This window comes from Lactobacillus sp. CA30L (assembly GCF_059900845.1).
On record NZ_JBWXGB010000006.1, the window covers coordinates 1 to 56,138 of the forward strand.

Here is a 56,138-nt window from a genome sequence, read left to right on the forward strand (position 1 = left end):
ATTGCTCTTGGGCGCTTTTCTATTTTGCCAGAAATTCTTGCGCTTGTCAAGAACTTTTTTCTGGCCCGCTGCTGCCTTCTGCGACAGCAACGTTTTTTATCTTACTAAAGCTCCTTTGTTTTGTCAAGCAGCTTTTTCAGAAAATTTGTCGCCTAGCGCCCTGTGCTTTTGCGCTCAGTGCCCGACGACAGTTATTAATACTAGCAACCTTTCGCTTCTTTTGCAAGCTTTTTTTGCGTAAATTATTTAGATGACTATCCCGTAATTTCATGCTAAAGTTGTTACATCAACGTTTAGAAGGGAGTTTTTGAAATTAAAAATTTTGACGTCGCAATTATTGGCGCGGGTCCGGTTGGTCTTTTTTGTGCCAGTTTTGCCCACCTGCACGGTTTAAAAACAATTATATTTGATTCATTAAAGGAGGTCGGGGGACAGCCACGGGCGCTCTACCCATTTAAAAAAATTTATGATATTCCCGTTTTTGCGGAGATTACGGGTGCATCCCTGATCGCGCAGCTGCTGGACAATGCCCAGGACAAAACCACTTTTGCGTTGAATCACCGCGTGACCGCCGTCAGCAAAGTTAATGGCGGCTTTGTCGTCAACGATCAGTACCAGACAAAGAGCATTATCGTTGCAACGGGAGCGGGCTCCTTCACGCCCAAAAAGTTTCCGCTGAAGCTGGACGCTGAAAGTGCTAAACGGGTGCACTACCTAATTAGAAATCCCGAGAAGTTTGCCCACCAAACCATTGGGGTTTTTGGCGGCGGGGACTCAGCGCTTGATTGGGCGCTCGAGCTTGCCGAACAGCCGAATACCCAGATTAAGTTGATTCACAGGCGGAACGAATTTCGGGGACTTGAAACCAGTGCCCAAAAACTGAAAAGTTTAAAAAACGTTGAAGTCCTAACCCCATACCTTCCCAAATCACTCGCAATAAGTGATAATCACCTTGATGTCGACCTCAAGAAGATGGGCGACGCTGCAGTTGCCCACAGACGGCTTGATCAGGTCGTCGTCGCCTACGGGTTTCGGGCCAACAATCGGTTCGTGCAAGACTGGGGCATCACGCTTGCAGGCAGCAAGATCAAGGTCACCCGCGAAATGGAAACCACTGTTCCTGGCATTTACGCCGTGGGGGACGCCGTGGGCTATCCGGGGCGCGTGCCCGTAATCGGACTCGGATTTGGCGAAGCGCAGGTTGCAGTTACTGCCATCATGCGTGCGCTTTTTCCCGAGAAGACCCTGACCATACATTCAACCAGTATTTAGGAAGGCGCTATGACAATAATCAATTTTATCCTGCACATTGACCACCATCTGATTGAAATCGTCAACCAGTTTGGCGGTTGGACCTACCTGATCATTTTTGGGATTATTTTTATCGAAACCGGGTTGGTCATCTTTCCCTTCTTGCCGGGCGATTCGTTAATCTTTGCGGCCAGCTCGATGGCCGTCAACCCCAAGTACAACCTCAATCTCTGGCTAGTTTACGCCGCCGTTCTTTTAGCGGCTGTTTTGGGCGATGCCTGCAACTATGAAATCGGAGCGTATTCGGTTCACTCGGGTGCCAAGCACGCTTGGTTCAACCGGCTGATCAACCAAAAAAAGCGGCGCGCGGCCGAGCAGTTTTTCGAGCGGCACGGTCCCATCACGATTGTTATCGGACGCTTCATTCCGTTCATCAGGACCTTTGTTCCCTTTATTTCGGGGGGCAGCAGGATGCATTACGGTAAATTCGCGCTTTACAACGTCGTGGGCGGAATTTTCTGGAGCGGTCTGTTTACCATCATCGGCGCCCTTTTTGGCAACATCCCTTTCGTGAAGGAACACTTCTCGCTGCTGATTCTCGCCATCATCATCATTTCGGTGCTGCCAATTTTCATCGTTATGCTAAAAAAACAACACGCGCAAAAAAAGGAGTCCCTCTAAGGGGCTCCTTTTTAGCGCTGCAGCAGTTTATTTGCAAAATATAATTCATAGATAATACCACCAACGGCAAAGCAAGATGCAAAGAAGCCTTCGGTTAGCACATTGATAATGGGATCACGCGCGGGATCGAACAGCCACGTATTGCTGCCTGCAAAAAGCAGGTGGTGAAAAGTGACAAAGAACTGGTCGAAGTTGGTCAGCGCAAACGGCAAAACAGCCACTGGCAAAAGCAAAAACAGCAGACACCACACCTTGCTCAGCCCAAGAATGCGGGCTTTTTTCTGCCTTCTAGACCACAACCAGATGGCCACGCAGCAAACAAAGGCGATGACGGCCAGCACAAACAGTTTTTTCACGTCCGCAAAGTGAGCCGCGGCCGCACGCGAAGTGGGCAAATCCTGCATTTTCAGCCGCGTTTTGAACGGCCAAATCAGATACCAGAGCAGCTCGTCATAGTTGTGCATCACCTGCACAATCGTCAACCCGACCGTTTTATTGGTCTTCTGAACGAGTACAAAAACGAGCAACAGGGGCCAGCTGGCGACCAGTGCCCCCACAACGCTGCTCGCAAGTGCAAAAACAAAGTGATAAACAAGCGCTAATACGCTATTTTTTTTGCTCATAAGTTAATCTTGTCCAAACTATCAACCACAATGGTCGGCTGCTTCTTGCCTACAATATCAGCGGGCCTGGTAATCCCTGAAGTCACCAGCAGCTGGTCTACCTGGCTGTTAAAGCCCGCCTTGATATCCGTATCATAATTATCTCCCACCAGGAGCGCATCCTTTTTAGCACACCGGGCCCGTGCCAAAACCTTGTCGACGATTATGGGCGCCGGCTTGCCAATGAAAATTGGTTTCTGTCCGCTCGAAGCCGCAATCATGGCGCATTGTGAACCATTGCCGGGCATGAGTCCCCGTTCGCTGGGCAGGTTCAGGTCCGCGTTCGTCCCGATGAAGGTTGCCCCGTTTCTTATTGCGGCTACTGCTACCTGAATTTTGTGGTAGGTCAGATCGGTATCCATCCCCACCACAACGTAGTCGGGATCTTTGTCGTTCAGCTCGAACTCCGGGTGCTGGAAAATTTCGCGCCACAAGCCGACCTGGCCGATTACGTAAACCCCAATTTTAGCGGGGCGGTCGTACTCCCGCTCAACAATGTAGCTAACCGTGGCCATGCTGGGCGTGTAGACGTGGTCAACATCAGTATTCACCCCGTGCAGCGCAAGCTTATCCACAACCATCTGCGGCGTTCTCGTTGTGTTGTTCGTTAAAAAGATGTAGTCCTTCCCGGCTTTTTCAAGGCGGTGAACAAAACGGACGCCTGCTTCAATTGTCTCTTGGCCGCGGTAGACGGTGCCATCCAAGTCAACGAGAAATAAACGATAATCTTTCACTTAGCTGCTGCCCTTTCTTTTTTTAATAACAAAGGAATGGTGGTTCCTTGTTTCCTTTTTCTCAGCAACGCTTGCGCGTTTTTTAAAGTTCGTCTGGTGGACCCGGTAGCGCTTAAAGGTCGTATCGGGCCGCTTGCCGTGCGGGTTGCGCCGGTACCTATTGCGGCTGCTTGCATGGTAGTGGTGGACGGGATTCAGCAGTTCCAAGACAAAATACGGACTGCCCGGGTTGCAGTATTCCATCACGTAGTCCGCAATTGTCTGCTGCTTGCGGTCAATTGCCGTGCGCACTGCATCCTTATAGAATCCCTTCAGGCGCAGGTGCGCGCTCGAAACGTCGCCCACTATAAAGTCATACTGGTTGAGGTAAGGATCATACTTTTGCCTCAGGGCTTCGAGATCGAGGGCCGCGCCCTTGTTGACAAGTACCCGGTAGACCTGCTTGTTGACCTTCAGGCTGTCGCCATCCAGGGCCACGAGGGCCTGCGAGTGACGAAGCGGCTGCTTCTGGCCAAACTTCTTTTCCCGGCCTTGCTTAGTGGAATCAGTTTTTTCGTTTTGTTCCGACATGTGCTTCACTTCCTGTTAATGGGTACTTCTGGGCTAAATAGTCGCCAATGACTTCCCGCAAAAACTGCGGAAACAAAAATTTGTTGTCGCCGACAATTGCCAGCGTGGGGAAAAAGGGTACGAGGACGTAGTGGTCCAACACGGCAATGTGGTACTCCTTGTTCGGGTCAACCTCCTTGCCCCGCACGAAGACAACTCGGCTAATGGGGTCAAACTTGATGCCCCTGTAGTACATTTGGCCAAAAATCTTGCCGCGAAAACTCATCCCCTGCAGGTGAAAGTGGTCCAGGTAATGGCGGTTTTTCTCAATTTCCATCACCAGGCGCCAGAGGTCGCTGCCCCTGAGCGTGGACCGCACAACGTGCATCGAGTGCGGCAGCGCACGCTGCAGGTCGTACTTGGTCAGAACGCCTTGCTTAAAGGGCGTCAGAAACAACCCCGTGCTGAGCATTGCCAGGTCGGTGCCGGCAAAATCTGCTATTGCGTCCATAGACACCTTCATTGCCGCATCACGGTCGTCCTCATACTTTTCCGGCAGGTTGGCCACCCGCTCGCGCATCAAGATTTTTTTGCCCTGATCAAGGTATTTCTGAACGGTAGCCTGGTCACCGGGCTGCTCTTTCATCAGGCTGGTCGGTTCAACGTGCGGCGTAATCTTTTGGACGTGGTGGTCACTGTCGATCTCCATATCGATGTTGCCCACGTAGTTGCCCCACTTGCCGGTTTGCACGATCCAGACGCCGTTAACCCTCTTGCCGTGCTTTAGCAAATCATGGGTGTGGCCGCCGATAATCAGGTCGATCTGCGGGTACCTGTGCGCCAAAAAGCAGTCCATATTCAGACCCACGTGTGTCAGCAGGATCAAAACGTCGTACGTCCCCGCAATCTGCGGCAGGACATCATCCATTGATTCCTTCAGCATTTTAACGTGCCAGTGGTTGGGTTCGTAGGACAGGGGGTAAGCGGCGGTTAGTCCGATCAAGGCGATGCGCGTGCCCTTCTTCGTTGTCAGAATCTTGTGCGCCACTGCCCAGTGCGGCATCGTCCCGTCCTCCTCGCGCAAGTTGGCCAAAATCACCGGAAACTCGGCGTGGTCAAAAAGGTGCTCGACCACAGCGTGCGAATTAGAAATTCCTTCGTTGTTGCCAATCGTAACTGCATCATAGCGAAACGAATTCATCAATTTAATGTTGGCCTGGCCAAACGTCGCATCGGTTAGGGGGTGTGAACGGTCCATGAAGTCACCAGCATCAAACGTTAGAACCTGATCGACCGTTGTGTCACTCTGGGCCGCGTGCAGGTAGCGCCCTATGCGGGGAAAGTGTTCAAAGTGCGAATGTAAATCATTGGTGTGTAAAATACGGATCTTTTCCATTTTGTTTGCTGCCTCTAGCCAATCTGGTTGGACTTCAAAATCGCGTTGTAGGCATCCAAGACCTTGCCCTTGGGTTTCTTCCACTCGACCCAGTCAGGATTTTTCCAGTCATCCTCATTAGTCAAGGTTTCCAGCTTGTAGTTCTGATTGACGTATTCTTCATACGTTACCAGGGCCCTTGTCCGCGGTATATTCAACTGCAGAATCCGGACGTTTTTAATGAGGCCCCGGTCAACGGCAAGCTCGGCAATCCCATTTTGGTCAATGTTGGCAATTTCAAAGTACTTGCTATTATCATTACGGGTAATTTCTTCAATCAAATCTAACTCTTCATACTGTTGGTTCATTACTCATCCCTGCATAAATTTAAACTGTGCCGTGTAGAAAAAAATGTGCAACCATGCTATTGTATTAGCGATAGGGGTGTACACATGAAACGCAGAAACCACATTCTTACGGCTCTTTTTCTTAGCATAATCTTTTTAACAACAAGCGGATTTACCGTTGTCGGACACCGCGGCGATCCCAGCAAGTACCCTGAAGAAACAATTCAGAGTGATGATTCCGCCTTTAAGTCCGGTGCCGATTACGTCGAGCTCGACCTGCACCTCTCCGCGGACGGGGTGCTGGTTGTCTCACATGATGACGACCTGTTCCGGGTAGTGCATACACATGCAATTGTATCACAAAATACCTGGCAGGCACTCAGTCAGCTAACATACGACAACGGCGAGCACGTCATGAGCTTGGACCAGCTCTTCAAGCACTACCGGAACCGGCCACAGGCCAAATTCATCCTGGAAACCAAGGTTGACCACGCGCTCGAGCCCTCCTACGAGCTTGAAGACAAAATCGCGGCGACCATCAAAAAGTACCACATGGAAAAGCGGATCATTATTCATTCATTTTCAGCCGCCAGTCTGTTTTACTTCCGCAAAATAATGCCAGACGCATACTTAATTCTAATTGTCGGCAGTCTCAAACGCATAAACTTCAGCGACCTGCCCCAGGTTAATGCCGTCAACGTTTCTTCCGACCTTATTTTGAACCACTCCTGGCTGATCCACTGGCTGCACCTGCTCAATAAGCAGGTCTTCGTCTGGGCTGAAATGAACGAATCCCCCGCATTGTGGCACTGGCTCATCAACAAGAACATCGACGGCGTCGTCACCAATTTTCCGAGCACCGGTTTCAAGTACAAACTGGCCAAGGAAGGCACCCGCAAATACGATATCCACCGCAGCGGCACCTATTTTGGCAAAAAGAGGGCTGCGACCATGATGAACCCCTACATGCGTGTACGGCAAAAAACTTACGTAGCACCGGGACAAAAATTGCACGTCATGTACGGCGTGCGGGCACATAACCGGCTATACTACCAGATTGCCAACCAGACCTTCATTTCCGCGGAATTTGTTACCCTCGACCTCAAGGAGCAGGACGTTGCACCCTACAAGGATAAACAGGTTCTGACCAAACCGCAAAAAGACGCAGTCATCTACCGCTACCCCGACAACCAGGCAAAGACCACAAAGAAGCTGCCGTCTAACACGCTATTCAAGATCCGCAACTTCAACGGCAGCCCCAAGAGCATGTGGCTGTATACCTCTTTGGGCTGGGTCAAGGCACGAGACGTTTTATTTTACGGCTTTTTTGACCGGGCAAGCTGGCACAACTACCGCCAATTGCCGCGCATGAGCCGTTACACCAACCTGGCCCTAACGGCCTACCAGCCCCTGCAAGCGCCCCGCATCCGGACTATCCTCACGCAGGTAGCAGCTGCCGCGCAAATCAGCGCCAAAAAAGCGGCCCACTAATGGATATGAGTCGCTTTTGTTATAAATAAATTTTTTAATCGTTTGAGGTGCTCTGCTTCTTCAATAACTCATACGGCAACTCGATCTGCTTTTCAGCCACCTTTTCGTCATTCATCAGCTTGGTCAGCATCCGCATTGCAACCGCACCGATATCATAAAGGGGTTGGCGAATAGCAGTCAGCGCCGGGCGCACGATCGAAGCAATCTGCGTTGCGCTGGCGGTGATAATCTCAAGATCTTCTGGCACTTTCTGGCCCGCATCCAGGGCAGAATTGAGAACGCCTACGGCCGCAATATCATTCGTGACAACCACACCATCGATACCATCATGCTGCATCTTGGTAAACAAGTTGTAACCATCGGAGTGATCCTTAATATTAGAGTAAATATAGCCTGTGCCCAGGTCATGTTCCTGTATAAATTTTTTATAAGTTGGAATTCTGTCCTCCACGTTAACCACGGTATCCGGATCACCAACGACTAAAGCTAGGTTCCGCTTGCCGTCGTTATAGAGCAGATTTAGAGCTTCCGTGTCCGCTTTCTTATAGTCAATTGTTACGGATGGAAAATCTTTGTATGTGTCCTTGGTTCCCGCAAGAACGACCGGTGTGTCAGTACGCTTAAAGGCCTCAACAGCTTCAGCTGGCAGACTGTCAGACATGTAGATCATTCCGTCCACCTGCTTGTTAAGAAGGCCTTGAATCGCCTGATCTTCTCGCATCAAGCGGTTTTCGATGCTGGTAATAATGATGTTGTACTTATAAAGCAGCGCAATGTCGTCAATCCCCTTCGACAATTCCGCAAAATATAGGTTCGTCAAATCCGGTACAATCAGTCCTACCGTCGTCGTTCGCTTTGAAGCCAGCCCCTGAGCCACCGCATTGGGCTGGTAATGCAGGCGGTTGATAACTTTCATTACCCGCTCGCGCGTATCCTTACGCACGTTAGTATTGCCATTAACAACTCGTGAGACCGTAGCCATCGAGACCTTGGCCTCACGAGCCACATCATAAATAGTAATATCTTGTTTTCGCATTCTTATTTCCCCTATCTAAAAAATACTAGTATACAAGTTAACACGTTTTTTAAAAAAATGCAAACGGTTACAGCCATTCTTTCATTTTTTTAAATCAAGAACATGTTATACTTGCTTTAATTAAATATTTTTGAAAGGAAACAGCAAATGAATTTAACCAAATTGCAAGAGTGGCTGCAACGTTCAGGTAACGATGTAGCCTATATTTCTGACCCTACTACCATTGCCTACTTCACGGGCTACGAAATGGAACCCCATGAACGCATCTTTTGTCTTTTAGCGTTCAAAGATACCGAGCCTTTCGTATTCGTGCCAGCACTAAACGTAGAGGAAGCTAAGAATTCAGCCTGGGCTGGTGATGTTTACGGCTACCTAGATTCCGAGAATCCATGGGTTATCATTGCCGACAAAATTAAAAGCCGTACTAGTGACTATCAGAAGTGGGCGCTAGAGAAGAACAACCTGTCAGTTGCGCACTACCAGCTAATCCACGCCCAGTTTCCCGACGCCAACTTTGACAGCGACGTTTCCGGCTTCATTGCCAAGATTCGTCTGTATAAGACGCCAGCCGAAATCAAACAGCTCCAGGCGGCTGGCCGTGAAGCGGACTTTGCCTTCCAGGTTGGCTTTGACGCAATCAAGACGGGGGTTACCGAGCGCTACATCGCAGGTCAAATTGAATACCAATTAAAGGTCCAAAAGGGGGTCATGCACGTCAGCTTCGAAACAATCGTGCAGGCAGGGGCCAACGCCGCTAACCCACACCTGGGACCAACAATGAATAAGGTCAAGCCCAACGAACTAGTCCTGTTCGACCTTGGCACAATGCATAATGGCTACGCATCAGATTCAAGCCGAACCGTTGCGTACGGCGAGCCTACGTCCAAGCAAAAAGAAATCTATGAAATTGACCGTGAAGCACAGCAGGCCGCAATCGAGGCCGTTAAACCCGGCATAACCGCCGCCGAACTTGATGGCGTTGCGCGCGACGTCATCACTAAGGCTGGATACGGTGAATACTTTATTCACCGCCTGGGACATGGGATAGGCAAAGAAGTCCACGAGTACCCGTCAATCGTTCAGGGCAACGACCTGATTATCGAGGAGGGCATGTGTTTTTCAATCGAGCCTGGCATCTACATTCCAGGCGTTGCCGGTGTCCGAATTGAAGACTGCGGTGTTGTTACCAAAGAGGGCTATCAGCCATTCACCCACACGGACAAAGAACTCAAGGTGCTGCCGCTGCGGGATTAGCCCCTTTAATTTTGACGAACCAAAAATGCACTTCACGCGTGAAGTGCATTTTTTGCTGTTTGCTAACTAATTTTTAAAATCTTGAGGTTGGGTCTTCCGGTGCTGCCGGGCGCTAGTGCGCCTCGGGTGCCTTAGGCTCGTGCGGAGCCTGTACGGGGTGCGCCGGCTCGGCGTGGTGCAGGTCATCAACGGACTTCTCTGCGTGTTCCTCTGACAGCGGGTCATCATCCTTAGAATTATCGATGACAATATCATCAAAATCCTTCAGCTCCGAATCATCCTCGACGCTCTTAGGGAACGAGGCAAGCTGGTTCTTGACCACTTCCGTGCCGTTGTCGTACTTCTTTTTCAGGTCCTGAACAGTGTCGTTGTTCTTAACCTTTTTCTTTAGTTCATCAACCTGGCTATCGCTGACCAACAATGAACCGGCAAGAAAGCCAGCCGCACTACCAAAAATTGTACCTAATATAAAACCTGTAATCTTTTTCATGAGAATATCTCCTTTACTTAATCCTCACCCTTACGACGCTTACGCCTTGCAAACATCGCTGCTAAAGCAGAAGACATAACGCTGCCACGCTTCAAGTGGAAACTGCTGACGCGCTTCGCCATCTTGCGTGAAGAGGCGTTAACGTCCGAAACGCTTTCTCCTAAATCAGCCGCTGCTTGCACAACCGGTTCGAGGGTGCTCATCTTGACGTTCACGTCAGCCATCAGAACGTTGGTCTTGTCCAGCAAGTCACTGCTCTGGTGAAGCAATTCATCAACGTCTTTTGCAATCTGCTGGATCGATTCATTAGCACTCTCAATGGTTTTGTCTGCTTCTTTAGTTGCCTGTGCAACACGCACAAGCACTGGGATTGTGAATAGTACTAAAATCAATAATGCAACGGCAGCAATTAGCCCTGCCAGTGCACCATAAGAAATTTCCATTTTATCCCTCCAATTCTACACCTAAAAAAAGTCTAGCATGAAAACACTTTAATCTCAATCTATAAGTGATAATTTGCTATAGTTAATATATATGTGCAGAAAGGTATGTTCAGAAAGGCAGAATCATGGATAAATTATTTCAAATCAATACCAAACTCATAAAGTTCAACTGGGACCGCCTCAGTGAGCAGGCCCTCGCCATCGTGTGGCAGCTTGCGGTATCAACGCTGGTCTTTTACCTGATCGACCACTTCGGCAAAAAACTCATCGGCCGCTACCGCAGACACAGCAAGCACCCCGAAAACAAGCGCACGCAAACCGTCACTTCCCTCATCAACAGTATTTTCGAATACACGGTAATCTTCTTTTACCTCTTCGCCGTTTTGTCGATTCTTGGCATCCCGGTGGGAACGCTTCTGGCCAGTGCGGGCATCTTTTCCCTGGCCCTGGGCATGGGCGCGCAGGGCTTTGTCAGCGACCTGGTCAACGGCTTCTTTATTTTGAGCGAAGACCAGTTTGACGTGGGCGACATCGTCCTGATCAACGGTCAAACCGGCACCGTAATTCAGCTGGGGCTGCGGACAACCAGGCTCAAAGCCGCAGACGGTTCAACCATCTACATTCCCAACCGCAACATTTCCATTGTGCAAAACCTGGCCCACGGCGGCATTGGGGTCGACGTCGAGGTGCAGCTCAAGGCAGACAGCGACTTTGCCAAAGTGCACCAGCTGGTTGATCGGGTCAACCAGGAATTAGCGGCCCGGCAAAAGTGGCTCGTGCAGGCGCCCCAAGTTGCGGGGGTAACAAAGCAGACCGCGCAGAACGTCGCCTACGCCGTTCACTTTCAGGTGGAACCCGGCCACGAAAAGGAGGTACAGGACCAATATCTGACCCACTACCTCAAGGTGCTGCGGGAAAACAGCGTTGCGCTTGCCCAGTAGCAAAAAACGTACTTATTTCGCCTTTGGGGGACACGGACAGGCGTGTCCTTTTTTATTAAAACTGTTCGAGCCAGGCGGGAAAAGCGGCAAGCAGCCGGGCAATTGCGCGTCCCCGGTGGGACAGGCTGTTCTTCTCGGCAAGCGTCATCTCGGCAAATGTCTTGTGCTTTTGGGGCACGTAAAACAGCGGGTCGTAGCCAAAGCCGTCCTCTCCCTGCGGGGCGGCCAGAATGCGTCCGCTGCACTGCCCGGTGACTACGAGGTCACGCTCAAAATGGTCAGGCATCGCCGCGACAATCGTCGTGTTGAACTTCGCCGTGCGCTTTTCCGGCGGGACTCCGCCGAGCGCCGCCAGCAGCTTGGCGTTGTTCTTGCGGTCGTTGTGCTCCTCACCAGCGTAGCGTGCAGAATGCACGCCGGGTGCGCCATCGAGTGCGTCAACTATGAGACCGGAATCGTCCGCAATCGTAAGCATCCGGCTGAAGTCGGCCAGGGCGTGCGCCTTCAGCTTGGCGTTTTGCTCAAAGGTGCGCCCGTATTCCTCAACCACCGGTGGATTAACGAGGTCCGCATTGGTTTTAATCCGGACAGCAATGTTTGCTTTTGCAAAGGCTTGGGTTAATTCCCTCACCTTGCCCTTATTTGTTGTTGCAAATAAAATTTCTTTAACCATTGTGTACTTCCCTTATAAAGGGCGCGCTGCAAAACTCGGATCATCGAGTATAACACGGCCTAATTCATCAACCACCTTAACATCGCCTGTCGTATAGTATTCGTGTTGACCCGCTCCCTTGTTATCGCTGAACAGGCAATCCCGCCTCATTACGTTATACGTGTACTGCGCCACCTGGTCGGCTGGATCGACAATTTGCACGCCTGGCTTGACGCACTCGGTAAATTCCCGCCAGATGATCGGATAATGCGTACAACCAAGGACTAATGTATCGAAGTCCTTGCCTTGAAGCGGTGCCAGCGTCTTTTTGAGGACCCGCAAATAGGCGTCATGCCCTGCATTGGCCTCAATGAGGGGCACCAGTTCGGGCGCAGCCAATTCCGTCACGCTTATTTGGGGAGCGCGCAAATTAATCTCCTTTTGGTAAGCGTGCAAGCGCGTCGTCATTTGGGTTGCGGCGACCGCAACCTTTTTATTTCCGGTCGCACGCGCAGCGGCAAGCGCACCCGATTGAATGACACCAATGATTTGGGGCTCAACCTGCCTTTGGATGACGTCCATTGCAACCGCCGTCGCCGTGTTGCACGCAAAGATAATCAGCTTAACGTTTTGGCTTAATAAAAAATCTACGCTCCGTTGGGTCAAAGCGATAATTTCAGCTTTCGACTTATCGCCATATGGGATATGGGCATTATCTCCGATAAAGATAGTTGCTTCGTGGGGCATCTTTGCAATAACTTTTTTTACCACCGTCAATCCACCGACACCAGAATCTAAAAGCCCAATCGGTCGCTTATCCATAATACTAATCTCCCTAAATCCATTCTCTTTCTATCAATTTTACGGTAAAATAAGGGAAAATAAAAGGGATGAATTCTTTATGCAAGACAATAGCCAGCAAAATGAACACGTATATTTTATCAACCAACTGTACCGCGACTTTATCCTCCCGACCATCCTGGGCAATGACACCGGGGAAATCCTCTACTGGAGCGGCAAGCACATCGCCCAAAAGTACGACTTGGCATCATATGAAGATATTACCAGCTTCTTTATGACGGCGCAATTCGGCGTGTTGACGCTAATCAAGAAACGCCGCAGCGAAGTAGTCCTAGAGTTAAGCGGCCAAAACGTTGCTGACCGCCTCGACAGCGGCATCCGCGAATTCACACTCGAGGCGGGGATCGTGGCCGCGGCGCTCGAAAAAGAGTACCAGCGCACAACCGAATGTGAATTAAAGATTGACGCAAAAAATAAGAGGGTGCAGCTAACGGCCAGATTTGACTAAATTTTTGAGTACATTAATTGAATTTTTTGCTGTTATTGCAATATGATTAAGAAGTAAATAGGAGGAATTTAAATGCTTAAGGAATTCGAAAAATTTATTGAACGCGGCAACGTAATGGACTTAGCCGTTGGTGTTATCATTGGCGGGGCCTTTACCAACATTGTCAACTCACTGGTCACTAACCTAATCAACCCGCTGCTGGGCCTGTTTATCGGACGCATTGACTTGTCCAACCTTGTCCTTAAGATTGGCGGGACCACATTCAAATACGGCGAGTTCATCAATACCGTCATCAACTTCTTGATCATTGCCTTTATCGTCTTCTTGATGGTCAAGGCCGTCAACAAGGTAACGAAGAGCGGCGCTAAAAAGGAGCAGCCGGCGGGACCAACGAGCGAGGACTACCTCAAAGAAATTCGCGACCTGCTAAAGGCAAAGGAATAAGCGGTAAAAGGACAAACAAAAAAAGACTTCCACGCGTGGAAGTCTTTTTTATTTACGCCGTGTATTGGTTTAAAATCTGATCGAGCTTGGCCTTCGGCGTGTAGCCGGTAATGCGGTCAACAATCTCGCCGTCTTTTTTAATGACCAGCGTTGGAATGGCCATAACGCCCAGTGAACTAGGAATTTCCTTGTTCTGGTCAACGTCCATCTTCGTGAACTTGACGTCCTGGCGTTCCTCTGCAAGCTCATCAACAACGGGTGACTGCATCTTGCACGGTCCGCACCACGTAGCCCAAAAGTCGGTCAGGACAACGCCGTCCTTAGTTTCTTCCGCAAAGTTCTGATCCGTAAGTTCCTCAACCATGGATATACCTCCCAATTTAAATAGAATATTTCTTATTGATGGCTTAATTATAGCAAGCTTGCTTACTTTTTACAAGCAAGTGATTCTTACTTCAGGTGCACGATCGTTGCGCCGTTGCCACCTTCATTTGCGGGTGCATAGCTGTAGCTCTTGACGTGGCTGCTGGAACGCAGGTACTGCCACACGCCCTTCCTGATTGCGCCGGTCCCGATGCCATGGATAATCGTCACCACATCAAGCCCGGCAAGCAGAACGGAGTCAATGTAGCGGTCAAGGTTGGTCATTGCCTCGTCGTAGCGCTGTCCACGCAGGTCGAGCTCGCTTTTGGCATTGCTGCGGCGACTTGAACTGACCGCCCGCACGGTTGCGTGCGCCTTGGAATCCTTCGTCGCACTGATTTTTTCAACGTCCCGGTCGCTGACCTTGACCTTAATGATGCCCAGCCTGACCTCATACTGGTGGTCAGACAGCTTCTTCGTAATCGTACCCACCTGGCCGTAGGACAAAACCTTGACGCTGTCGCCAACCTGGACGTGGTGCCGCTTTTTCTCGCGCTGCAGGACCCGATTGTGCGCTAAGTTGGCGTTCTGCCGCTCCAGCTGGTTCAATTCGCCCCTGGCCGCAATGACCTCGTTTTGCTTGACGCTGCCCTTTTGCTGCTCCAGCTGGTCAATGATCTTTTCCGCCTTTTTCCGGCTCTTGGCAACGACCTCGCTTGCCCGCTCCTGGGCAAACTCCAGTTGCTTTTGGACGCGCTGGTTGTACCAGTCGAGCGCCTGCTGCAGCTTTTCTTCCAGCCTGCGGCTGCGGTCCAGACTCGTCTGCAGGTGCGCGCGGGCATCCGTGGCTGCATGCACCTGCTTGGTCAATTTCGTAATCATCTCGTTGATGTCGACGTTTTCATCCGACATCAGGCTTTCGGCTTCCTTGACAACGTCCTCCCGCATCCCCAGGCGGCGGGCAATTGCAAACGCGTTGCTGTGACCGGGAATCCCCATCTGCAGCCTGTAGGTTGGCGACAGCGTCTTCACGTCGAATTCCATCGACGCGTTGGTCGTGCGCTCCCGGTTGTAGCCGTACAGTTTCAGCTCGGGGTAGTGGGTAGTCACGATGATTTTCGCCTGTTTGCGGCGCAGGAAGTCAAGGATGCTGATGGCCAGACTGGCACCCTCTTCTGGATCCGTGCCCGCACCGATTTCATCAATTAGAACCAGGGTCTTACTGCCAACGTGCCCCATCATTTTGATGATGCTATTGACGTGCGAAGAAAATGTACTGAGCGACTGCTCAATCGACTGTTCATCGCCGATATCGGCGCTAATGTCCTCAAACACAGCGGCCTTGCTACCCTCAGCCGCCGGAATGAAGAGTCCGGCCTGCGCCATCAATTGGAGCAGCCCCACCGTCTTCAGCGTGATGGTCTTACCGCCGGTATTGGGGCCGGTAATCAAAATCGTGTCGAAGTCTTTACCCAGGCGAATGTCATTGGCCACCACCTTCTGCGCGTCGATCAGGGGGTGCCGGGCCTTGATGAAAAACAGGGAGCAGTCCCTGGTCAATTGTGGTTCCGTGGCCTGCATTACGTGCGCCAACTTGGCCTTGGCCTGCACAAAGTCAAGAATGCATAAAGCAGATGCCACCGCGTCCAGGGCATCGACTTCGCTTCGTGCGGCATCGGACAGTTTGCGCAAGATACGCCGAATCTCTTGGCGTTCCTCAGCAAGTAGGTTCTGCTGGCGGTTGTTGAGGCTAAGGACCGCGCTCGGCTCGATGAACAGGGTCTGCCCGCTGGCACTCTGGTCGTGGACCACGCCGCCAAACTTGCTCCGGTATTCATGCTTGACCGGAATAACGTAGCGTTCGTCCCGCACGGTGATGATCTGCTCGGAGAGGTACTTGCTGCTGTTGCCCTTAAGGTAATCATCCATGCGGCGCTTGATTTCCTCGTCATTGGTCTTCAATTCGCGCCGCAGGCGCATCAGGCCGCTTGAGGCGGTATCAAGCACTTCGCCGTCAAAGTCCAGTGCATTTTTGAGTGCCCCAAAAAGTGCTTCCGGCACTACCAAATCGCCCAGCGTGTCTTCAAGGGCAGACAGGTCAAGCTCATTTTCGTCAACGTCGGCCAAAAAGCGGTTGACGTCGCTGGCCAGCGTCAAAATAAGCAGGATGTTGCCCAGTTCCTGCGCGTTGAGGTTGGCCTTGATGCGCAGCCGCTTCGTGCTCGGGGCGACGTCTATAAAATCGCTCAGGGGCAGCTGCCCCTTGATGCGCAAGAGGTCGCTGCCCGCCAGCGTCTGTTTGAGTGCCCGTTCAACCTGGGCAAAGTCGCCGCTCGGCGCGAGGTTGGCCGCCCTTTTTTTAGCCGGCACGGTTACCGCCATTTGCTGCAGCTTTGCTGTTATTTTGGCAAATTCTAACGTTGTTAATATCTTATCGTTCATTCTTAAAGCAATTTTTCTCTCTCAATAAAAAAGGCTGGCTGAGCCAGTCTTTCTTCTTATTCACCACTTAGCCGGTCATCATCCAAGAAGGTGTTCAAAACCCCCTGGACCATGTCCCATTCGTCGTCAGCCTCGATCTCGTGCAGGTCGCTGCTGGTCACATCGCCTGCCTCGTCGGTGTCATAGCTGAACGCAAGAACTTCAACCTCTTCATCCTCGCCTACTGCGGCCGGATAAAGCAGGATGTAGGACTTGTCGTAGTCATCCGAATGAAATGTGAACAAAACTTCGTATAATTCTTCGTTGCCCTTTTCATCAATCAGGGTAATCTGGCGGTCTTCGCCGTGTACTTCTTGTGTCATATTAATCCTTTCGGTTTAGGTCCAGATAGTTCTGCAGAATCAAAACGGCAGCCATCTGGTCGATAACTTCCTTGCGTGCGCGTCGGTCATGCAGCCCGGCCTCTTCGACGAGCACGCGGCGCGCCTCAATCGTGGTCAGCCGCTCGTCCGAATAATAGACGGGCAGACCAAATTTTGCGTGCAGCCGCGCCCCGTATGACCTGCTGCGGTCAACCGCCGCACCCGCGGAACCATCCATGTTTTTGGGCAGGCCCAAAACAAAACCGTCTGCGTCATACTTGCGGACAATCTTCTTGAGCGGGCGCATGCCAAAATTATAGCGGGCTTCATCAATCGGGATCGTCTCTACTTTTTGGGCGGTTATTCCCAGTTCATCGCTGACTGCGACGCCCACCGTCTTTGATCCAACATCTAAACCTATCAGCCGCATTATTTGCCCTTGCCGAGGTAGCTCTTCACGAGCTCCTCGATGATTTCATCGCGTTCGTGCTTCAAAATCAAGTTGCGTGCATCGTTGTGCCGCGGAATATATGCCGGATCGCCAGACAGTAAGTAGCCAACAATCTGATTAACTGGATTATAGCCCTTTTCCTCAAGGGCGTTATAAACATCTTGAAGCGTATCGTAAACATTCTTGTTCTTGTTCTCGTTAAATTCAAAATGCATCGTCTTATCTAGCGAACTCATATTTATTCCTCCTAGCACAATTTTACTTTAAAAACAGCACAAACTCAATTATTTAATTTTGGGCAACAGCCGCAACGACTGCCTGAATGGCCTTGTCAAGGCCGGCAGGATTTTTTCCACCGGCTTGGGCCATGTTCGGACGGCCGCCGCCGCCACCGCCAAAGAGCGGTGCAACCTGCTTAATCAGGTCGCCCGCCTTAAGTCCCGCAGCAAGCGCCTTATCGCCTAGGCTAATGATCATGTTGGCCTTGCCGTCGCTTGAAGCAGCCAGTGCGAGAACGTCAGACTTGGCTGCACCCTTCCAGGCGTCGGCCAGTTCGCGCAGGTCGTTCATGCCGTGAACGTCCACCTTTTGGGCGATGACAGACAGGTCGCCCGCCTGCTGCACGTTGTCGAAGATGGCACCGGCCTTAATTTCATTGATCTGCCGGTTTAGTTCTTCAACCTGCTTTTGGCTAGCGTGCAGGTCGCTTTCAAGGCTAGCCACCTTGTCGATGACATCAGCCGGCTTAGTGGACTTCACCTCGGCCTGGACCTCATCCAAGAGGTCAGAGCGTCCGGCCAGGTATTCGTAGGCCTTTTTTGAAACAACCGCCTCGATCCGGCGCAGGCCGGCACCGATGGCCGACTCGGAAGTAATCTTGAAGATGCCAATCTGATTGGTGTTGTCACAGTGCGTACCGCCACAGAATTCTGAGGAGAAGTCGCTGATCTGCACCACGCGCACCTTGTCGCCGTACTTGCCGTCAAAGAGGGCCAGCCCGCCCATCTTCTTGCCGCTTTCGGGGTCGGTAATGGTCGTCTTGACGTCGATTGCAGCCCAGATCTTTTGGTTAACCAGCTGCTCAACCGACTGAATCTCCTTAGGAGTCAGCGGCTCGAGCGCGGTAAAGTCAAAGCGCAGGTAGTCCGGTTCAACCAGGCTGCCCGCCTGGTGCGTGTGCTCACCCAAAACGCTGCGCAAAGCGGCGTGCAGCAGGTGCGTGGCGGTGTGGGCGTGACGGTTGCCCTCACGGCGCACCCGGTCAATCTTGAGCGTGTACTCCGTGCCCTTTTTGAGTGGCAGGACGACGTCCACAAAGTGCATGTTCTGATCGTTGGGAGCGTGCTGGACGTCCGTTACCTGGGCCACGAGGTCGCCGTCTTGGTTATAAATAGTGCCGTGATCGGCCACCTGACCGCCGCGTTCAGCGTAGAACGGCGTCTTATCGAAGATCAGGGTGGCGTGTTCGCCGTCTGCCTTGTCAACCAGCTGGTCGTTGACAATAATATCAACCAGGCGAGCGTGCTTTTCCTCGTAAACGCCATACTCAAACTCGGACTTGTCCTTTAAATTCATCAGGGTTTCATCCTGGGCACCCATCGACTGCAGGTTGCCCCGGGCCTCACGGGCACGCTTTTTTTGGGCCTTCATTTCGGCTTCAAAGCCCTTTTGGTCAACCGCGAGGCCGGCATCCTGGGCGGTCTCAAGGGTCAGTTCATACGGAAAGCCGTAGGTATCAAAGAGCTTGAACGCGTCCTTGCCGGCGATGGTCTTGTCAGCCGTCTTCTGTGCCGCGCCAATCAGCTCGTCAAGCAGACTGAGGCCGGATTCCAGCGTCTGTTGGAACCGCTCTTCCTCGTTCTTAATTACCTTGGCGACAAAGTCTTTTTGCTTGGTAACTTCCGGGTAGTGACTGGCCATAATCTCGCCCACAACTGCTACCAGCTTGTACAAGAAGGAGCCCTTGATGCCCAGGCGCTGGCCGTTCAAGTCGGCGCGGCGGATCAGGCGGCGCAAAACGTAGCCACGGCCCGTATTGGACGGCAGGGCACCATCGGCAATGGCGAAGCTGACGGTGCGCACGTGGTCGGCAATAATCTTGAATGCGGTCGTATCCGCCGGCACAGCGCCGTATTTTTTGCCGGGCGTCATCTTCTCCGTGGCGTGGATAATGGGCATGAAGAGGTCGGTCTCGAAGTTGGTCGGGGCATCCTGCAGGATCGAGAGGACACGCTCCAGGCCCATCCCCGTATCGATGTTCTTATGCGGCTGGTCAACGTACTTGCCGTTTGCCAGGTGGTTATACTGCGAGAACACAATGTTCCAGATCTCCAGGTAGCGGGCATTCTCGCCACCCGGGAAGTTCTCCGGGTCATCCTCAGCCACGTCGTTGTTCTCCTGACCGCGATCGTAGAAAATCTCGGAGTCGGGGCCACACGGACCCTCGCCGATGTCCCAGAAGTTTTCCTCCAGCTTGACGATGTGGTCTTCAGGCATGCCGACCTCCAGCCAGATTTTCTGGGCTTCCGTGTCCTTCGGGTAGACCGTGCAGTAGAGCTTTTCCTTATCAAGGTCAAGCCACTTGGGACTGGTCAAGAACTCCCAGGCCCAGGCAATGGCCTCCTTTTTGAAGTAATCGCCGACCGAAAAGTTGCCCAGCATCTCAAAGAAGGTCTGGTGGCGCGCCGTCTTGCCCACGTTTTCGATGTCATTAGTCCTGATCGACTTCTGCGACGAGGCAATCCGGTGGTTTTTCGGCACAACGGAACCGTCAAAGTACTTCTTCATCGTCGCCACGCCCGAGTTGATCCAGAGCAGCGTCGGGTCATCCTGCGGAATCAGGGACTGGCTCGGCAGGACCATGTGGTCGTGTTCTTTGAAGAAGTCCAAAAACATTTGTCTAAATTCTGAACTCGTCAGTTTCTTCATCACTATTTCTCCTTTTGATCAAAATAAAAAACACCATTGCTTTACTTAAGGACGCTTCGAAACGCGGTACCACCTCAATTGCAACAGTGTTTGTTACCTCTTAATTATCATCATTTTAGCCTCAAGGAGCATTTTTCAAGCATTAGTGGGCCCTTCCCAGCGTGCGACCCTCTCTGTGAACTAGCAACTTGAAAAACATGTCTTAAGTCAAGAGTAATTTTACTACTTGCGCGCGCTTTGTCAATAATTAAGTTGCTATAACGGGTGCCGCGGGACCTTAGTCCCAAATTTTGATTGCTAAATCAATTCCTTGCCAAACCTTTTTTGCTTCTTGCTGCTGACATAGCCCAAGTGCTCGTAAAACCGGTGTGCTCCAGTACGCCTTTCGCCCGAATTGAGCCTGATTGCGCTAATCCCCGCCGCCCGGGCCAAGCGCTCCACTTCAAGCATCAATTTAGAACCGATGCCACGCTTTTGATAGGCACTGTCGACTGCCAGGGCCATAATGTTAATCATCGGGGCAAAATACGTCTCCTCGTACAGCGCAGCGTGCACGTACCCGGCCACCTTGCCTGCAGCATCATCCACATAAACCAGGATTGTGTGGTGTGCTTCATCCTTCAGCAATCTGGCTAAATTCTCAGCGGTCTTGGCCGGAGAATAATCGTAGCCCAGCTCTTTTTGGTTGAGGCGCTGAATGACGCCAGCGTCAGTCGTCTTGCATTTTCTAATCATTATGTTCGTTCTCCTTTGCGTTAACCACTTTCAATGATGTCCATTGCCAACGCGGGGCCTTAGCCCCAAATTACATGGTTGAAGCACGGGCTCGCCTAAAAGTTTGCCCATGCCTTAAATACAAATCACAAGTTTGTTAACTGCTTTGAGGTGAAAAGCCATCATTTTCACGAGTCAATGATTTCACGGTCAGGCGCAAATTTCCACTGTTATTTTTGAACAAATGGAGTTCGCAATCAAAGAGTCGTTTCATTTCTTGACTTAAATTATGTGCAATGAAGACGACACTGGCATCAGTTTTCATGATTTTGCGTAAGACTTTTATAGTTGCCTGTGCGTCAATCGCACTGGTCCCCTCGTCGATCAGAATGACCCTGCTTTGATAAATTAGTGCGCGTGCCAAAACTATTTTTTGTCTTTGACCGCCAGAAATGTTCAGCTTAGTCATATCAAGTTTTGTTTGCAGGCTCAGCTTCTGCTCGTCGACGTCTTGCTGCAGCTGCATGTCTTCAACCAAGCCCGGCACCAGTGGGGCCAAGCGCTCGTCAAACATGGTTATGTTGTCGACTATGCTGGCGGGGAACAGAACCGCGTCTTGGGGCAGGTATCCGATTGTACTTAAATCAGGACGAGCCAGATTGCCTTGTCCTCCCCGGTAAAGCACGCGACCAGAACTGGGCATGAGTTCACCGGCCAGGATTTTAAGCAGGGTTGATTTGCCTACGCCCGACTCGCCCGTTAACAATATTTTTTGGCCAGGTTCAACTTTAATATCGGGCAGCTGCAAGCTCTCACCATTCGGGAAGGCCATTTGCAAACCAGCCGTGGCAATTTCATCTACTTCCCCTAAATCTGCACCGGATTCTTTGTGCCTACCAATTGGCAAGCACAAATCTTCAATCTGCCTATTAAGACTGGTGGCTCCAACCATGGTCCCACGGGCCGCGGTAATCGCCTCAATACCGCTGCTTAAATAATATTTGAGGTCGCGGACGATTGAAATCACGCCAAAAGCTATTTGCTTAGATACAATCAGATACCCAGTCACAGCATATAGCAATAGCAGCATAAATTGTGCAATAACTTCATTAACAAAGCTGAGACATTGATTGACCTGAACTTCCTTAACATTAGCCTGTTCTAATTTTTGCGAAGATTTGCTTAACACCGCAAAAAGGTGACCGCCAGAAAAGTATCGTTGTAGCTCATCTATTCCCGTCAGCCATTTTCTTATTGTATCAAGATACTTTTTGTTGCTGTCAGAAATGCCCATCATCGCTCTTTGCAGCGGTTTTTCTATTAGCTTGGGCAAAAGCAATGATATGATTACCATCACGGAAATAACAACTAGCATGGTCCAATGGATGGTAAACAGCAAAACTAAAGCAGAAACAACGTAGCCCAAGCCCCCAACCAAATCGAAAAAAGCATCGAGGTAGTTCTCTTCACCCTGGACCAGGTCGTTTGTCAAAAAGTTCTGTACTTGGGCAATCGAATATTCCTGCTTGGTGTAACAGAGGTGGTCAACTATTTTGGCCCTCAAAACCATTTTATAGCGCTCTTTTTGCTTCGCTAAGATATAGTCAAATAGATATTCTATTAAGTAACTGACCACTAGCAAAACAAAAGATAGCGCCGTTAGCTTTAAAAACTTGGGCAAATTAACTTGTTGAATGGCATTGACCTGGTATATTCCAACCTGCGCGTCTAACAAGGCCAAAGCAGGCACCAGCAGCCTAACTATTATGGTACTGATAAAACTTAGCGGATTTACACGCCCCAAATCTTTGATTTTCATAAATTCCCCTCCCGCTTACCTGCTCAAGTTAATCCGGTAGTCAAATAATTCCTGCACGTCCGGGCGCAAATTATGGCCGATCATGACCACGGTCTGATCGCTTTTTAGCAGTGACTTGATAATCTTGGTACTAGCCTTGCTGTCGATCGCACTAGTTGGTTCGTCTAGCAGCAATATATCTTGTCTTTTTAACTCGGCTCTTGCCAAAATAATTTTTTGTCTTTGACCGCCAGAAACGTTGGGGGTGTCGAGGTTGATTGTCGTGTTTACGCCTTGGGGAAACTTGGCCAGATCGTCAGTTAGTTCAACCGAATCAATCACCTTGTTTAGCTGACTTTTGGGATAGTGCCGAAACATTGTCACGTTATTTGCAATCGTGTCAGGGAAAAGAATGCCGTCCTGAGCCACATAGCCAATCCGTCTATAGTTGGGCGCAGTCACTTCACCCTTTTCATTGTAATATTCAATGGCGCCCGCCGCAGGCCGCAACTTGCCCAAGATGGCCTTAAAAAGGGTTGACTTGCCGGTGCCCGAGTCTCCACTAAGCAGGACTTTGTCGCGGGCCTTGATTGTGAAGTCCGGATATTTTATCTGGTGGCCCCCGTAATTTATCACCAATCCCTTTACGCTGATGGCAGCGGGAGAAGCGTCCTCCTCATTATCCGTCTCAGCATCCTGGGTCAACGCGTGCAGTTCGGTGCGCAGGTCTTTGGTGGCCTTTATCTGCGTGATGGAATCAATTACGTCCCACAACTCATCAAAAATTGAAGAGGCAAAACTACCCGCGACAAGCCAACCACCGAGGTCTAGCTGGTGGTTAAAGAAGAGCAGGCCGCCCCAAAGGATAATGCCGACCTGACCAATTGAATTGCCTAATCCGTTTAGTCCGTCTGCAATGCTCAGGGCCTTTTGCTTGTCTTTGCTGGCAGCGGCAAGAGCGGCACTGTCCTGCTTAAGCGCACGCTGCAGCCGGTTGACTGCATGATAGCGGCGCAGCACGCCCAGTCCGCTGAACCAGTCAGCAACCGTCTTTAAAAAGACGGCGTTTTTCTGGGAGGCTGCCCTAGTTGCGCGTGCGGTGATTTTGAGCTCAACTGCGGCAGAGCGAGCACTATGACACAAGTGACAACTGTCGCTATGACCAGCGTCCAGTGCATGGAAAACAACACGCCGATAGACATCAGGAGCATCAAGCTGCTGCTCAGGATAAGAATCCACGGCTTGGCGTATTCATCCGTCAATATCTTCATATTATTATTTAAAATGTTCTGCATTGCGGCAACTTCGCCACCGCCATCGTGGTAATAACGATGAATAATCTTGTCCCTGAGGACATGGATATACTGCTGTATCTGCTGGTTAAACAGGTACGTGCTGATAGCTAAGAGCAAGCTGCTCACGATGGCAACCACGATTTCAACGGTGCACCAGTATAAAAAAGCTGCCAGGTCGTTACGTGTTAAGGCGTTTAGGGCGTACCTAGAGAGGTAAGCCGCTGCGGTCCCTGTATAAGAGTAGACAACATAAATAATTAGCAGCAGGCTTCCCCGCAACAGGTTGACTTTAAACAGGTTCTTAAGTGTCATTGCGCTTCTCTTTCGGTAAAATTAAAAAACTACCGCCATATTTTAACATAAAGCGGTAGTTTTTTAAAAATAAATTATTTTGCTTTTAACTTAGCAGGCTATTGTCAACCCCACAAGTGGGAAAACGCAACAAAAAGCATAAGCGTGCATGCTAGTCTCACCTACTGCTTCAAGCAAATATTTTCCCGAGTTTTTCAGTGTTATTTACGGTAAAAATCATCAAAGACCGTCACTGGCAGGTGGCGCTTGTGCTCACTCTTGCGCCACAAGTCCTCAATCCTGGCGGCCGCATCGTCTGCCACCCTGCGGCCCTCAAGGTAGTCGTCGATGTCCTCGTAGCTAACGCCGAGTGCGGCCTCGTCGGGCAAGCTCGGCTTCTCCTCTTCAAGGTCGGCCGTCGGCTTCTTCATGTATAAATGCGCGGGACAGCCTAAAATTTTGAGCATCTGCTTGCCCTGCCGCTTGTCCAGACGGAACAGCGGCGTCAGGTCAGCCGCCCCATCGCCGTACTTGGTATAAAAACCGGAAAAGTTTTCGGCCGCGTGGTCGGTGCCGACCACCGCGCCGCGGTGCGCGCCCGCAATCGCATACTGCACCACCATGCGCTGACGGGCCTTGATGTTGCCCTTGTTAAAGTCGCTAACCGTCTGGCCGGCCGCATTCAGGCTGGCCACCAGCGCATCAACGCCTGGCTTGATGTTAACAAGGAGGTCCTGATCGGGCTCCTGGAAAGCCACGGCGTCCGCCGCGTCGTCGGCATCGGCCTGCACACCATAGGGCAGGCGCACGGCGATGAACTGGTAGGCATCATCGCCCGTTTCCCGTCGCATCTCCGTGACCGCCATCTGAGCGAGCTTGCCCGCCAAGGTTGAATCCTGTCCGCCGGAAATCCCCAGCACATACGTCTTCAAAAACGGGTTGGCCTTCAGGTAGTCCTTCAAAAAGTCAACCGACCGCCGAATTTCCCTTTGCGGGTCAATTTCAGGCAGCACGTGCTCGTAGGCAGCTATTTCTTTTTGTAAAGGTCTCATGCGTTAAACCCCCTTTTCCTAATCGTGCGCCGGATGTCTTGAATCAAGTTCATCTTGCTGTCATACAGATCTTGCGAGAGATCAACCGGATACTCTTGGGGATTGAGCATCCGCTTGTACTCATCCCACAGGCCGTCCAGGTTTGCGGCACAGAAATTCTTGATGTCAATAAGCGCGGGCTGGTCATAGGTCAGCTTGCCGTCGCGGAAGATCTCCTTCAGCAGCGGTTCGGCAGCATAATCCGTCACCACCTTGTTGATGTAGGTGTACTGCGGGTGGAACATGTACAGCGAGTCAAACTTGCGCGGATCGATCCCACTGCGCGCGACCCAATCGCCCTCGTTCTTCTTCTGCGTGTTGGCCCTGATCCGCCAAACCTGCTTTTTGCCCGGCGTGGACACCTTGATTGCATTGGCCGAAATCTTCAGCGTATCGCGCATTTGTCCGTTTTCATCTTCGACCGCGACCAGCTTGTACACTGCACCGAGGGCGGGCTGGTCGTAAGCGGTGATGTACTTGGTGCCGATGCCCCAGACGTCAATCTTGGCCCCCTGCATCTTCAGGCTGGTGATGGTCGTTTCATCCAGGTCGTTCGAAGCATAGATTTTAGCAGCGGGGAAACCGGCGTTGTCGAGCTCGCGCCGGACCTGCTTGGAGGTGTAAGCCATGTCGCCGGAATCAATCCGCACGCCCTGAAAATTGATTCTGGAGCCCATTTCCTGGGCCACCCTGATTGCGTTGGGCACGCCGCTCCTGATTGTGTCGTACGTGTCAACCAAAAACACGCAGTCGCGGTGCGTTTCGGCGTACGCCTTAAAGGCCTCATACTCGCTGCCAAAGGCCTCAACCAAGGAGTGGGCATGCGTACCGGAAACCGGAATGCCAAACAGCTTGCCCGCCCGCACGTTGCTAGTGGAATCAAAGCCGCCGATATAGGCTGCCCGTGCGCCCCACACGGCAGCATCGGCTTCCTGGGCCCGCCTAGTGCCGAACTCCATCACCTGGTCACCCTGGACGGCTAGTTTAACCCGCGCGGCCTTGGTTGCCAGCAGCGTTTGGAAATTGACGATGTTCAAAATTGCCGTCTCGACTAGCTGGCACTGGGCCAGCGGACCCTCGACCTGGACCAGGGGTTCGTTGGCAAATACGAGTTCGCCCTCGCGCATTGAGCGCACCGTCAATTTCATTTCAAAGTGGCGCAGGTAGTCAATAAAATCATCGTCGTAGCCGACCTCTTCCTTCAAGTAGCGCAGGTCGCTTTCCTTAAACTTCAGGTGCTGCAGGTACATAATCACATGCTCCAAGCCCGCAAAAACGCAGTAGCCGTTGCCGAAGGGTTCACTCCGGTAGTACGCCTCAAAGACGGCGTGCCGGTCGGCAATCCCCTTCTTAAAGTACGTGTACATCATATTGAGTTCGTACAGGTCCGTATGCAGGATAAGCGAATCTTCCTGGTCTAGTTCTTGATAAAACATGATATCCTCTTAACTTAGTTCTAACCAATTCTGTTATATTATAACCGCTCAGGACCGGTTAGACAATCAATCAACGTGCACAAAGCCCCGCGTAGACCCGTACAATGGTGGCTAGCTGCCGCTGCAGCGAAAAGTTTTGGGCCACGTAATCTTTTTCACGAAGGGCCATCTTCTCTCGTTCACCTGATGGCGTGGCCACGGCTCGGCGAAGTGCACGTGCAATGTCATCTGCATCACCAACACGCGCAGTAAAGCCGTGCCGAGCGTCCGGGATCAGCACCTCAATGTCGCCCACAGCAGTGGATAAAAGCGGCAGCAGGTTGTCGCTGGCCTCCAGCAAGACGAGGGGAAAGCTCTCGGAATAGGACGTTAGAACCGCCAGGTCCATTTCCCGGTACAGTTCAGTCAGCTGCGGCTGCGTCATGTGCCCCATAAAATTGACCTGCGGCCCCAGGCCGAGCGCCTGAGCCACCTCCTGCAGGTGCGCCAATTGCGTTCCCGCACCCGCAACGTACAGGTGGACGCTGGGGTTGTTGAGCTTGTTCAGCGCCTGCAGCAGCAATTCCTGGCCCTTGACCTTCTCGGCCCGGGCAACGTTGACCAGGTTAAAGTACGGGTGGGCAATTTTAGGCGCAAGCGCGCCGTTTCCGTGGAAAAAGGTGCCGTTATAGATCACGTGCACCCGGTCCGGCTCAACGCGGACCTTGTCCGTCACCAGCCGTGCAAAGCGCTTCGTCACGGCAAAAACGCCGTCGGCCTTCCTGAGTGCAGCCAGGTTTGCTGCTGTGAAAATACGCCCTAAAAGCCCGCGCCCCGCGAAGTCCAGGTAGGGGTCGGAGTGCACGGTAACGCACCACTTAGCGTTAACCCGGCGTCTGATCAGTGCCAAAAACAAATTGGCGCGGGGGCCGTGGGTGTGCACAACGGCGTAATTGCCCTGGTTGACAAACCGGACCAGTTGTTTGAGCGCACCCAAATTGTAGCGGCTGGTAGCCCCCAGCACGCGGACGCGCAAGCCGGCCTTCCTGGCAGCAGCAGCCACCGGACCCTCCGCAAGGCAGAGCAACGTAAAGTCCTGGCCCGTAATTTGGGCCTCTTTTAGCAGGTTGATGATGTGCGTCAACCCTCCGCCCGTTTCCAGGCCAGCATTGACATGCAAAATTTTCATGGTTGTCCCTTCTTTCCCCTTACGCGGTACACTTCGAGCATAAACCGGGGCAGGATCATCACCCGCTTAATGCGCCGCGGGTTCCTCAGCAAGCGGTAGAGCCACTCCAGGTGGGCCGTCTGCCAGAACTGGGGTGCCCGCTTAACCACCCCCGCAAAAACATCGAAGCTGCCCCCGACGCCCATCATCAGGGCGCGCAGATTGTCCCGGCGCAGCAGTGCCAGCAGCTGCTCCTGGCGTGGCGCGCCCAGGGCCGCAAAAACCAGATCAGGCGTCGCCCGTTCAATCTGGTAGGCAACGATATCCAGGTCCTCTTTAAAGTAGCCGTCCTGCGCCCCGACGAGCTGGATGTTGGCGTACTCGTGCTCAACCTTGTCCTTGACGGCGGCAAGCACGTTGGGCCGGGCCCCAATCAGGTAGACACGCAGCCTGCGCTTATTAGCCAGCTCCATCAGCCAGGAAAAGAGGTCATAGCCGGGCACGCGCTCCTTAAGCGGCGTTTTCAGTATCTTGGCGGCCTTGACGATGCCAATGCCGTCGGGCGTAATGTAGTCTGCACGGTGGTTGAGAATCTTCATGAACTCGGGATTTTCATTGGCCTCCATCACTATTTCCGGATTTGCCGTAACGATTAAAGTTGAGCGGTGCTTGTCAATCCGCCTGCTAAATGCCGTTTGAAATTGCTGAAAACTTTTGTTATCAAAATCAACGCCCAAAACATTCACTTTGTCCATGATGATCTCTCCTTGTGCTTCATACTTTTATTTTAGCAAACTATCAGGCAGCACGGGAATTGTTTAACCATTTCTATAAATATGATATTATTAACTAAATATTAGGGAGGACCGTCTTATGAAAAAAGTAATCACTTACGGGACGTTCGATCTGTTGCATTACGGGCACGTGCGCCTGCTCAAGCGTGCCAAAGAACTGGGCGACTACCTCATCGTCGGGCTGTCAACCGACGAGTTCAACGAACTGCAGAAGCACAAGGAGTCATACAACACATACGCTGAGCGCAAGTACATCCTGGAGGCCATCCGCTACGTCGACGAGGTCATCCCCGAAGAGAACTGGGCCCAAAAGGCGACGGACATTCAAAAATATCACGTCGACACCTTTGTAATGGGCAGCGACTGGGAGGGCAAGTTTGACTTCCTGAAGTCATGCTGCAATGTCGTCTACCTTGAGCGCACGCCCGGAATCTCCACCACCAAGATCAAAAACGACCTCAAATAAAAACTCTGAACCAACCGGCAAACAAGTGGTTCAGAGTTTTTGTTTTACTTAGAAAAGGTGAATTCAAAGCGGTCCGCCACGTAGCTCGCCCGCGTGTATTCAAACGGCTCGCCGGTTGAAAGTTCGGTCACCTGCAGACGCGTGATCAGGGCCTCGCCCTTTTTGGCATCGAGCAGGCGCGCCGCATTTTCATTAGCGACGGCCGCCGAAATATACTCCGTCACGCGCCCAATCTGGTAGCCGCTTTTTTCCAGCGTCTGGTACAGGTGCGCCGAAATATCGGCCTTGGGCACGTTCACGATTAGTTGGTGGGGAATACTGACCACCTCGTAGCAAATCGGCACTTCATCAGCGTAGCGGATCCGCTCCATGCGCAAAACTTCCTGGTCTTCGGCCAGCTGCAAGCGCTCGCTTTCAGACAGAGACGGCTTGCCGACGCGGTAGGAGATCAGCTTGCTTGACGGGACCTGGCCGTTGGCGTGGGTGATTTCCGTGAAGGACATGATGCCCGACATTTTTTCCTGAACCTTCTGGTTAGCGACGTAAGTTCCGCTGCCCAAGCGCTGTTCCAGGATCCCCTCATCCTCCAGGGTCTTGATGGCCTGGCGCAGGGTCATGCGCGATACCCCAAACTTTTGCGCCAATTGCCGTTCGGCCGGAATCCTGCTGCCAACCTTGTAAACGTGGCGTTCAATGTCCCGCTTAATCTGATTATGGATTTTGATATACATTGGCTCTTTCATTAGCACACCTCACATGTCACTAATTATAGTCAAATTGGTCTAGCTTGTACAATTAAAAACGATTAACTTTTTTGCGTCACTTTTTCTTAGTGGTCCACTTCATGCCCAAGAGGTTGATCCGCGCGTCGCGGCTGCACTCAACCGTAATCGACTTGTCACTGGTGGCAATCACGCTGGCCTGCATCCGTGCCTGGTTCTTCACGGCCAGGTCCGCGCCGTTCGAATTAAAAATCAGGTCGTGGCCCGTCAGGTGCGCCTGGTCGCTGAGCGCCAGGAAGTAACGGTATTCGCTGCCGCCGTTGAAGGTCACCCGGTGGGCGCTGCACGTGGCGCTATCCTGAAAGTCGGCATGATTAACGATAATTGAATTCATCATCGTGATTTTCGCCTCACCGACGGCAACCAAGCGGTCGAGCTGACTGTTCTGAATGATCGCCCGGGGACCCTTGTCCAGGTACACGCCCCCGCTAACGACGCTGCCAACGATGTTGATCCAGGTCTCGTCCGTGACGTACAGACAGGTATCATCAGCGGACAAAACCGTGCTGTTGAGCATATTCAGCCACACCTGCCCCTGCAGCAGCAGCGAATCAACGACCGAATTATTGAGATCCAGCTCGGCGTTGGACTTGTTGAAGGTGTCGATGCTGCCGTGGACGCGTGAGTTGTTAATGATCGCCGTGCCGTGCCCCTCGAGTGCCAGTGCCCCGAACTCATCGGAAACATTTTCAATCGACGAGTCGTTCATCTCCAGGCGAAAGTCCGCACCCTCAAACAGTGAAACGGACCCGTTGATTACCATCGTTGAAAAGAGCTCAAGCGTGACCTTGCCGTTAGCGGCAATCGCTGCGGTATCACCACCAAAGCCCTTGACCACGCAGTTGCGCAGCGTCAGGTACGTGTTGGCCGCGGACGGCACAAACAGGCTGTTGGCATCGTCGTTGGTATTGATGCACAGGTTCTCCAAATTGACGAACTGACTGCCCTGATCAACATTGATGTAACCCAAGATTGTGGTATCTTCCGGCAGGCTGCCCGTCCCCTTGACCGTAACGTCCGCCAAGGTAGTCCCCTGCGGCAATTCGTAGAATCCGGGCTCAAGCAGCAGAACGTCATCGGCTTTGAGGTCTTTGAGTGCCGCGTGCCAGCTAATCTCGCCACCGCCTGCACCTACTGTAATTAGTCTCGCCATAATCTTCCCTTCCTATGAAAAGCAAACTAGCTTTTATTGTACTACCTTTCCACGCTTAATAGTTAAACCAGCACCGATCTTAGAACTAGCGCTAGGACTGCACCACGGTTTTTGTCCTAAAATTTGTGCAAGCCGGTTGCGCTGCCCGGACCGATTACGTGTCCATGTCCATATTGCCCAAGCAAAAAGGCAGCTCAAGCTGCCTTTTATTATTATTCAATTGGGTTAGCTGGATTCGAACCAGCGCATACTAGTACCAAAAACTAGTGCCTTACCACTTGGCTATAACCCAGTGACAATGGAGGAGGGTGGATTCGAACCGCCGAACTCAGGGAGAGCGGTTTTACAGACCGCCGCGTTTAGCCACTTCGCTACTCCTCCGTCATGCACGTTAATTATCTTACCCAAAAACGTGCACAATTGCAAGCCAAAATTTATGCAAAATTACTTCTTATTTTCACGTACGTATTTTTCTAGCCGCCGCAGGCCCTCTTCGATCTGCGCCATCGAAACAGCGTAAGAAAACCTGATGTAGCCTTCCCCGCCCTTGGCAAAACTGGAGCCGGCCGTAACGGCAACGTGGGCCTTTTCAACCAGGTCATAGATAAACTTGGTGTCGTCTTGTTCAAGTCCTGCCGGGATCTTGGCAAAAATATAGAACGCGCCCTGGGGGCTGGCACAGTCAAAGCCCAGCTCGATCAGGCCCTTATACAGGGCATCGCGCCGCCGTTTAAACTCTGCCTTCATCGGCAGGCTGTCGTCCATCCCGTGCTTGAAGGCCTCCTCTGCAGCATCCTGCATCGGTGTCGGCTCGGTTGTGACGGCGGCCTGGTGCACCTTGGCAATCTGCGTCAGGATGTTCTGCGGTGCGCATACAATCCCGATCCGGTAACCGGTCATCGCCCAGGCCTTGGATATGCCGTTCATCAGAATGACCTGATCGTGCAGGGACTTTTCCATCGAGGCGTGCGGCTGGTCGTAGTTCAACTCGCTGTATATTTCATCGCACAAGGCAAAAATCGGCTTATCGCGGATAACGGCAGCCAGAGCATCGAGTTCATCCTGGCTGTACATCACACCGGTTGGGTTAGTCGGGTAGTTCATCACCAGCATCCGCACCCGGTCGCCATACTGGTCGAGCACCCCTTGCAGCTTTTCCGGCGTCAGCTTAAACTGGTCGCTTGACGTGTCGACCTCAACCACGTTGATCGCCGCATTAATCAGCTGGGCGTCACCCATGTACAGCGGGAAGGTTGGCGTCGGCACCACCATCACGTCGCCCGGGTTCATTACCGCCATGACCGTGTCAAAAATTGCTTCGGTCACGCCGTTAGTCACCAGGACCTCGGTTGCCGGGTCATACTTTTGACCATATTTTTGGGCTAAAAAGCTGCTGGCGGCCGCCCGCAATCCCATCGTGCCGTTAGACGGGGCATAGTGGGAGTGATTGGCATCCACTGCTTCTTTAGCGGCCTCCTTGATGTGGCTTGGGGTATTAAAGTCGGGTTCGCCCAGGGTAAATCCGACAACGTCGGGTATCTTGCTGGCATAGTCAGCAAACTTTAAAATTGGATTAGAGGGGGCATCTGCCAGGCCCTTTTTCATGTACTTACTTAAATCAACCATATTTACACCTAACTTTCCACTAATTAACCAAATTATACCTTTACAGCGCTTGTTTTTCTACCATCTTTTTTTAATTTCAGGTTAATTATTGTTGATCTGCCCCTTAGCCCTGCACCTGGTTGCGCAGCTTTATCATTGCCGGAAAATTATTGGTAAAGATGCCCGCAACGTGCTGCTCGAAGTACTTGCGCGCAACCTGCGGATCGTCCACCGTCCAGATGCGCTGGGTAATCGGCTCACACGATGACAGGAGCTTGCCGGGGTGAATACCGGCAAAGTGGTTTTCCTTAATCAATTTTGCCGAGTTGGCCACGTCTTCGTCCGTCAAGTAGCAATAGATTTGCTCGGGCGCAATCTCCTGACAGTTCTTAAGGGTAACGTAGTCAAACGAGGAGTAGATGATCGGGTGCAGAAAGTGGTAGTCCTTGACCATGGCAAGGACCGTTTTTTCAATCCCCGGGTAGTGAATGATGCCCGTCTTAAACTCCAGGTTGATCACAATGTCGCGCCCGTCCAACAAGTCAAATAATTCCCGCAATTCGGGTACCGGCTCACCGTTTGCCAGGTGCAGCCGCCGCAGCTCCTTCAGGGTAAAGTCCTTAATGTAGCCCGTACCGTCGGTCGTGCGGTCAACGCGCTCATCGTGCATTACCACGGGGATTCCGTCACGGGTCAGGTGCACGTCAAATTCGACTCCCTCGGCACCGTTTTGCACGACGCTGCGGAAGCCCTCTAGCGAGTTCTCGACAAACTTTGCCGGGTAGCCCCGGTGTCCAAACACGATGGTTTTATTTTTGCTGCTATTCATAATTTTATTGTTAATGCCTCGACTTAGTTACAAATACGTCAAACATAAATTATAGGGGATATCTTATACCTATTTATTCGATTTGGAAATAGCAACGCACTAATAATTTGCGGCGATCTTGCACACCTGCTGCAGCGACCGCAAAAACGCGCAAAAAAACAAGGCAGTTCAATAAAGAACTGCCTTATTTCGGGTTGGGTGTTCGCGAGAACAATTGGGTTAGCTGGATTCGAACCAGCGCATACTAGTACCAAAAACTAGTGCCTTACCACTTGGCTATAACCCAGTGCCATTGAGCTTTTACTTGCCTGCTCAACAACAAATAGTATAAAAAATTATGTCGCTCAAGTCAAGCTTAAACGCGCTTTTCTACAAGTTGAGTTCGTAGGCCAGCCGTTCGCCGTCCTTCGTCTGGTCAACTTGAACAACGCCCCGGTAGCGAAAGGCTGCACCACTAATCAATCCTTGCATGCGCTGATTGGCCACATGGGTGTCGATGCGAAAATTGGAAATTCCCTGCAGCATCCCGCACGCCAGCAGCTTGAACATGAAATTCTGGCCCAAGTGCTGGCCGCGCAAGTCGCCTCTAACCGCAAAGCGGTGGATAGACGCATACTGGTCGCGGGTGTTGTGCCACCGGCCGGCAATCTGTGCGTAATTGGGATCGGGCGTAGTCTGCAAGACGGCAACGCCGGCAATTTTCTCGTCAACCACCAGGCAGTAAGCCTGGTGGCGGACAATATCTTCTGCTAATAGCGCCTGGCTGGGCTGGCCATTCTGCCACTGTGGACTGCCATCAGCCTTTAACAATTTTTTAGCCTCATCAATGATTGCCATGATTGTCGGCAGGTCATCACTCTGGGCCAACCGCATGTAAATCGACATTTTCACACCTTCGTTTATAAAACCAAAGCAGCCCTTGGCATCAAGTCGCGCTTTTGTAACCATATATTCTATGGTCGAAAACCCTTGTTGTACTTCTTATTATTAACGATGTAAGACGGCACGCTGATAAAGTGCATGGAGCAAATGTTATTTGTGTGCGACATGCTGAAGCCAAAGTAATCATAGTCGCCGTCGTGCTGCGTGCCCTGCGTGTTGAACAGGTCGCCGGCATGCTCCCACTCCATGTATAAGCCCCGGTCACGGCGGCCCTCTTCACCGCTGCCCGTATAGCCAAAAATCATTTGCTTCAGACCAAAGTAGACGCTCTTCTTCAGTTCCGTCATCGACATTGTCTGACTCTGGTTGTAAAAGCCGGCCATGTCCTCGATGTAATTGTCATCAAGGGCCAGCCCATTGTGCTTGCATGCACGCACAATGCCGGGCACGTAGTGGCCATCCTTAATCGTCTTGTTGTCCTTAGCGTACTCCGTCGCAATGTCGGCGGCCAGCTTACGCGTTCCCGAACTATCAACCCACGGAACCAGGTTCAAGTCACTCCTAGCCCCATTGATCAGCCGCAGGGCAAAGGTCGCCAATATGTCAACCTGCTGCGGCGTGACGCGGCGCAGGTCAACCTGCATTTCGTCATCGGCCCTGCTTTCACTAGCCTTGGTGCGGCTAAAGTCGTTGGCCTGCATCCCCTTCATCGCAGCACCAACAAAGGCATTGCTCGGCGTGCCCTGGTAAGCATTGAGCAGCTCGGCCCTCGTATAGCCTGCTGGCAGCCTCAGCTGCGCCTTGACATATGATTTTTTCTTGGCAAGTCTGATTTTTTTAACGTCCTTGGCCAAAATCCAGTGGGCATTATTGCCAATTTTATACGCGGTGCGTTTGTTTTCCCCAATCTTCTTTTTGCTACTATAAGGGTAACGGCGCTTGGGCACGGCATAAAATTTTGAGTGCTTCCCCGATAATTTGTACAGCCGCACCTTTTTGCTAGTCTTTACTTTGACGTAGCCCCTAACCGTTGCGGCAGTGACTTGGTTAGGCTCGTTTAGTGTAAATACTGGAACAGCAGCCAGCCCGATAATAGTAATTATAGTAATTAAGGCAAGCTTAAATTTGCTTTTTTTCATCGATCTTCCCCACGCATAACTCTTATTTAGTGGTTATTGACAACTTCATACCCAATTCTAAAACTTATTAGCACTGAATGCCAATTTTATTAGTCTTCAAGCAAAAAGGGCACTGGCCTGTGTACCATTACCCTTTCTCACTGTTAAATTGTTATTTACCTCAATATGTAGAAAGTAAAATTATTAGTACCAGCCGTTTGCTTCCCAAAATTGCTTAGCAGCTGCCCATGAACCATAGCGTCCGGCAACGTAGTTATCTGCAACCCGTTCCTGGTTGGCAGCCGAATAGTCGCCGCCAAGGTATGAAGACGAAAGCTGATATTTACCGATGTACTGGCCATTCTGTGCACTGTATGAGCCGCCGGATTCATGACTAGCAATCCACGCCTTGGCACCCGACTCCGAATCTGTTACAGGTGCCGCATACGTTTGGTAATCAGTGTTATTACTAGTGACTGCCGCGCTGTTATCGGTAGCAACAGCACCGGCAGATTCAGCCGTAGTGGTCTCGTTCAAGGCGTGGTAGCCCTTGTTGACATACTTGGCCTTGACCCACTGGTTCTTGCCCAGGTCATACCACTTGTGGCCCTTCTTATCGTAGGCGGTTTTAATGACTTTCCAAGAAGAATTGCTTGGTAAAACTTGCCCGGTAGCTTTAGGGTGCTTGTAACTGTTCCAAACCCGGATGCCGTTGCCATCAACGTAGTTTACGGTCACAACTGCCGCATCATTCTCAATCGTTGCCGCATGAACGGTGCTTGTTTTTGCGTCGTTAGCAATCGCAACACCCGAAGCAGATAATGCTGCTACCGTCGCTACTTTAACTAAGATATATTTTACCTTCAAAAAGATTCTCTCCTTAATAAAAATCTGAAATCTTTTATTTTTAGAACTAATTGCGCACTAAAAATCAAAGGCTCCTAACTTGTTTTATTGTCTATATACTACAGTGCCAAAGTTTCAGAATCATAACAGTAATATCACCTGTCCTTTAAGAAAAGATTACTACCATTAAAATAACTGTCACACTTGTAATATCTTGCGTGCGGCCGCAAGCAAAAGGCAAAATCCCGCTTTGACAATGCTTTGCACGGTGTTTGCCTACTACAAGAACGAGTGTTTGCAATGTGCAAACGGCATGGCAAACAGTTTATTTTGTAACATAAATGAAACATTAATTTGTCACTTTTTTATTTTATTACACCAAAAAGTGCTATAGTAAAACTAAGTTTTTTACAGAAAGGATGTTGAAAATGACGAAGTACGAAGTTAAATTAGATGAACAAGACCTGCAAATGATCAAGGATTGCCATTCCAAGAACCCTTCAATCGTGGCCGCGATGAACGCAGCGCAAAAAGTCGAAGAATAATCCTTATCCACGGCTTCCCTTTCGGGAAGCTTTATTAATTATTTAGAGGAAAAAATGACACGACCGGATTTTTCGTCCCAACTAAGCGTGCACGAGTTCAAGCAGTACTATTGGTACAAAACCGAGCTGCAGGCAATATGCCGTGAGTATCACCTACCCGTCTACGGGACCAAGTACGAATTGATGGAATACATCTGCGCGTTTCTCGGCGGCAGACCCGCAAGCGCGGTGCACCCCAAACGCCCAAGAAATAAGAAGAGCACGCTGAAGGCCAGTGAAATCACGCCGGACACCAAGGTATTGACGTCCGGCTTCCGCTTTAATCAGGAAGCGCGGCGGTTCTTTGCCGCCTATTTTGGCGTCGCCAAGTTCTCCTTCCGCAAGACGATGGCCAGCAAGCTGCGTGAAATCGAAGAAAAGCACGACACCGCGGCCACCGTGGCCGACCTCATTGCTGCTTATAAGCAAACTGAGCCCGCTGCCAAGACTGGCGAGGAAGCCACCTACCAGTGGAACAATTTTGTCCGCGACTTTCACCAGGACCCCATCAGCAGGCAATTCAACTCGCCCATGAAGGTTGCGGCCCTGCTCTGGCGGCAGGTGCGTGATTCAGACCAGGAAAAGAGGTACCGGCGCAGCCTCGTAGCCGATAACGAGCAGCTGCTGCGTCGCTTCAGAAAATAGACTTGCACCCTGCCTTGAGGCATCAGCGCGAGTTTATGCACCCAACCACTAAAAAGACGTGGGGGCTGCTTAGCCTCCACGTCTTCTTAGCTTCCCTTTCGGGAAGCTTTTTTTATTTGAAAGAATTGACTTTTCAGATAACAGTGTTATCATAATTCTCACAGCAAGATAACACTGTTACCAAAGGAAAATAAAAATGAAGCAAACAGAAGAACAGCTGGTTAAAAGGGCAATTGCCGTCATTGACCAGCAAAATTATCACAACCTGTCGCTGCGCAAGTTGACCAGGGAAATTGGGCTAACCACCGGCGCCTTTTACAAGCACTTTGCGAGTAAAGAAGACCTTTTGCAAAAAGTCACCGCAAGATTATCGCAAGCGTTTGCCGATAAAATGCCCGCGGCTGGCAGCTCCCCGGAAGAGCAGCTTTTGCAAATCGCGGACTACTTTGTCAAGGAGGCACAGCACCACCCGAATCTGATGGACTTTCTTTTTTTCAATGACCAGGCTACGGCCGTGTTAAAGGAAGCGGACTCCACCACGCCATTTTTGGCAAGAATACAATTAATTATCAAGCAGATCGATTACGCGTCTGATTTAAGCAGCCAAGACTTTTTCACCCAAATCTGGTCCTTTATCCAGGGGTATTCGCTCTTAATCAAGAATAAAGCTGTCACTTACGACCCCGCCCTAGTCCAAACAACCCTAACCCAATTAATGGAAGGACCAAAATAATGCATGCACTGATAATCTACTGCCACCCCTATGAAAAAAGCTTCAACCACGCCGTTTTAACCAAAGTGGAGGCCAACTTGCAAAAGCACAACCAAAAATATCACCTCATTGCCTTGTATGAAGATGGTTTCAATCCGGTTTACGATAAAGAAGAGCTGCGTCTTTTCCACAGTGGCGGCACCCACGACCCACTGGTCAAAAAGTACTTGCAGCTTTTGCAGAATGCGACCACAGTGATTTTTATTACGCCCTTATGGTGGAACAGCATTCCCGGCATGCTTAAGGGCTTTGTTGACAAGGTGATGAAGGAGGGCGCAGGCTTGTCGCACACGACGTCCGTCACGGGCGTTCACGGCGAATTAACCAATATTAGGCACACCTATGTATTGACCACCTCAACGTCGCCTAAATTTTACATTAGGTTTCTCAATGGCAGTGCGATCAAGCGCATCTTTATGGGCCAAACGCTCAAGCAGTTGGGGATGAAGGACCGCCACTGGCTGCACTTCGGCGGAATCACCGTGTCCAAGCTGGCAAGACGGCAAAAATACTTACGGCACGTCGAAAATTGCCGTTTCAAATAAAACACCAAACAAAACTTCAAAGGTTAGTGCAGAAAGACACGCACTCTGCCAAGCCGCTCACGGCGGCGGCCCTGCTACGGCAGCAGGTGCATTAAAAAAGCTTCCTACCATTAGGATAGGAAGCTTTTTACGTTTAGCTATTATTTTTGCTTACTGCGCTTTGAACAGTGCCATAATTGCCTGCGGCGTCTTCGCCGCCCTTAACTCAGCAATAAAGTCCTGATGGGTCAGCAGTTTGGCGGTGTTGGACAGGTACTTCAAATGCTCATCGCTGTCCACCTGCGGAATCAGAAACGAGATTACCGTGTCAATTTTTTGTCCGTCCAGCGAATTCCAGTCAACCGGGTGCTTGAGTTTCAATACCAGCATCGCCGAGTTGGCAATTGCGGGCGACTGGGCGTGCGGAATCGCAAAGCCATCGGTCATTCCCGTCGTGCTCTCCTCCTCGCGCTTCAGGTAAGCCGTCAGAACCTGCTCACGGTCGCTTGCCAAGCTGTTTTTGACGGCCAAGTCGGCCAGGTACTTGAGGGCATCGTCCCGACTGGCAACATCAACGTCAACGACAATGTTCCTGAGTGCCAGAATATTGCCCGGATTATAGGAAGCGGAAGCACTATTGTCTGCATTGCCCGCACCTGCACCGTTAATGCTGTCCGCGCCAGCAGCCAGTGCGGCTGCCGGTGCCTCCTTTTTGGCAAAGCGACCGGCAATCAGGGCCAGCAGGGCGCCTGAAACCAGGGCACCAACGACAATCCACAAAACCCATAAGAAGGGCTTGTTGACCAGCGGCAGGACGATAAAGCCACCGTGGGGCGCCGGAACGCTAATGCGACTAATGTAGGTAAGAACCGAAGCCACGGCCGAACCAATCATAAACGCCGGGATATTCCAGAGCGGGTGCTTGGCTGCGAACGGAATGGCCCCCTCGGTAATGTGGGTTGAGCCGAGCAAGAAGTTAACGTAGCCCGCCGTCTTCTCACTCTTCGAGTAGGCCTTGGGATTGAACAGAACGGCAAAGCCGGTTGCAAGTGGCGGTGCGATACATGCGGCCGAAACGCCGGCCATGAAGTAGTAATTGCCCTGTGCAAGCAGGACCGTGCCGGTAACGTATGCGGCCTTGTTGATCGGACCACCAAAGTCCGCGGCACACATTGCACCAACGATAATGCCGAGAAGAATCGGGCTGGTGTTCTCAAAGCCCTTTAGCCACGCCATCAATCCAACGTTGATGGCCTTGATTGGCGTGTTCAGCCAGTACATGACTGCACCGGCAATTAAAACGCCCAAGACCGGAAACAGGAAGATCGACTTGAGTCCCCTAAACTTGTCGTCGGGCAGGGCCTTGAACAGTTTTTGGAGCATCCAAACGACGACTGCGGCTAGGTAGCCGCCGACAATTGCGCCCAGAAAGCCCCCACCGCCATTAAAGGTAATGAAGCCGGCCGCTAAACCCACGACAAAGCCCGTTCTTTGGGCCAGTGCCTCGGCAATGTATGCACCCAGAACGGGGGCCATCAGGTTCATCGTAGTGCTGCCGACGGTGTTGAGCATCGCCGCAAATTGGTTGTATTCGCCGCTCTTGGGATCGGCCGAGTTAATTCCCCAGAAAAAAGAAATAGCAATCAAGACGCCCCCGGCAACCACAAACGGCAACATGTGGGAGACCCCGTTCATCAATGAGGTGTAGATGGTGTTGCCCAAGCTGGTGCTGCCAGCAGCACCTGAATCCGAATGCGCAGCTGCCTGCCCGTCCTTGTAAACCGGCGCGGCTAGTGCCTGCTTAATCAGGTTTTCTGGCTCCTTCAAGCCCCGTGCAACGGGAACAACCACCAGGCGCTTGCCCGCAAAGCGGTCAGTGCCAACGTCAATATCGGAAGCGACGATTACCGCCTTAGCGTTTCTGATTTCATCATCCGACAAGTTGTTTTCAATCCCCGTTTGGCCGTGCGTTTCGATTTTTATCGAATAGCCGAGCTTCGCGGCCGCCTTTTCCAGGGCCTCCTGGGCCATAAAGGTGTGTGCAACACCCGTTGCACAACCCGTTGCCCCCACTAAATCAAAATCAGCCATTTTCATTCATCCCTTCTTCAACCGTAATCTGCGGTAATAATTTTTCTAGTGCAAAATCAGTCAGTCCCACCCGGCTGGCGGTGTCGCTGCCTGCAGCCACCGCCACTCTGAGTGCTTCTTCAACTGGTTTGTTTTTTTCTAAAAAGGCAATAAAGGTTCCCAGCATCGTGTCGCCCGCGCACGCGGAATTGACCACCCTGATCTGGGGTGCGGTGGCAAACAGGGCACGCTCTGCGGTAACCAGGGCTGCCCCCTTGGCACCACGCGAGACCAGGACATTGGCGCAACCCCCTTGGATTAGCTTGCGCGCCAATTCCACCGTCTTCGCGTGGGTCATTTCTCCCTTAAAGTCAAAGAAAGAAGCCAGTTCCGCGTCATTAGGCTTTAACAGGTAAGGGTGATACGCCAGCGTGTCCAATACCGCCATGTAGCTGCTGTCAACCACCAGTTTAGCGGCCTTTTCCTGCGCAATGCGCGCAATTTTCACCAGGTAGGCGGGCGTGATGCCTTGGGAAAAGCTGCCTGACACCACAACCATATCCCCTTTTTGGAGCGTTGCGGTCAGATAATCCAGGAACTTTCCTTGGACCTCCGGGCCGATTGTCGGACCGGGGTTGACCTCCTTGTATTCGGTGTTTTGGTCAATCACATTGGTAAAAACATTCACCCGTGTCGGTTCCGCGACCCGCAGAAAATTGGTGCTAATGCCCTTCTGCTCAAGACCAGCCGCAACGTAATCAAGGGTAAAGCCCCCGCCGATTCCGCTGGCCACATTGGCTATCCCCAATTTTTGGAGGATAAACGAAACGTTGACGCCCTTGCCGTTGGGCTGTAGTTCGAAGCTTTCGGTCCTATTGACAACCTTGGGTTCCAGCTTTTTTGTTACAATTACTAAATCAATTGCAGGATTCAGGGTTATTGTGTAAATCAAAATTTCTCTTCCTTTCTTGCCTTTTGATCTATTATAAAGATATTATGTGGTAACGTTTTTCCAAAATGATAGCGTTTACCGCGATAAATGGAAAAGCTTTTACAAAAAGAGGTATTTGAATGGCAAATAAAGAACTTAGCACGGCCGAATTGCACCTGTGGAGCATCGTTGAAAACAATCCTGATAAAATTGCCCAGATGTCGATTGTGAAATTGAGCCAGTACGCCCACGTTTCGACCGCCACGATTGTGCGCACCATGCAGAAGATGGGCTACAGCGGCTACACGTCCTACCGTGAGGCGTTGAAGCTCAAAAATTCCTCTGCTTCGACTTTTAGCGTTCTAAACGACGCCGACGACAAGATCCGCAGCGTGATCACCAAGAACGAAATTGAAATGAACAACACCCTGCACAACTTGAATTACAGCACGATCGAGGACAGCATCTCCCTCACGCGGCAGGCCGGCATCGTCTATATTTTTGCCCGCGGACTCTCGGAATCAATCGCACACGAGATGATGGTCAAGCTGCAGCTGACCGGCAAATACTGCGAGTTTCATTCCGATCCCAACATCATCCGAACGATTGCCGGCAAGATCAAGCGCGACGCCGTGGTCATCTTTATTACCCTCAACGGTGAAACGGAGGAACTGGTCGCGGCGGCAAGGACATTGAGCAAAAACGACGTTCCGCTGCTTACGTTTACGACCAATTCTGCCGGGAGCATCCTGCCTTTTTCCACCCTGTCGTTTGTCGGCTACCAATCCAAGACCAACTACTTTCCCGAATATGAAGTTCGTTCGCGCCTGCCCCTGCAGATCATGACGCGGATCTTCAGCGATGCTTATTCTGTTCGCTCCGGCTTTTATAAGAACGAATAAAAAAGCCTTCTATCTGATATAAGATCATAGATAGAAGACTTTTTACTTGGACTGATTTATTCAACGTCTAACTTATCGCGCCATGATTTTGCACCCTTGAGTGCAGCGTTCAAGTTCTCGATGTTTTCCTTGCCTTTGGTTGCAAGCCACTTGCGTCCGGCCGCTTCGCTCTCAGCAGCAAACGGCTTGATTGCTGGTTTCCAGGTAGCACGACCGCAGAGGACACCATTGAAGTCGGCACCAACTGCTTCCGCCATCTTGATTTCGGCAATAAATTCTTCGCTGGTTACGCCGGCCGATAAGAAGATGTACGGCAGGTCAGTGGCTTCAGACTGTCTCTTCAAGAGCTTCTTGGCCTCGTCCTGCGTGTAAACAACGTTATTATCGCCATTGAAGCCTTCGACATAGCTCAGATTGAAGGGAATTTCAACCTTTAAGACGGTCACGCCGTATTGCGGTTTTGAAAATTCCTTCATCGTTTGCAGAACCTTGTCGGCCTTAACCTTGGCAAATTCCTCGCTCTTGGCGTCGGCAATGTTGGCATCGTAGGTCAAAACTTCCAAAAACAGCGGCAAATCATTGGCCTTAGCTTCAGCACCAACTCGTTCAACGAAAGCCTGCTTCTTGTCGTTAATCTCCTGCCCCTCATCTGGGTCATAGTAGACTAAGAACTTGATCGCATCGCCGTCTTCATTCTTAATCCTGAGACCAGACTGGTCAGCAATCAGATCTGGCATTCTGCCCGGTTCAGTCGTGTCATAGCCGGTCTTTTCATAAGAAAGAAGCAAGCCGCAATTCTTGTCCCTAACTTTGGTAGCCGGCAAGCCATACTCCGGATCAGTCAGGATCGATGAAGCATACGGCGTTAGTTCACTTGAAACAGCCTTTTTAAAGTCTACGATGGTTGTTTCGTCAGCCGGTTTGTTGGCAGCCGCAGCGAGCATCTTCTTGAGTGAGCCCCGTTGATCAATCGCCAAAGCACTGATGATGCCGTCTTTAGTCGACAAGTTTTCCATATGTTTTGCAACTGTGGAAGAAATTGTTCTCATTATAAATCTCCTTTAATATTCACTTTAATCGCACAATCCTTATTATATACTCCTGGAGGGTGCTTTTAAAGGAAAAACAGGGCTTTTGTACAGCTTTTCACAACTATACTGATTATCAAAAATGTTTACAAATGTTCAACTAATAATGCGGGTAAAAAGCAAGCCTACCCCGTCGAGGATAGCCCCCTAATCCTCTAGCTCCATCAGATTTCAGCGTCTGGGGACTTGACGGCAATCTCAATGGCATTTGCCTCCCGTGGTTCATATTCCTTGGACTGCTGGTTAACCAGCATTTGGTCCTTAAGCGCAAGCGTGATCGTTTTTTTGCCCGTTGGCCGCAGCGCCCTAAAGGTAATAGTGGCAATCGTGCCGCTGCCATTCAGGCGGGGAGCATCGCCCTTGTTGCCATAAAAGACCAGAACATCATTGCTGTTGTCTGAGTGCTGCTTGCTTTTAGCAAAGCTTGCCATGTTCGCGGTCATGTCGCCCTTTTGAATGCCAATAAAGGACAGCTCAGCGGCATTATAAGGAATCCGGGCCGACAGTGCGTTCACGTTACGCAAATTGCTGCCGCTAACCGTGATCGTGATTATGTCTCCTGCTTGGTACAGCGCCTCATCCGCTACAATAGCCAACCTGCCTTGCGGCATGATTCTGCCGTTTGCGCTGTTTGCTAAAGAATCGCCCAGACGGGTCAACACGTAGTTAATGTCGAATGCGTCAATCATTCCGTTCTGATTGACGTCGCCCTTTTCAACGTAACCGCTAAAATCGTTGTCCTGGAGTCGCGTTTCACCGGCATAGTTGCGCAATGCAAGTACGTCATTCTCATCAATTATCCCATCTTCATTAATGTCCCCAGGAAGAAGGGTGCTCGTGCCCTCTTTTTGGTATAGCAAAAATTCTTGGCCCGACACAAAATTATTAACCGCACCATTTGCGGGAATTGTAAACTTCACCCAATATGCTGTCGTATCCGGAGCAAACGTGATCTCCTTGGGCGTGCCATCTTTCGGCCACTTTGATGCACTGCCTGCATCCCGCCAATGGATACCGTCAATGCTGGTGGTGATATTCAGGGCGGTAATCGTCCCGTTCCCACCGTCAGGACGCGGAATATAAACGAAGCGCTCCAAGGCAGTGATGCCATCAAGGTGCGTCGTAATTGTCATCGGGGTGGCAATTTGCTTTGTCTGCAAGAGGAACCAGTTAGAATGCGCAACACTGCCCAAATCGCGGTCAAAGAGATTCTTGACCGGTTGATCCGACTGCCAGTCGGCTGCACCCTTAATGTTTGAATCCGTGTCAACATATGTAATCTTAACCGCATTTTTGAGCACATCTGCGCTCGACTTATAGGCTTTGACTTTGCTCCAAGGCGAGGCTGCCGTCGCCATTACCGTCTGGACCTGGAAAGTGTGCACGGTGGCCGGCTTGATGTTCTCCAACACAAAGTTAGTCCCTTTGATGTTTGTGTAAAGAATTCCATCTACCAGCAGGTTATAACTCTGACTGCCACTGACTGGCTGCCAAAAAAGCACGATTGAGGTGGGCGTCGTTCGGGCCTGGTCCTGCTTTAAACCCGTGGGCGGCAGAACCGTTTGATTCACGAGCGGAAGCTCATTCACCGGCCGCGCCGCTTGGTCCACCCCTGTCAGGGTTAGAGCAACCGCATTCTGGCTAACATCAATCGGGGCAAGCTTGATGCGCAAAAACGTCTGCTTGAGTTCATCTCCCCCGTCCTGCAAATAGGGATTGGTATGATAATTTTGGTCTAAAAAGTAGGCATTGCTTGCTTGCTGGAACGCATTACGATCGCTTGCCTGCTGCAGGACAACCGCCCTTGATCCAATCATGCACTTAATCGTGGTCGGGACCTTCTTCATGCGAATGTCGAATTCGGTTGTTTTCTGCGTGTTCATTCCATCATACGTGCCCGTAGTCGGGGCAACGTTAATACTTAATTCTGCCCCCTGCAAAGCACTCGTAATTTGGGTCTGCGCATACCGGCCAGCCTGGTATTGTGCAGAAATGCCATCATCTTCATAGAGGGTAAAGGCGCTCGTTTTGCCCGGGTAAATCTCAAAGCGGCGCTGCTGATTAAGCCGCTGATATTCCGCCGGCGTGTTGGTCGCTGGCGCTACCGGTATGATTGCGCCCACCTTGACGAACACGGGCAGTTTCCACAGCGGCGCTGCAAAGTTGTTAATAACCTGCCCCCCGCAATACTCTTTACCAGTATAGTAGTCAATCCAGATCTGCTTTTCATCGGGCAGATAGATACCATTGCGAATATCATTGCCTGCACTGTCCGCAGCCGTGTCCTGGTATATGGGGGCAATCAAGAAATAATCGCCCCATAGGTACTGGTATTTAACCAAATCGGTATAGGCTTCAGAATAAGCGGGGTAATCTAAGAACATGGCCCGAATCATTGGCTTGCCCGCAAAGGATGCAGCGGCCGCAATGCTGTAGATATACGGCATGAGCATGGTCTTTTGCTTTAGGTATGCACGATTAAGGCTGGTTGTGCGTTCGTCAAAGGCAAACGGGTTCTTAGGATTGTAGCCCCAGCCGTCCATGTTGAGTTGGATCGGCGTAAACGCCTTCCACTGGTAGTCGCGGGTATTTACCACCCGATTTTTGCCGCCAAAAATGCCATCCATGTCAGAAGCAACGTTAGGCTGACCTGAAAGTCCTTCGCCAATATAAGTGGGAATCTGAAAACGGATGTATTCCCACTGACCGCCCGTTTCGTCCCCGGTCCACACTGCGGCTGTATTCTGGGTGCCAGCCCAGCCGTCAAGCGTGATGATGAACGGGCGCAGACGATCGCCCTTAATCTTTTTAATCATGGCCGCCGCGCTCTGCGTAGCATTAAGACCAAAAGAATAACCGTTGCCTACCCATGCTACATCAGTTTTGAGTGCGGTAACGCCCGCCTCGATTTCTTGTTCAAAGTCGCGATCACTAGGCTGGGGGTGGACTGGATCGACCGGCATGAGATTTTGCTGAGTCCATAAGCCCACTTGAACTCCCTTTGAATTTGCATAGTCAATAAACCGGGCTAAATTTTGCAGGTTGCCAGCCAACGTGGCGGTTTGGCCGTAACCAGCGCCATAGCCGTCATTGGGCAAGAACCAGCCGAGCGGCATATCATGATCCAAATACTGATCAATCATCGCCCGCGCGCTGAGCAAGTATGCCGTTTTCCCCGCTTCACCGTTTAAAGTCTCCCTGATTGCTTTGTCCTTTAGGTCGGCGGGCAATGAAGCCGGTTGGTATTCTTTATAATATTTTCCGTCCGGATATTCAATTGCGCCGGGACTATCTGCCGACATTTCTACCCAATAATCACGATTATATGCGTTTAAATGCGCCTCGTAAAAACCAAAGAGCGGGATCAGCGGCGGCAAGCCGGTTAATTTTTGATAAGCGCGAATTATTCCGTAAGTGGAATCCGCAAAGAAATAAAGCGCATCGAAGCGCGTCTCATTATGCGTTGTCGAAACCGTGCCCGCTGAAGCGCTATCAAAATCATAGCTGCCCGGGCTAAAGGTATGGCGGAGAACACCATAGCCTGCAGAAGACCAGTAAAAGGGGTTGGGCGAAGCCACCCCACGGTCCACCCAGTCATTGGTGTTGACAATTCTGATTTTCTGACCGGTTAAATTGAACCGCCCATTCTGGGTGCCACCGCCAAAGTAATTGCTGTTGGCGCTGTCTTTAAGCGTCTGGGTAGCATCCTTAGCTGTAATCCGGATTGGCTCTGCCTCTTGCAGCAGCACCTGCTTGCCCCTGTTGACGCTCATCGTGCCCGCATCTTGATAAAAGCTGATGTCAATTGCGCCTGTCGCTAATTTCCAGCCCGTTTCCGTTTTGGCAACAGTGGTGGCGGCCAGTCCAGCAGTTCCGTAGCCATCGACCGCCAAAATGTGCGCATTTAAGTCCGCCTCTGACTGTTCTGGCTCTGCATAATTCATAGCAGGATCAATGTAGTAGCGAAACACCGTGGGACTTAGGACGTAGAGCCTAGCCACGCAGCCATTGGAATAGCCAACTTCAACGTACTTTTTTCGTTTGAAGACACCGGTAATTGTTAATTTAGCAGCACTGCCAGCACTTTCCCCGCCAGCATTTTGACGACGGTCAGCCTGATTTTTAAAATTATTCGTATTAATAACGCTTACTCCTCACTTTTTACTATGTTATTTTTCATATTATAAGCAATTATATTTCAAATTACCAGCCTAATAATGCGACTAATCCATAATAATATTGCACAGAAAAAGTTGTCCACCCACTTAAATAATAATTTAATTTTTAACCGCTTACTTTTAATATTAGACCATTAGCCAACCTATCTATGTTAGAATACAATTGTTAATTATTATGTACTTTTAAATTAGGATGACAATCATGGATTTCATTTATACGCTTAGATATATGCTGGACCCCAGAACCAATACACCAGCAAAAGACCAGAAGCTTCTTGACTTCGTCAAGGAGGGGCAAATTGATGACGTTGCCTTTTTTATTAACGGCGAGGAGTTAAACCACAGCCACTTAACCCGAGAGGAAACGCAGGTATGGCTTGATGCAATAGCGCCCCTGCAGAAGAAATTAAGCCAGATTGGCGTTACGACCAGTCTCAACCCGTGGACAACTATTATGCATTCAGACCGCGGCTACCACGTTAACCCGGCAATTGGCTTCAACACCTTCGTGGACCTTAACGGCGATCGGGCCAGCGACATGGCCTGTCCTGCCGACCCCCAGTGGCGCAAGTACATCGCCGCAACGTATGCCCAGTATGCCGGTATCCACCCCCGGCGCCTGTGGCTCGAAGATGACTTTCGCCATTATAACCACACGCCGCTTAAACTGATGTGCTTTTGCGATTACCACATGCACTTATACGAGCAAAAACTGGGTAAAAAAGAGACCCGGGCGGAATTTGTCAAAAAAATGCTGCAGCCCGGTGAACCCACGGTTGAACGCCAAGTATACCTTGAGCAGGCGCGCACGGAAATGATCGAAAACGAGCACCTCATTGAGCAGGCTGTCCACGCGGTCAGCCCCGACACCGACCTGGCCCAGATGACCTCTTACCCAGACTGGCACGCACTAGAGGGGCGCGACTGGGATGGTTTATTCAAGGCTCAAGCTGGCCCCGGTCATCCTAAGGTTGCTCGCCCCCACCTGCCCGCATACAACGAAGTCGCCCCCCTGAAGTACGGGCGGGACTTTGAAGAATACACATGCATCACCGCCGCCTGCCTAGGCGAAGATGCTGAACTCTACCCCGAACTGGAGAGCTACATGTACTCGCCCTTTGCCAAGTCGCTGGCCTTTACCAAGTTTCAGGTCATCACAACAGCGCTTGTTGGTGCGCACGGGATCCTGCTCAACCTGTTTGACATGATGGGCAACGGCATCAACAACGCCTGGCACTACGCCGAAATGCTGGACGAAATCAAGCCCTTGGTCAACCAACTGGGTAAAAACCGGATGCAAATAGGGCACTTGCGCGGAATCAAGGTCCTGGTTGACCAGGATTCCAGCTACAGTATCCACACAACAACCGGGGAAGCCGTCGAGGAGCTTCTGCCCCACGAAAAGAACTGGGCCAGTCTCTTGGGAAGTTTTGGCTTTGCCACAAGTATTTTGCCCGTCAGTTCTGACACCAAGCTGGAAAATCAAGTAATCGCGGTTGCAGGGCAATTGCTGCGCAACTTCAGCAACGACCAGATTACTGATCTACTCAAGACTAATGTGGTCTTGCTTGACGGTGAAAGCATTAATGTTCTTCTGGACCGCGGTTTAGGCGGCTTACTGCATATTAAAAAGGCCGTCTGGCACAAGTACCGCACGGCTTACCAGTCATTCGAACAGGCCGATGGGCACACGGTCGACGGCGTTGAGAATCCCCGCATTACAATGCTGCAGCACACAGGCAGCTACCTTCAACTTGATTACGAAGAAAATAGTGCTGTTACCGTGTGGTCCAAAGCCTACAATGCCGTTGACGAGGAGTTAGGCAACGCCATGGCCGTGATTGACCAGCACATTATTGTCTTGCCGATGGATCAAGACCCCAAGCACGGTTGGGAATCTCAGTTCACCAGTTACAAGCAGAACCTGCTCCAGCAAATGCTCGACAGCATCCAACCGGTTGACTACCTGGTCCAGATGCCTAACGTCAAGCTCAATGTCCAGTCAGACGGCAAGGTTGCTTGGCTAGCCAACTTCACTTTAGATGGTTACGAGCAGATTAACTGGCACCTGGCCCGGCCTTTGCCAAGCAATCAGGTCACAATTATCAGAAAGAAGGGCAGCACGGTTACTAAGACGAGGGTGCCAATCACGGTTGAAGATGGCGTTGCCACAATAAATGAAAAAATTGCCCCCCTGGAAACAATTCAGCTGCTCTTTTAATAAAAAGCAAACTAAGCAAAAGAACCTAATCGAAAGATTAGATTCTTTTATTTAGTAAACACTATAGATTATTTTTTCATCTGAGCCAGCATTGCACTCACATCAACCATGCCGGCCTTGCCAGCTGTAATGTAATCGGACTCTATGCCATTCATCTGACTGTTGAGCCACTCAATTACCAACGGCAAGTTCATCCCGGCGATTAAGTGAATGGGCTGCCCATCCATAATCATGCGACTCACCACATTGGCTGGCGTGCCGCCCATTAAATCAGCAAAAACGGTAATGTCTTCGGCTTTTACACCAGCTACTTGTTCTTCAAATTTCTTTTTGAAGTCTTCAGGACCCTCAGACGGAAGCAGGCATACCGTGTGGACGTGTTCCTGCTCGCCCATGATCAACTCGGCACTGGTTTTTACACCCTCTGCCATTGTCCCGTGACTAATTAAAATTAATTCTTTTTCTGCCATTATGAATACTTTCTCTGTTACTCTAGCCAAGTGCTTTAGTCTAAATCTTGGCAATAACGCCCGTGCCACCAAGGATGACGCAAAGCACCAGCACAATTAAAATTGCCTTAGTCGAGGTCATGCCCTTCTTGCCTAGCAGCCAGTAAACAAAGGCTACAACTGCAGCAGGTAATAATTTTGGAAGGATCATGTCCAAATTGTTCTGGATATTCATTGAAACCTTGCCAATTTGTGGCACCCAGGCAAACTTAATGTTGACCATTGTGGCAACCAGGGCACCAACCATGAATACGCCCATAACCGTAGCTGAATCGGTCAAAGCATTAAGCTGGTCCCGCATGTCTGTAACGAGCGAAACACCCTGTTTGTAAGCGAAGCGCAATTGCTTCCACCGGAACACGCAGATCAAGAGGCAGGCAACAACCCAAATGATTACGCCAATCGGGTTGCCCTGGGCTGCCATTGACGCAGCCAGAGCGCCAAAGATCGTTGGAATTAACGAAGCAAAGATGGAGTCGCCGATAGCGGCAAAGGAGCCCATTAACCCGACTTTGACACTAGTAACGGTATCCTTGCCCTGAATGCCTTCATTCTCCTCCACAGCGAGGTCAATACCCGTAATAATCGTGTTGAAGAAGTTGGAAGTGTTGAAGAACTGCATATGCGTCTTCATCATTTCCCTTAATTCAGGACTGTCGTCGCCATAGATTTTCCGCAATTGCGGCAAAATCGTGTACAGGTAGCCACTGTTCTGCATTCTCTCGTAGTTCCAGCCCAGCTGGAAGCCGAACAGAGATCTCCGGTTAATCTGGTTAAAATCTTTATCAGTCAACTGATATTTTGGTTTAGAGTTCGTCATCAGTAATCTCTCCTTCGTCATCATCAACGTTTGAACTTACATTCTGACTTCCTGCATTCTGTGCAGAACCAGTCCCCTTAGCAACCGGGATGCTCTTATAGTGCAGAATTGCAAAGGCCAATCCGATCATCGCAATTGCCAGCATTGGCAAGCCGGTGAAGTTGGCCATAAAGCCCTTGTTAACGGCAGAGAGGCCGGTGCCCACTGCTTGCAGTCCTGAGAACAGAACTGAGAACAGGGTCGTCAGCGTAAAGCCGAGGATCAGGTAGGCTGCATGCTTCTTGACTGGCAAGTAACGCAGCAAAATCGCAAACCCAACGGCTGGCAATGTCGCGCCGGCAACTGTTAAACCGTTGCCTAGCCACATCAAGTCGCCGTTCAGGGCATTGGCAATCGTCTGTACCAGACCCTGACCAAAGGCCAGGGCGATGAAGACCGGGATTGCCCGGGACAGTGACCACGGCAGGGCACCGTAAAGGACATTGCGTTCAACGGCCTTGTAGTTAATGTGATCCTGGTCAATCAAGTGGTCAATCCGGTGTGAGAAGTACGTGTTGGCGAATCTTGCCAAAACGTCCAATTCAACCATGATGGCCGCAACCGGGACCGCGATTGAAGAAATCGCCGTCTGCGGGCTCATGCCCTTAACGCTAACGGAGAAGGCCGTTGCGAGAACAGTACCCGTCGTTGCGTCAATCTTTGACGCACCGCCGAATGTACCAACGCCTAGAACCATCAGCTGCATCGAGGCACCGATAACTAATCCGGTACCCATGTCGCCCATGATCAGTCCGGCAATCAAGCCGGCACCAACTGGGGTGTTCAACGATGAATAAATTTGCAATTCATCGAGAATTTCTAAACCTGCGTATAAAGTAAGCAGTAATATTTGCCACCAAGCCATTATTCTTCCTCCTACTTCATCTTTTCATCAATAAGCTTCATCAGGTCGCGCGCATCAACGCTCGGATTAACCTGAGCAATCAAGTGCACGCCCTTATCGGCTACTTGTCTTAAAATGTTGGCATCGTCAGCGTTAACGTTGACCTGCTTCGTCAATTGGGTTGTATCGTCCCCCGCTGACATGTTGCCGACGTTAATCGTATCAAGCTTGACGCCGTCGTTAACCAGCTTCAAGAAATTGCCTGGCCGCTTGCTAACCAAGAATATCCGCTGGTTGCCATACCGGTTCTTGAGCAAGTGGTCAGCAGCAACATCTGTTGACAAGACACTCAACCTGGTTGTCATCGGCGTGGCCATTCTGAGCCCGCTCTTCTGGATATCATCCTTGGCAGCAGCTTCATCGAGCACGATAATTCGTTCCACCTGCAGCTTGGGCGTCCACAGATTGGCTACCTGCCCATGAACCAAGCGTTCATCAACTCTTGCACCCACAATATTCATATATCTTCCCCCATCTCTTTTACGGAAATCCAAATATTATTAAAAACGCTTTCACAATTATAGAATAAGGTACCAACCAGCTTTTGTCAATCAACTCTCAATAACAAATAAAATTATTATTGACAATGGTTTGTTTTACTATGCCTTATCTATATACCTTGATACTTATAAATAACTTATCTAAAATTCGTGAATCGTTACGCCTTTAACCACCCGGTTAACTGTTCCGGTTGGCGACGGCGTATCCGGCTTATTGCCCACCTTAATGGAAGTCAATAATGCAACCGTCTGTCCAAACATCACGTCTGGCAGTGCCAGGTATGCGTCTGGCAGCAGGTTTTGCTCAGCAAACGTGAACGACTTGCCGCTGAAGTTCTGACCGGCCTTCTCCTGGCCCACCGCCATTACCAGCGGCACAATCTGGTCGTCATTGATTTCATTTAAAATATCCAGATCGTATTGTCTTGTATACGCATTGTTAGAAACGAAGTCAAAGACAATCGTCTTTTTGTTCAAGAATGACTTCGGACCGTGGCGCAGACCCATCGATGTATCGAACAAAGCAGCCACTGCGCCCGCGGTCAATTCCAAGATCTTCAGCCGTGTTTCTTCAGCCAGGCCACCTAAGCAGCCACTGCCGATGTATGTAATGCGGTCAAAATCGGTAGCAACCAGTGCCTGAATCTCAGCCTCACGTTCTACCACGCTTGCACCCATCTTGGCAATCTGGCCAATAATTGCTTCTTTTTGGTCATCTGCGAGTTGATCAAACACAAGCAGCGAAGCCAAGCTCATGCATGAGAACGAACCGGTCATCGCAAAGCCCTGATCCAGCGACTTTTCCGGCATAAGCAGGACCAGGCCGTTTGAATCACCCTTTAAATCCTGCGCCAATTGTCCTTCTGGTGCACAAGTGATGGCAATCTGGTACAGGTTTTTGACTAACTTTTTGGCTAATTCAACAGTGGCAACAGACTCAGGCGAGTTGCCGCTGCGGGCAAACGACACCAGAATAGTTGGCGTATCCGCTTCAAGGTAATCTTCCGGCGTCGATACGATCTTGGTGGTATCGATGGCTTCAAAGTCATATTTGCTGCGGTCACCATGCTTTTGCAGGTACGGCATTACCATGTTGCCCACGTAAGCACTGGTTCCTGCACCAGTAAAAATCACCCTTACCTTGCCCCATGTCTGGTTGATCTTGGTTAAGAAGGCATCAATCTCAGCCTTCTTGTTTTGGTAAATAGTCCATGTCTCTTGCCATAATTGGGGTTGCTGCTCAATTTCACGAGTCGTGATCCTGGCACCCATTTTTTCTAATTCTGCATCTGTTTTTGAAAACATCGCTATTATTCTCCTTCTTACTTAAAATCAAAATAACTTATTATACTGCCTTGAGCGGTAAATAAACTTGTCGCCCCGTGCCAAGGAAATCGTAAATTCAATCGGCACATTCTTCTCATTAATCGTCTTGCGGAATATCTTTAAGCTGGGCGAACCGGCCTCTTCATGCAGCAAGCGCCCCTCCTCGGCACCCAGACTGACGGCTTCGACGTCCTCAAAGGCCATCACGCTTGTCTGGTCGTACTTGCGCTTGAGGACGCTGTAAAGCGGTGCGCTCTCTACGTCGGACATCGTTAAGCCCGGAAAAAGTTTTTCGGGCAGGTAGGTTTTGCTGAAGATGCGCGGCTCATTATTAGCCAGGCGCAACCGCACCAGCTTATAGGCTTGCTCGTTTGCACTCAGATTCAGTTGCTCAACAATGTGCTGACTGGGCGTGACTAACTCCAGACTCCGGTTTTGCGTCGTTGCCTTCTGGCCAGCCCGTGTCATTTCTTCTGAAAAAGAATACATCCCGCCAATATTGGGCTGGTTGAGGAAAATGCTCGCAACGAAGGTCCCCTTGCCGTGGAGCCGGTAAATCAGCCCGCGTTCTTCCAAGTCTTGCAGCGCTAGCCTCACGGTATTTCGACTAACCCCGTATTTAACGAGCAGCTGCCGTTCACTAGGCAAGCGTGCATTGGGTTTCATTTTTTTAATTTGTTTTTCTAAGTCAATGATGACCTGTTGGTAAAGTGGCTGTGGCATTTGTCCACCTCCTTTTAACTGGTAGATACCACTCAAAGTGTAGCAAAGAAAGCGGTTAAAAGCAATTGCAATTCACTAAAAACGCCACCAAAAAAGCCGTTAAAACCAACTGCTTTAACGGCTTTGTAATTAATACGCTATTTATTCAGCTTATTGCCATGCCAATCATAATACTTTTGACTAAGGCGATTCTTGGGATTATCATACACGACCATCCGGTACAGGGCATAAACTGTGCCCACCATTGCAACCAAACCGGTTAACCAATTCTTGAACAGCATCTGCAAGAGGTTGACCGCAATCACAAATACGGTCCACATCAAGAGATTGTTGCGTCTGGCTTTTTCCTTCAGGGTAATCTTTTCTTTCTTCATATGAATCGCCTCCAGCAAAAGCAATTATTACAAGCTAGTTCTTCTTAGCGGCCGCGTACGCTGCGTTTCTCTTCTTCATTTCGCGAGCATACCACCAGAACAGTAATAGGTACACCGCCAGGGCAGCAATTGCATAAACGATGAACATGCCGTGCTGCTTCCAGGCGTTACCGACCAGGTAAGCTAAGAACTTTTCAACCGGTCCTTCCATCGTGGTATCCGAAACCAGGGTGTGCGCAGGAATTGCGGCACCGACTGAATGGGCCATGTTGGTCACAAACGGACCAACCATTGTGCCCGCCCAGAGGAAGATCGGCAGTTCAATCGCACCGATAACAATCATCCGGATAATCTTGCCCCGGGTAACAACCAGCAAAGCTGGCGTAACCCCCATGGCAATGATACCACCCAGCGGCATCAACCTATTTCCCGGCAATACCATTGCTTCAAGCATCATGATTGGTGCCAAAACGTTGGCTGCTGCCCAAATCTCGGAACGACCAGCCAAGAACGGCCAGTCCAGACCAATATTGAAAGTCCGGCCCGAAAACTTCTTAGTGGCAAAGTCGGCAATCC

56 protein-coding genes and 3 tRNA genes (1 of these 59 running past the window's edge) are annotated in these 56,138 nt (G+C 50.7%); 13 read left to right on the top strand and 46 right to left on the bottom strand.

Annotated elements, in window-relative coordinates; genetic code table 11:
- Positions 1 to 381 precede the first annotated feature (381 nt).
- Both AC2JF8_RS07550 and AC2JF8_RS07555 read left to right on the top strand, forming a co-directional pair.
- Positions 382 to 1,272, top strand: a complete 891-nt coding sequence (locus AC2JF8_RS07550) for an NAD(P)/FAD-dependent oxidoreductase (protein ID WP_500762602.1) — start codon at positions 382 to 384, stop codon at positions 1,270 to 1,272.
- A 9-nt stretch (positions 1,273 to 1,281) separates the two neighbouring features.
- On the top strand, positions 1,282 to 1,932 hold the full coding sequence (locus AC2JF8_RS07555) for a VTT domain-containing protein (protein ID WP_500762450.1): 651 nt from the start codon (positions 1,282 to 1,284) through the stop codon (positions 1,930 to 1,932).
- 11 nt (positions 1,933 to 1,943) lie between these two features.
- Here AC2JF8_RS07555 and AC2JF8_RS07560 read toward each other — a convergent pair whose 3' ends face one another.
- The 5 genes from AC2JF8_RS07560 to AC2JF8_RS07580 are packed head-to-tail and all read right to left on the bottom strand — an operon-like array spanning position 1,944 to position 5,620.
- Entirely contained in the window at positions 1,944 to 2,555 is a 612-nt protein-coding gene (locus AC2JF8_RS07560; protein WP_500762452.1) for a TIGR01906 family membrane protein, read from the bottom strand.
- Positions 2,552 to 3,328 carry a TIGR01457 family HAD-type hydrolase gene (locus tag AC2JF8_RS07565; RefSeq protein ID WP_500762454.1) on the bottom strand — a complete coding sequence of 259 codons (777 nt, stop codon included), beginning with the start codon at positions 3,326 to 3,328 and terminating at the stop codon, positions 2,552 to 2,554. Before AC2JF8_RS07565 ends, AC2JF8_RS07560 begins: the two co-directional genes overlap by 4 nt.
- Positions 3,329 to 3,898: a YutD family protein gene (locus tag AC2JF8_RS07570; RefSeq protein WP_500762456.1), complete on the bottom strand. Its 570-nt coding sequence runs from the start codon at positions 3,896 to 3,898 to the stop codon at positions 3,329 to 3,331.
- A complete protein-coding gene (locus AC2JF8_RS07575; RefSeq protein ID WP_500762458.1) occupies positions 3,873 to 5,273 on the bottom strand; it encodes a bifunctional metallophosphatase/5'-nucleotidase in 1,401 nt (466 codons plus the stop codon). The genes AC2JF8_RS07570 and AC2JF8_RS07575 overlap by 26 nt, the downstream gene beginning before the upstream one ends.
- Positions 5,274 to 5,287: 14 nt before the next feature.
- Positions 5,288 to 5,620, bottom strand: a complete 333-nt coding sequence (locus AC2JF8_RS07580) for a hypothetical protein (protein ID WP_500762460.1) — start codon at positions 5,618 to 5,620, stop codon at positions 5,288 to 5,290.
- Positions 5,621 to 5,704: 84 nt separating this feature from the next.
- On the opposite strand from AC2JF8_RS07580, the gene AC2JF8_RS07585 reads away from it, so the two are divergent.
- On the top strand, positions 5,705 to 7,090 hold the full coding sequence (locus AC2JF8_RS07585) for a glycerophosphodiester phosphodiesterase (protein WP_500762462.1): 1,386 nt from the start codon (positions 5,705 to 5,707) through the stop codon (positions 7,088 to 7,090).
- A 34-nt stretch (positions 7,091 to 7,124) separates the two neighbouring features.
- Here AC2JF8_RS07585 and AC2JF8_RS07590 read toward each other — a convergent pair whose 3' ends face one another.
- Complete coding sequence (locus AC2JF8_RS07590; RefSeq protein WP_500762464.1) at positions 7,125 to 8,126, bottom strand: substrate-binding domain-containing protein; 1,002 nt, start codon at positions 8,124 to 8,126, stop codon at positions 7,125 to 7,127.
- A gap of 147 nt (positions 8,127 to 8,273) precedes the next feature.
- Here AC2JF8_RS07590 and AC2JF8_RS07595 point away from each other — a divergent pair, with 147 nt between their 5' ends.
- Positions 8,274 to 9,380: a M24 family metallopeptidase gene (locus tag AC2JF8_RS07595; protein WP_500762466.1), complete on the top strand. Its 1,107-nt coding sequence runs from the start codon at positions 8,274 to 8,276 to the stop codon at positions 9,378 to 9,380.
- A gap of 112 nt (positions 9,381 to 9,492) precedes the next feature.
- On the opposite strand, the gene AC2JF8_RS07600 is transcribed toward AC2JF8_RS07595, so the two are convergent.
- Both AC2JF8_RS07600 and AC2JF8_RS07605 read right to left on the bottom strand, forming a co-directional pair.
- Positions 9,493 to 9,870 (bottom strand): DUF1269 domain-containing family protein, encoded by a 378-nt coding sequence (locus AC2JF8_RS07600; protein WP_500762468.1) that lies wholly within the window; start codon positions 9,868 to 9,870, stop codon positions 9,493 to 9,495.
- Positions 9,871 to 9,887: 17 nt separating this feature from the next.
- Positions 9,888 to 10,313 carry a DUF948 domain-containing protein gene (locus tag AC2JF8_RS07605; protein WP_500762470.1) on the bottom strand — a complete coding sequence of 142 codons (426 nt, stop codon included), beginning with the start codon at positions 10,311 to 10,313 and terminating at the stop codon, positions 9,888 to 9,890.
- A gap of 125 nt (positions 10,314 to 10,438) precedes the next feature.
- Between AC2JF8_RS07605 and AC2JF8_RS07610 the strand changes: the two genes are divergently transcribed.
- Complete coding sequence (locus AC2JF8_RS07610; RefSeq protein WP_500762472.1) at positions 10,439 to 11,254, top strand: mechanosensitive ion channel family protein; 816 nt, start codon at positions 10,439 to 10,441, stop codon at positions 11,252 to 11,254.
- Positions 11,255 to 11,309: 55 nt separating this feature from the next.
- Here AC2JF8_RS07610 and AC2JF8_RS07615 read toward each other — a convergent pair whose 3' ends face one another.
- Both AC2JF8_RS07615 and murI read right to left on the bottom strand, forming a co-directional pair.
- Entirely contained in the window at positions 11,310 to 11,927 is a 618-nt protein-coding gene (locus AC2JF8_RS07615) for an XTP/dITP diphosphatase (RefSeq protein WP_500762474.1), read from the bottom strand.
- 12 nt (positions 11,928 to 11,939) lie between these two features.
- A complete protein-coding gene (murI, locus tag AC2JF8_RS07620; protein WP_500762476.1) occupies positions 11,940 to 12,728 on the bottom strand; it encodes a glutamate racemase in 789 nt (262 codons plus the stop codon).
- A gap of 79 nt (positions 12,729 to 12,807) precedes the next feature.
- On the opposite strand from murI, the gene AC2JF8_RS07625 reads away from it, so the two are divergent.
- Positions 12,808 to 13,215 (top strand): YslB family protein, encoded by a 408-nt coding sequence (locus AC2JF8_RS07625; protein WP_500762478.1) that lies wholly within the window; start codon positions 12,808 to 12,810, stop codon positions 13,213 to 13,215.
- A gap of 72 nt (positions 13,216 to 13,287) precedes the next feature.
- Positions 13,288 to 13,659, top strand: a complete 372-nt coding sequence (gene mscL / locus AC2JF8_RS07630) for a large-conductance mechanosensitive channel protein MscL (protein ID WP_500762480.1) — start codon at positions 13,288 to 13,290, stop codon at positions 13,657 to 13,659.
- A gap of 52 nt (positions 13,660 to 13,711) precedes the next feature.
- Here mscL and trxA read toward each other — a convergent pair whose 3' ends face one another.
- The 14 genes from trxA to AC2JF8_RS07700 form a co-directional block, all read right to left on the bottom strand.
- Positions 13,712 to 14,023 (bottom strand): thioredoxin, encoded by a 312-nt coding sequence (gene trxA, locus AC2JF8_RS07635; RefSeq protein WP_500762482.1) that lies wholly within the window; start codon positions 14,021 to 14,023, stop codon positions 13,712 to 13,714.
- A gap of 86 nt (positions 14,024 to 14,109) precedes the next feature.
- On the bottom strand, positions 14,110 to 16,464 hold the full coding sequence (locus tag AC2JF8_RS07640; protein WP_500762484.1) for an endonuclease MutS2: 2,355 nt from the start codon (positions 16,462 to 16,464) through the stop codon (positions 14,110 to 14,112).
- A 56-nt stretch (positions 16,465 to 16,520) separates the two neighbouring features.
- A complete protein-coding gene (locus tag AC2JF8_RS07645; protein WP_500762486.1) occupies positions 16,521 to 16,826 on the bottom strand; it encodes a DUF1292 domain-containing protein in 306 nt (101 codons plus the stop codon).
- 1 nt (position 16,827) lies between these two features.
- Positions 16,828 to 17,256 carry a Holliday junction resolvase RuvX gene (ruvX, locus tag AC2JF8_RS07650; protein WP_500762488.1) on the bottom strand — a complete coding sequence of 143 codons (429 nt, stop codon included), beginning with the start codon at positions 17,254 to 17,256 and terminating at the stop codon, positions 16,828 to 16,830.
- Positions 17,256 to 17,513 (bottom strand): IreB family regulatory phosphoprotein, encoded by a 258-nt coding sequence (locus AC2JF8_RS07655; RefSeq protein WP_500762490.1) that lies wholly within the window; start codon positions 17,511 to 17,513, stop codon positions 17,256 to 17,258. Before AC2JF8_RS07655 ends, ruvX begins: the two co-directional genes overlap by 1 nt.
- 52 nt (positions 17,514 to 17,565) lie before the next feature.
- A complete protein-coding gene (alaS, locus tag AC2JF8_RS07660; RefSeq protein WP_500762492.1) occupies positions 17,566 to 20,205 on the bottom strand; it encodes an alanine--tRNA ligase in 2,640 nt (879 codons plus the stop codon).
- A 297-nt stretch (positions 20,206 to 20,502) separates the two neighbouring features.
- Positions 20,503 to 20,940, bottom strand: coding sequence for a GNAT family N-acetyltransferase (locus tag AC2JF8_RS07665; RefSeq protein WP_500762494.1), 438 nt, complete (start codon positions 20,938 to 20,940; stop codon positions 20,503 to 20,505).
- Positions 20,941 to 21,076: 136 nt separating this feature from the next.
- On the bottom strand, positions 21,077 to 22,738 hold the full coding sequence (locus tag AC2JF8_RS07670) for an ATP-binding cassette domain-containing protein (protein ID WP_500762496.1): 1,662 nt from the start codon (positions 22,736 to 22,738) through the stop codon (positions 21,077 to 21,079).
- A 15-nt stretch (positions 22,739 to 22,753) separates the two neighbouring features.
- Positions 22,754 to 23,860, bottom strand: a complete 1,107-nt coding sequence (locus tag AC2JF8_RS07675; RefSeq protein WP_500762498.1) for an ATP-binding cassette domain-containing protein — start codon at positions 23,858 to 23,860, stop codon at positions 22,754 to 22,756.
- Positions 23,770 to 24,324, bottom strand: coding sequence for a hypothetical protein (locus AC2JF8_RS07680; protein WP_500762500.1), 555 nt, complete (start codon positions 24,322 to 24,324; stop codon positions 23,770 to 23,772). The genes AC2JF8_RS07675 and AC2JF8_RS07680 overlap by 91 nt, the downstream gene beginning before the upstream one ends.
- 200 nt (positions 24,325 to 24,524) lie before the next feature.
- The gene (gene nadE / locus AC2JF8_RS07685) at positions 24,525 to 25,355 is read right to left on the bottom strand and encodes an NAD(+) synthase (RefSeq protein ID WP_500762502.1); all 831 of its coding nucleotides are present in this window, start codon (positions 25,353 to 25,355) and stop codon (positions 24,525 to 24,527) included.
- Positions 25,352 to 26,830, bottom strand: a complete 1,479-nt coding sequence (locus tag AC2JF8_RS07690; protein WP_500762504.1) for a nicotinate phosphoribosyltransferase — start codon at positions 26,828 to 26,830, stop codon at positions 25,352 to 25,354. Before AC2JF8_RS07690 ends, nadE begins: the two co-directional genes overlap by 4 nt.
- Before the next feature lie 70 nt (positions 26,831 to 26,900).
- Complete coding sequence (locus AC2JF8_RS07695) at positions 26,901 to 27,998, bottom strand: glycosyltransferase (RefSeq protein WP_500762506.1); 1,098 nt, start codon at positions 27,996 to 27,998, stop codon at positions 26,901 to 26,903.
- Positions 27,995 to 28,732: a WecB/TagA/CpsF family glycosyltransferase gene (locus tag AC2JF8_RS07700; protein WP_500762508.1), complete on the bottom strand. Its 738-nt coding sequence runs from the start codon at positions 28,730 to 28,732 to the stop codon at positions 27,995 to 27,997. The genes AC2JF8_RS07695 and AC2JF8_RS07700 overlap by 4 nt, the downstream gene beginning before the upstream one ends.
- A gap of 118 nt (positions 28,733 to 28,850) precedes the next feature.
- Between AC2JF8_RS07700 and tagD the strand changes: the two genes are divergently transcribed.
- Positions 28,851 to 29,237, top strand: a complete 387-nt coding sequence (gene tagD, locus AC2JF8_RS07705) for a glycerol-3-phosphate cytidylyltransferase (protein WP_500762510.1) — start codon at positions 28,851 to 28,853, stop codon at positions 29,235 to 29,237.
- Positions 29,238 to 29,281: 44 nt separating this feature from the next.
- On the opposite strand, the gene AC2JF8_RS07710 is transcribed toward tagD, so the two are convergent.
- The 10 genes from AC2JF8_RS07710 to apf all read right to left on the bottom strand — a co-directional run bounded on the left by AC2JF8_RS07710 (position 29,282) and on the right by apf (position 36,473).
- Entirely contained in the window at positions 29,282 to 29,980 is a 699-nt protein-coding gene (locus AC2JF8_RS07710; protein WP_500762512.1) for a GntR family transcriptional regulator, read from the bottom strand.
- 76 nt (positions 29,981 to 30,056) lie between these two features.
- Complete coding sequence (locus AC2JF8_RS07715; RefSeq protein WP_500762514.1) at positions 30,057 to 31,172, bottom strand: hypothetical protein; 1,116 nt, start codon at positions 31,170 to 31,172, stop codon at positions 30,057 to 30,059.
- Between the two features lie 220 nt (positions 31,173 to 31,392).
- A tRNA-Gln gene (locus AC2JF8_RS07720) sits at positions 31,393 to 31,464 on the bottom strand.
- A gap of 7 nt (positions 31,465 to 31,471) precedes the next feature.
- A tRNA-Tyr gene (locus AC2JF8_RS07725) sits at positions 31,472 to 31,553 on the bottom strand.
- 63 nt (positions 31,554 to 31,616) lie between these two features.
- Entirely contained in the window at positions 31,617 to 32,798 is a 1,182-nt protein-coding gene (locus AC2JF8_RS07730) for an aminotransferase class I/II-fold pyridoxal phosphate-dependent enzyme (RefSeq protein WP_500762516.1), read from the bottom strand.
- Between the two features lie 103 nt (positions 32,799 to 32,901).
- On the bottom strand, positions 32,902 to 33,606 hold the full coding sequence (locus AC2JF8_RS07735) for a glycerophosphodiester phosphodiesterase family protein (RefSeq protein WP_500762518.1): 705 nt from the start codon (positions 33,604 to 33,606) through the stop codon (positions 32,902 to 32,904).
- A 214-nt stretch (positions 33,607 to 33,820) separates the two neighbouring features.
- Positions 33,821 to 33,892: transfer RNA gene (locus AC2JF8_RS07740), tRNA-Gln, on the bottom strand.
- Between the two features lie 83 nt (positions 33,893 to 33,975).
- Positions 33,976 to 34,491, bottom strand: a complete 516-nt coding sequence (locus tag AC2JF8_RS07745) for a GNAT family N-acetyltransferase (protein ID WP_500762520.1) — start codon at positions 34,489 to 34,491, stop codon at positions 33,976 to 33,978.
- A gap of 68 nt (positions 34,492 to 34,559) precedes the next feature.
- Positions 34,560 to 35,627, bottom strand: coding sequence for an SEC10/PgrA surface exclusion domain-containing protein (locus AC2JF8_RS07750; protein WP_500762522.1), 1,068 nt, complete (start codon positions 35,625 to 35,627; stop codon positions 34,560 to 34,562).
- A 183-nt stretch (positions 35,628 to 35,810) separates the two neighbouring features.
- Positions 35,811 to 36,473 carry an aggregation-promoting factor gene (gene apf / locus AC2JF8_RS07755; RefSeq protein WP_500762524.1) on the bottom strand — a complete coding sequence of 221 codons (663 nt, stop codon included), beginning with the start codon at positions 36,471 to 36,473 and terminating at the stop codon, positions 35,811 to 35,813.
- Positions 36,474 to 37,051: 578 nt separating this feature from the next.
- On the opposite strand from apf, the gene AC2JF8_RS07760 reads away from it, so the two are divergent.
- The 3 genes from AC2JF8_RS07760 (at position 37,052) to AC2JF8_RS07770 (ending at position 38,998) form a co-directional block, all read left to right on the top strand.
- The gene (locus AC2JF8_RS07760) at positions 37,052 to 37,681 is read left to right on the top strand and encodes an SAP domain-containing protein (protein ID WP_500762526.1); all 630 of its coding nucleotides are present in this window, start codon (positions 37,052 to 37,054) and stop codon (positions 37,679 to 37,681) included.
- 196 nt (positions 37,682 to 37,877) lie between these two features.
- On the top strand, positions 37,878 to 38,414 hold the full coding sequence (locus AC2JF8_RS07765; RefSeq protein WP_500762528.1) for a TetR/AcrR family transcriptional regulator: 537 nt from the start codon (positions 37,878 to 37,880) through the stop codon (positions 38,412 to 38,414).
- A complete protein-coding gene (locus tag AC2JF8_RS07770; protein WP_500762530.1) occupies positions 38,414 to 38,998 on the top strand; it encodes an NAD(P)H-dependent oxidoreductase in 585 nt (194 codons plus the stop codon). Before AC2JF8_RS07765 ends, AC2JF8_RS07770 begins: the two co-directional genes overlap by 1 nt.
- A 150-nt stretch (positions 38,999 to 39,148) precedes the next feature.
- Here the strand turns inward: AC2JF8_RS07770 and AC2JF8_RS07775 are convergent, their stop codons facing one another.
- A complete protein-coding gene (locus AC2JF8_RS07775) occupies positions 39,149 to 41,068 on the bottom strand; it encodes a fructose-specific PTS transporter subunit EIIC (RefSeq protein ID WP_500762532.1) in 1,920 nt (639 codons plus the stop codon).
- Complete coding sequence (pfkB, locus tag AC2JF8_RS07780; RefSeq protein ID WP_500762534.1) at positions 41,061 to 41,999, bottom strand: 1-phosphofructokinase; 939 nt, start codon at positions 41,997 to 41,999, stop codon at positions 41,061 to 41,063. Before pfkB ends, AC2JF8_RS07775 begins: the two co-directional genes overlap by 8 nt.
- 119 nt (positions 42,000 to 42,118) lie before the next feature.
- Here pfkB and AC2JF8_RS07785 point away from each other — a divergent pair, with 119 nt between their 5' ends.
- Complete coding sequence (locus AC2JF8_RS07785) at positions 42,119 to 42,880, top strand: MurR/RpiR family transcriptional regulator (protein ID WP_500762536.1); 762 nt, start codon at positions 42,119 to 42,121, stop codon at positions 42,878 to 42,880.
- 56 nt (positions 42,881 to 42,936) lie between these two features.
- Here the strand turns inward: AC2JF8_RS07785 and AC2JF8_RS07790 are convergent, their stop codons facing one another.
- A complete protein-coding gene (locus AC2JF8_RS07790) occupies positions 42,937 to 43,929 on the bottom strand; it encodes a tagatose 1,6-diphosphate aldolase (protein ID WP_500762538.1) in 993 nt (330 codons plus the stop codon).
- 203 nt (positions 43,930 to 44,132) lie between these two features.
- Positions 44,133 to 47,969 (bottom strand): TIM-barrel domain-containing protein, encoded by a 3,837-nt coding sequence (locus AC2JF8_RS07795; RefSeq protein WP_500762540.1) that lies wholly within the window; start codon positions 47,967 to 47,969, stop codon positions 44,133 to 44,135.
- A 379-nt stretch (positions 47,970 to 48,348) separates the two neighbouring features.
- On the opposite strand from AC2JF8_RS07795, the gene AC2JF8_RS07800 reads away from it, so the two are divergent.
- Positions 48,349 to 50,367 carry a hypothetical protein gene (locus AC2JF8_RS07800; RefSeq protein WP_500762542.1) on the top strand — a complete coding sequence of 673 codons (2,019 nt, stop codon included), beginning with the start codon at positions 48,349 to 48,351 and terminating at the stop codon, positions 50,365 to 50,367.
- Between the two features lie 68 nt (positions 50,368 to 50,435).
- Here AC2JF8_RS07800 and AC2JF8_RS07805 read toward each other — a convergent pair whose 3' ends face one another.
- The 8 genes from AC2JF8_RS07805 to AC2JF8_RS07840 form a co-directional block, all read right to left on the bottom strand.
- Positions 50,436 to 50,837 (bottom strand): PTS sugar transporter subunit IIA, encoded by a 402-nt coding sequence (locus tag AC2JF8_RS07805; protein WP_500762603.1) that lies wholly within the window; start codon positions 50,835 to 50,837, stop codon positions 50,436 to 50,438.
- A gap of 40 nt (positions 50,838 to 50,877) precedes the next feature.
- Complete coding sequence (locus AC2JF8_RS07810) at positions 50,878 to 51,696, bottom strand: PTS system mannose/fructose/sorbose family transporter subunit IID (RefSeq protein ID WP_500762544.1); 819 nt, start codon at positions 51,694 to 51,696, stop codon at positions 50,878 to 50,880.
- The gene (locus AC2JF8_RS07815; RefSeq protein ID WP_500762546.1) at positions 51,683 to 52,600 is read right to left on the bottom strand and encodes a PTS mannose/fructose/sorbose/N-acetylgalactosamine transporter subunit IIC; all 918 of its coding nucleotides are present in this window, start codon (positions 52,598 to 52,600) and stop codon (positions 51,683 to 51,685) included. Before AC2JF8_RS07815 ends, AC2JF8_RS07810 begins: the two co-directional genes overlap by 14 nt.
- Positions 52,601 to 52,611: 11 nt before the next feature.
- The gene (locus AC2JF8_RS07820; protein ID WP_500762548.1) at positions 52,612 to 53,100 is read right to left on the bottom strand and encodes a PTS sugar transporter subunit IIB; all 489 of its coding nucleotides are present in this window, start codon (positions 53,098 to 53,100) and stop codon (positions 52,612 to 52,614) included.
- A gap of 180 nt (positions 53,101 to 53,280) precedes the next feature.
- A complete protein-coding gene (locus AC2JF8_RS07825; protein WP_500762550.1) occupies positions 53,281 to 54,444 on the bottom strand; it encodes an SIS domain-containing protein in 1,164 nt (387 codons plus the stop codon).
- Positions 54,445 to 54,471: 27 nt separating this feature from the next.
- A complete protein-coding gene (locus tag AC2JF8_RS07830) occupies positions 54,472 to 55,188 on the bottom strand; it encodes a GntR family transcriptional regulator (protein WP_500762552.1) in 717 nt (238 codons plus the stop codon).
- A 137-nt stretch (positions 55,189 to 55,325) separates the two neighbouring features.
- Entirely contained in the window at positions 55,326 to 55,562 is a 237-nt protein-coding gene (locus AC2JF8_RS07835; RefSeq protein WP_500762554.1) for a hypothetical protein, read from the bottom strand.
- Between the two features lie 34 nt (positions 55,563 to 55,596).
- Positions 55,597 to 56,138: the end of a PTS transporter subunit IIC gene (locus tag AC2JF8_RS07840; protein ID WP_500762557.1), read on the bottom strand. It continues 874 nt past the right edge of the window; 542 of the gene's 1,416 nt are visible here — the last part of the coding sequence; its start codon lies beyond the right edge, outside the window; it ends in the stop codon at positions 55,597 to 55,599.

Excerpts from the sequence above, each read along its gene's own strand:
- AC2JF8_RS07580 (WP_500762460.1), bottom strand. The coding sequence starts at position 5,620 with ATGAACCAACAGTATGAAGAGTTAGATTTGATTGAAGAAATTACCCGT.
- AC2JF8_RS07605 (WP_500762470.1), bottom strand. The coding sequence starts at position 10,313 with ATGGAAATTTCTTATGGTGCACTGGCAGGGCTAATTGCTGCCGTTGCA.
- AC2JF8_RS07770 (WP_500762530.1), top strand. The coding sequence starts at position 38,414 with ATGCATGCACTGATAATCTACTGCCACCCCTATGAAAAAAGCTTCAAC.
- AC2JF8_RS07745 (WP_500762520.1), bottom strand. The coding sequence starts at position 34,491 with ATGTCGATTTACATGCGGTTGGCCCAGAGTGATGACCTGCCGACAATC.
- AC2JF8_RS07760 (WP_500762526.1), top strand. The coding sequence starts at position 37,052 with ATGACACGACCGGATTTTTCGTCCCAACTAAGCGTGCACGAGTTCAAG.
- mscL (WP_500762480.1), top strand. The coding sequence starts at position 13,288 with ATGCTTAAGGAATTCGAAAAATTTATTGAACGCGGCAACGTAATGGAC.
- AC2JF8_RS07730 (WP_500762516.1), bottom strand. The coding sequence starts at position 32,798 with ATGGTTGATTTAAGTAAGTACATGAAAAAGGGCCTGGCAGATGCCCCC.
- AC2JF8_RS07575 (WP_500762458.1), bottom strand. The coding sequence starts at position 5,273 with ATGGAAAAGATCCGTATTTTACACACCAATGATTTACATTCGCACTTT.
- AC2JF8_RS07735 (WP_500762518.1), bottom strand. The coding sequence starts at position 33,606 with ATGAATAGCAGCAAAAATAAAACCATCGTGTTTGGACACCGGGGCTAC.
- ruvX (WP_500762488.1), bottom strand. The coding sequence starts at position 17,256 with ATGCGGCTGATAGGTTTAGATGTTGGATCAAAGACGGTGGGCGTCGCA.
- AC2JF8_RS07815 (WP_500762546.1), bottom strand. The coding sequence starts at position 52,600 with ATGGCTTGGTGGCAAATATTACTGCTTACTTTATACGCAGGTTTAGAA.
- AC2JF8_RS07665 (WP_500762494.1), bottom strand. The coding sequence starts at position 20,940 with ATGATTAGAAAATGCAAGACGACTGACGCTGGCGTCATTCAGCGCCTC.
- murI (WP_500762476.1), bottom strand. The coding sequence starts at position 12,728 with ATGGATAAGCGACCGATTGGGCTTTTAGATTCTGGTGTCGGTGGATTG.
- AC2JF8_RS07555 (WP_500762450.1), top strand. The coding sequence starts at position 1,282 with ATGACAATAATCAATTTTATCCTGCACATTGACCACCATCTGATTGAA.
- AC2JF8_RS07670 (WP_500762496.1), bottom strand. The coding sequence starts at position 22,738 with ATGAAAATCAAAGATTTGGGGCGTGTAAATCCGCTAAGTTTTATCAGT.
- AC2JF8_RS07615 (WP_500762474.1), bottom strand. The coding sequence starts at position 11,927 with ATGGTTAAAGAAATTTTATTTGCAACAACAAATAAGGGCAAGGTGAGG.
- AC2JF8_RS07600 (WP_500762468.1), bottom strand. The coding sequence starts at position 9,870 with ATGAAAAAGATTACAGGTTTTATATTAGGTACAATTTTTGGTAGTGCG.
- alaS (WP_500762492.1), bottom strand. The coding sequence starts at position 20,205 with ATGAAGAAACTGACGAGTTCAGAATTTAGACAAATGTTTTTGGACTTC.
- AC2JF8_RS07560 (WP_500762452.1), bottom strand. The coding sequence starts at position 2,555 with ATGAGCAAAAAAAATAGCGTATTAGCGCTTGTTTATCACTTTGTTTTT.
- AC2JF8_RS07655 (WP_500762490.1), bottom strand. The coding sequence starts at position 17,513 with ATGAGTTCGCTAGATAAGACGATGCATTTTGAATTTAACGAGAACAAG.
- AC2JF8_RS07750 (WP_500762522.1), bottom strand. The coding sequence starts at position 35,627 with ATGAAAAAAAGCAAATTTAAGCTTGCCTTAATTACTATAATTACTATT.
- AC2JF8_RS07810 (WP_500762544.1), bottom strand. The coding sequence starts at position 51,696 with ATGACGAACTCTAAACCAAAATATCAGTTGACTGATAAAGATTTTAAC.
- AC2JF8_RS07785 (WP_500762536.1), top strand. The coding sequence starts at position 42,119 with ATGGCAAATAAAGAACTTAGCACGGCCGAATTGCACCTGTGGAGCATC.
- AC2JF8_RS07695 (WP_500762506.1), bottom strand. The coding sequence starts at position 27,998 with ATGAAAATTTTGCATGTCAATGCTGGCCTGGAAACGGGCGGAGGGTTG.
- AC2JF8_RS07825 (WP_500762550.1), bottom strand. The coding sequence starts at position 54,444 with ATGTTTTCAAAAACAGATGCAGAATTAGAAAAAATGGGTGCCAGGATC.
- AC2JF8_RS07610 (WP_500762472.1), top strand. The coding sequence starts at position 10,439 with ATGGATAAATTATTTCAAATCAATACCAAACTCATAAAGTTCAACTGG.
- AC2JF8_RS07710 (WP_500762512.1), bottom strand. The coding sequence starts at position 29,980 with ATGAAAGAGCCAATGTATATCAAAATCCATAATCAGATTAAGCGGGAC.
- AC2JF8_RS07820 (WP_500762548.1), bottom strand. The coding sequence starts at position 53,100 with ATGAATATTGTGGGTGCAAGAGTTGATGAACGCTTGGTTCATGGGCAG.
- AC2JF8_RS07585 (WP_500762462.1), top strand. The coding sequence starts at position 5,705 with ATGAAACGCAGAAACCACATTCTTACGGCTCTTTTTCTTAGCATAATC.
- AC2JF8_RS07645 (WP_500762486.1), bottom strand. The coding sequence starts at position 16,826 with ATGACACAAGAAGTACACGGCGAAGACCGCCAGATTACCCTGATTGAT.
- AC2JF8_RS07715 (WP_500762514.1), bottom strand. The coding sequence starts at position 31,172 with ATGGCGAGACTAATTACAGTAGGTGCAGGCGGTGGCGAGATTAGCTGG.
- trxA (WP_500762482.1), bottom strand. The coding sequence starts at position 14,023 with ATGGTTGAGGAACTTACGGATCAGAACTTTGCGGAAGAAACTAAGGAC.
- tagD (WP_500762510.1), top strand. The coding sequence starts at position 28,851 with ATGAAAAAAGTAATCACTTACGGGACGTTCGATCTGTTGCATTACGGG.
- AC2JF8_RS07775 (WP_500762532.1), bottom strand. The coding sequence starts at position 41,068 with ATGGCTGATTTTGATTTAGTGGGGGCAACGGGTTGTGCAACGGGTGTT.
- AC2JF8_RS07590 (WP_500762464.1), bottom strand. The coding sequence starts at position 8,126 with ATGCGAAAACAAGATATTACTATTTATGATGTGGCTCGTGAGGCCAAG.
- nadE (WP_500762502.1), bottom strand. The coding sequence starts at position 25,355 with ATGAGACCTTTACAAAAAGAAATAGCTGCCTACGAGCACGTGCTGCCT.
- AC2JF8_RS07835 (WP_500762554.1), bottom strand. The coding sequence starts at position 55,562 with ATGAAGAAAGAAAAGATTACCCTGAAGGAAAAAGCCAGACGCAACAAT.
- AC2JF8_RS07790 (WP_500762538.1), bottom strand. The coding sequence starts at position 43,929 with ATGAGAACAATTTCTTCCACAGTTGCAAAACATATGGAAAACTTGTCG.
- AC2JF8_RS07595 (WP_500762466.1), top strand. The coding sequence starts at position 8,274 with ATGAATTTAACCAAATTGCAAGAGTGGCTGCAACGTTCAGGTAACGAT.
- AC2JF8_RS07830 (WP_500762552.1), bottom strand. The coding sequence starts at position 55,188 with ATGCCACAGCCACTTTACCAACAGGTCATCATTGACTTAGAAAAACAA.
- AC2JF8_RS07570 (WP_500762456.1), bottom strand. The coding sequence starts at position 3,898 with ATGTCGGAACAAAACGAAAAAACTGATTCCACTAAGCAAGGCCGGGAA.
- AC2JF8_RS07800 (WP_500762542.1), top strand. The coding sequence starts at position 48,349 with ATGGATTTCATTTATACGCTTAGATATATGCTGGACCCCAGAACCAAT.
- AC2JF8_RS07690 (WP_500762504.1), bottom strand. The coding sequence starts at position 26,830 with ATGTTTTATCAAGAACTAGACCAGGAAGATTCGCTTATCCTGCATACG.
- AC2JF8_RS07640 (WP_500762484.1), bottom strand. The coding sequence starts at position 16,464 with ATGAACGATAAGATATTAACAACGTTAGAATTTGCCAAAATAACAGCA.
- AC2JF8_RS07625 (WP_500762478.1), top strand. The coding sequence starts at position 12,808 with ATGCAAGACAATAGCCAGCAAAATGAACACGTATATTTTATCAACCAA.
- AC2JF8_RS07805 (WP_500762603.1), bottom strand. The coding sequence starts at position 50,837 with ATGGCAGAAAAAGAATTAATTTTAATTAGTCACGGGACAATGGCAGAG.
- AC2JF8_RS07680 (WP_500762500.1), bottom strand. The coding sequence starts at position 24,324 with ATGACACTTAAGAACCTGTTTAAAGTCAACCTGTTGCGGGGAAGCCTG.
- AC2JF8_RS07700 (WP_500762508.1), bottom strand. The coding sequence starts at position 28,732 with ATGGACAAAGTGAATGTTTTGGGCGTTGATTTTGATAACAAAAGTTTT.
- AC2JF8_RS07765 (WP_500762528.1), top strand. The coding sequence starts at position 37,878 with ATGAAGCAAACAGAAGAACAGCTGGTTAAAAGGGCAATTGCCGTCATT.